Consider the following 56262-nt stretch of genomic DNA (forward strand, 5'->3'; position numbering starts at 1 on the left):
CGCTGGCGACCACGGCCTCCACGGCGGCCACGCGCGGCGGTGCAGTCATCGACGAGTTCGTCAAGACGATGAACTCGATCAACGAGTCGTCGCAAAAGGTCGTGGCGATCATCGGCGTGATCGACAGCATTGCGTTCCAGACCAACATCCTCGCATTGAACGCGGCCGTGGAAGCGGCGCGCGCCGGCGAGCAAGGACGCGGGTTCGCGGTGGTCGCAAGCGAGGTGCGCAACCTGGCGCAGCGCGCGGCGGCGTCGGCCAAGGACATCAAGGCGTTGATCGCCGATTCGGCCGACAAGATCGAATCGGGCAGCGCGCTCGTCGGGCAGGCCGGTCAAACGATGAGCGACATCATCACCGCCACGACGAACGTCGCCTCCATCATGGGAGAGATCATGACGGCGAGCGGCGAGCAAAGCCGCGGTATCGAGCAGGTCAATCAAGCGATCGCACAACTCGATACGACCACGCAGCAAAACGCCGCGCTCGTCGAACAAGTGGCCGCCTCGGCCCGATCGATGCAAGATCAGACGGGGACGTTGTCGGGCGTCGTCGGCGCGTTCAAGGTGTAACGCTTCATTCGCTCGATATCGATGCCGCCCGCGATGGGCGGCATCGAACGCGGCCACGCTCAGCGCGATTTACACGATTTACGCGATCTACGCGATCTACGCGAAGCGAGCCGCCGCCGGCGTGCACGAAACGCTCTCCGCGTGTGCGGCCTGGGCAGGCAGCACGGGCTGCGCAACGTCATGTTCGGGGGCCGGAATCGTCCGCGCCGCTCGCACGTTGCCCCTGAACCCCTTGGAGAACCACTCGTTCTCGAGGCCCGCGAAGTTTTCGCCATAGGCGTCGCTCATCGAGTATTCGGTGCTCGACCAATACCACGCGTTGTCCGAAAATTGACTCGGAATCGTTGCTGCGGCGACGTCCCATTCCTGGCGCGACGGCAGATGAAAATCGTGATGCCCATCCTTCTCGTAGTCATGCGCCCATTTCGCGGCCGGATGCCGCTCGGGGGTCTTCAGGAGCGTTTCGGTGTTCTGTGCGCCGTTGAACGCGCTGGACGCGCCGATCGGTTCTTCCGTCGCCCGGCCCCAATTGAGTTCCACGCCTTCGTCCGTTGAAAACACGAGATGCTGGGCTCCGTGTTCGGTGTTACCCGGTAAAACGCCGGCATAAATGCCGCCTTGACCGGTCCAGTATTGCCCGGGTTCGGGCACGGGGGCGCGGGTCGGCGAGATGGCTTGAGTGACGTTCATGCGCTTGGCTCCATTTCCGTTGAGTGAGTCGGGCCGATTAGAGCGCGCATGGGCGCCGTATGGCCTGTTCCGGCTGCAAACTCGGACCAAAGAGGGCGTCCCTCGCACAAACGCATGGTCCCGGCGCGGCGCAAAGGCAAAAGCACGGTATCGTGTCGGCTTGTGCGTATTCGCGTTTCTCTTTTCGTTTTTCCTTTTTCGTTTTTCGTTTAGTGACCAACGACCCGACCTTTCCCGTCATCCATTGGACCGAGGATGGCGCGGCGCATAGCGCGCGCTGGCGTTCCGAAGCCGGCGTCGCGCCGCCCCGGCGCGTCGTGCTCGCGGATGACCGCATGAGCGCCGACGCGGCCTATCGTCAAGCCAGCGAAGGTGTCGCGCTCTTGTGGCGCGGCGACTTTCAAAACGCGCGGCAACTGTTGCAGGCCATGGCGCGCCGGATCGAGCGCAAGCGCCGCAAGCCGGCCGCGACGCCGCTCGATGCCTTCAACGCTCATCGGCAAGCGCAGGCGCAACGCGCGCGCACGCTCGGCATGGTGCTGATTGCCTTGGATGCCGACTATTCGATCGCGCTGCGGCGCGCTCCCGACGTCAAGCAGGCTTGTATCGAAGCGTACGGCGAGCCGAACGGCCAAGGCGGCGAGCCGTCCGTGGTCTCGCTGCGCGAGTTGCTCGGCTTGATCGGCGCGCACGAATGGCGCAAGAAGGGCGTCGAAATCGCCGCGCTGGGCGCGCGGATTCATCCGTACTACGGCGTGTTTTCGCCGGTACGCGGCGAGTACGTCGAACTCGTCGCGCGCGCGCCGCTGCCGTCGACGTCGCTTGCGTTCGATATCGGCACGGGCACCGGCGTGCTCGCCGCGTTGCTCGCCAAGCGGGGCGTGGCGCGTATCGTGGCGACCGATGCGGATGCGCGCGCGCTCGCTTGCGCGCGCGAAAACATCGAGCGCCTGGGCATGACGGCGCAGGTTCAGGTTTGCGAGGCGGATCTCTTTCCGCCAGGACGCGCGCCGCTCGTCGTCTGCAACCCGCCGTGGCTGCCGGCGCGGCCGAGCTCGCCGATCGAGCGGGCCGTCTACGACCCGGATAGCCGCATGCTGCGCGGGTTTCTGGACGGGCTCGCCGCGCACCTCGAGCCGGGTGGGGAAGGATGGTTGATTTTGTCCGATTTCGCCGAGCATCTAGGCTTGCGCACTCGAGAAGCATTGCTGGCGATGATCGATTCGGCTGGGCTCAGGGTGATCGGCCGGGACGACATTCGGCCGGTTCACCCCAAGGCGGCGGATCCGGACGATCCGCTCCATCGCGCGCGGGTAGCCGAGGTGACGTCGCTGTGGCGGCTCGCGGCGAAGTCTTGAACGAGGCGCCAAGAAACGAACGAGCCTTGCGCACCAAGCGGTGCGCAAGGCTCGATTCGATACACGCGACGCGTCAGCCGGGATAGGCTTCGTCGACTTTCAAGCCTGCCAGCTTGAAGATGACGCGCAGCGTCTGCGGGCGGATATCGCGTCTCGACGCGAGCGTCGTCAGAATGAAATCGACGACCTTGGCGTACTTGAGCAGGGTGAGCAGGGCCTCGAGTCCGGGATCGGAATCGCGCATCGACTCGGCCAGCCGCAACATTTCCACCGAAATGTCTCGGGCCATTTCGAGTTCGAGCTGCTGTTTTTCCGACCAGCCCGTGGGCGGCGTGAGGAGATTGGCGAGCATTGCTTGAAACTTCTGCTCCGCGTCTCCGTTGGGTATCGTAGCCATCGCTGTCGTCCTTTGTTCAACATGACCTGCTCGCCGAGGGCAGACAGGCCGGCCGCGCTCGGTGCCGCCATGCAACGTAACCGTTACGTTACGCGGGGGCGGCTCCCTGTTCGAGCGGCAGGCGCTGCGCTCTTCGCGGCCCTTGCCGTGCCGCGGCTCGCGCGGGAATTTGCGTCCCGCTTCGCCGGATCGGAAAAATGCGTCTGCGCGTCGACGCATAATCCGTTCCAGGCCGCTTTTGAGCGTCTCGCGCGCTTTTCGGTAAACTGACGCGATTGTTTTTGCGCTTCTGTAGGCTGTCGCACGCTCGCGGCGACTTGCATGAGCGCGGTGCCACTATGTCGACCAAGACCTACGAAATTCGCCCCGACCAATCCGTCGAACTGCTCAAGGAACTCCATATCCTGACGCGCGACGGCAAGATGAACCAAGATAGCCGGCGCAAGCTCAAGCAGGTCTATCACCTGTTTCAGTTCATCGAGCCGCTGCTCGCGCGCGCGTTGCAAGCACGCGGCGCCGTCACCCTCGTCGACCATGGCGCGGGCAAGTCCTACCTTGGTTTTATTCTCTACGATCTTTTTTTCAAGTCCCTGCCGCCCGGAACGGGCTCGCGCATTTATGGCATCGAGACGCGTGCGGAACTGGTCGCGAAATCGACGGAGCTTGCCAAGCGCCTGGGGTTCGAGGGGATGTCGTTTTTGAACGTGTCGGTGGCCGATTCGATCGAATCATCGGGACTGCCGGAGACGATCGACGTCGTGACCGCGCTGCATGCCTGCGATACGGCGACCGACGACGCCATTCGCTTCGCCTTGCAAAAGCGCGCGACCGACATCGTGCTCGTGCCATGTTGCCAAGCGGAAGTGGCAGGGGTGCTCCGGCGCAACAAGGGCAAATCGCTAGCGAGCGCGCTCTCCGAAATTTACCGCCATCCGCTGCATACGCGTGAATTCGGCAGCCAGATCACGAACGTGCTGCGTTGCCTGCAACTCGAGGCGCATGGCTATCAGGTGTCGGTCACGGAACTCGTCGGATGGGAGCATTCGATGAAGAACGAACTCATCATCGCTCAGTACAAGGATTTGCCTCGCCGGCGGCCGTCCGAGCGTTTGAACGAAGTGCTCGATACGTTCGGCCTCGATTCGCTGCGGGAGCGGTTTTTTACGCCGGCTTAATCGGACGAGGGCGGCGTGTCGTCGCTCGGCGGCGTATCCATCCATTGGTGCCAGCCTTCGTGTCCGAGGCGGCGCATCGTCTCTTGATTGCGCTCGTAGATGTCGGCGGCGTCGGGGAACGCTTGCGCTGCCCGCTCGACGCTCGCCTCGCGCAGCAAGTGCAAAATCGGGTAGGGCGCCCGGTTCGTATAGTTTTCGATGTCCTCGGGCTGCGTGCCCTCGAACCGATAGTGCGGATGAAAGCTCGCGATCTGCAGTTCGCCGTCGAGCCGCAGTTGTCCGAGCAGACGTTCCGCGAAAAATAGCGCGTCGTTGAATTCCAGAAAATCGGCGAACGCGCGAGGAAAAACGAGCAGCGTCGTGTCCACGCTTTCCGGATCGGCCTCGGCCAACGCTTTTAGCTCGGTCTCCAAGACGGTCAGCATCCCTTCCGGATCGCATGCTTCGCTCACCACGTAGCGGATCTGCCGTTTCGTGTGGACCCCCTTCGCAAACGGGCACAAATTCAACCCGATGACCGCGCGCACGAGCCAATGCCGCGTGGCGGCCAGCACGTCGTCGGCGGTGGGCGCATGAAAGGTGGGCATCGACATGTCGGTTTCGGTGTGGAGGGAGGGCGCGAGAGGCGGCATTTTACGCGCCGGCGCGCCCCGCGCATGCCGCGGCGACGAGTTGGGCAGCCACGCGCGGCGCCACGGCGATCGGCCCGCATCCGGGGCCGAACGTTTGACTTGCCGTGTAGACGCCTTCGATCAACAGCGCGAGCGCATCGGCGAGCTCGGCGGGATCGTCGGCGCCCGCGGCCGTCGTCAGTTCGGTGAGCCGTTCGATCAAACGGGCCTTGTTACGCGCGACGATTTCCCGTGCGGGGTGACTCGGGTCGGCGAATTCGGCGGCGACGTTCACGAACGGACAACCGCGATAACCTTCGCGCGACGCGCGCCACGTCAGGTCCTCGAAGTACTGGGCGATTTGCCGCACCGGCTGGCCCGGATGCATGCCGATGCTTTTGTCGAAATGCCCGAAAAAGCACTCGTCCGCTTGTTCCAGATAGGCCGCGACGAGTTCGTCTTTCGACGCGAACTGCCGGTACAGGCTCATCTTGTTGACGCCGGCGCGCTCGACGACGGCATCGACGCCCACCGCGCGCACCCCTTCCTGATAGAAGAGCTCGCTGGCCGCACGCAGCAGCAGTTGCTGCGCCGTGGCGCCGTCGGTATGGGGCCGAGTGCGGCCGGCAGCCGTTTTGGCCACCGACGCGCGCGGGCGGGAAACCTCGGCGTGTGTGTCTTTCATTGAGAACCATCCGGATTTGGAGCGACCGCGATTGTCGCGCGAGCCGCTCGATCGTGCATCACTACGAATTGACCTGCTTGACATGTTACCGATCGGTAACTACGATGGCAACTCGCAGTTGTGACAGGTCTGTAACAAAGCGATCGAATGGCCCGGCCGGAAGGAGGCGGGCGCTTCGAAAGCAGCAAGCTAACCCATGCGCAATGCCGGCCGACAGGGGTGCCGGGCGCATCGACGGGAGTCCCGATGAACTGGATTGCAACAAGAATGAACGGGCGCGCGCATTACGGCTGGGTGGTGGCGGCCGTCGTCTTCCTCGTGCTGCTGGCCGCCGCGGGCACCCGCGCGACACCGAGCGTGATGATGGTGCCGCTCGAGCATCAATTCGGCTGGAGCCGCGCTACGATATCGCTCGCCATTTCGGTGAACATCGCACTGTACGGACTCACCGGTCCGTTCGCCGCCGCATCGATGCAGCGTTTCGGCGTGCGGCCGACGCTGATGACCGCGCTAGTGGTGATGGCGGGCGGCGTAGGCCTATCGTCGATGATGACGGCGCCCTGGCAGATGATCCTGATTTGGGGCGTTATGGTCGGCGGTGCGACGGGCGTCGCGGCGCTGACGCTCTCGGCCACCGTGGTCAACCGCTGGTTCGTGGAGCGCCGCGGGTTGGTGATGGGCGTGCTGACGGCCAGCTCCGCCACGGGGCAACTCGTATTCTTGCCGATGCTCGCGGCGGTGGCCGAGCATCACGGCTGGCGGCCGGTGGTGATGATCGTGGCGATCGTTGCCGCGCTCGTGTTGCCGCTCGTCGCGTTCTTGCTGCCCGAACGTCCGTCGAGCGTCGGTTTGCGTCCTTACGGCGAGCCGCACGATGCGCCGCGCGTGGACGGCCAGTCGGCGCAAAACCCGCTCGCGATCGCGTTCGGTACGCTCGCATCCGCCAGCAAGTCGCGCGATTTCTGGCTGCTCTTTTTCAGCTTTTTCATCTGCGGCGCAAGCACGAACGGCTATATCGGCACGCACTTGATCGCGATGTGCGGCGATTATGGGCTGAGCGAAGTGCAGGGCGCTTCGCTGCTCGCCGCCATGGGCATCTTCGATTTGTTCGGCACGACGCTCTCCGGTTGGCTCTCGGATCGCTTCAATAGCCGCGTGTTGCTGTTTTGGTATTACGGATTGCGCGGACTTTCTTTGATTTATCTTCCGCACGCGTTCGGCATCGACTTTTTCGGGTTGCCGATATTCGCCATGTTCTACGGGCTCGATTGGATCGCCACCGTGCCGCCGACGGTGCGCCTCACCACCGATGCGTTCGGCAAGGATTCGGCGCCGGTCGTATTCGGCTGGGTGGTGGCGGGGCATCAACTCGGGGCGGCATTCGCCGCGTATGGCGCGGGTTTGCTGCGTTCGAGCCTCGGCACCTACACGGTGGCCTCGATGATCTCGGGCGGGCTCTGTCTGATCGCCTCGATCCTCGTGCTGCGCATCCATCGCAGCGGCGCGGCGCGCCCGGCCACGGCCGCGGCGACGGCGGCTTGACTGCCTCGGCGCAACGGGCGGCGGCTTGCTTGCGCTAGGGCATCGCGCTCAGGGTGCGTCGCGTAGCGCCGATAGCGGCGTCGCGACGTGCTCGAGCGGTTTTCGCTCCGCGTCGACACCCCAGAGGGCGGCAATGACGGCGGCGCCCAGCATCAAGGCCGATCCCACCAAATAGCCTTCGAAGACGGCACCGCGCTGGTGCGTGTCGATGAGCCGGCCGAAAAAGGCGGGGCCGGCGATACCGCCGAGCGCCGTGCCGAACGCATAGAACACGGCGATGGCGAGCGCGCGGATCTCCAGCGGGAACGATTCGCTCACCGTGAGGTAGGCGGAACTTGCCGCCGCCGACGCGAAAAAGAAGATCACCATCCACGCGATGGTCTGCGCTCGAACGGTCAGCAAACCGCGCGCGAAGAGATATCCGCTGCCGATTAGCAGCAGGCCCGATAACGCATAGGTGAAGGCGATCATGACGCGCCGGCCGATGGCGTCGAACGCATGGCCCAGCACGATCGGGCCGAGAAAATTGCCGAGGGCGAACGGCAGCAGATACCAGCCTACCTCGCCGCCGGGGACACCGTAGAAATCGGTGAGCACGAGTGCGTAGGTGAAGAAAATGGCGTTATAGAAGAATGCTTGCGCCGTCATGAGCGCGAGGCCGACGAGCGAGCGCCGCCGGTGCGTGACGAAGAGCGCTTCGAATACTTCGGCGAACGGCGTGCTATCGCGCCGGGCGAACCGCAGAATACGCAATTCATCGGAGAGGGGCCGGCGGCCGAGGCGGCGAAAGCGCGCTTCGATTTGTTCGACGACGTTTTTAGCTTGTTCCGGCTGATTGTGCGTGAGCAGCCAGCGGGGGCTTTCGGGTATCCACACGCGCATGAAAACGATCACGAGTGCGAGCGCGGCGCCGATGAAAAAGCAGGCGCGCCAGCCCCAGTCACCCGGCAGCAGCCGCGGATCGAGCAGCACCAGCGAGCCGCCGGCCCCGAGCGCCGCGCCCACCCAGAACGTGCCGTTGATCCCGAGGTCGGTCCAGCCGCGCACGCGTGCGGGCGTAAATTCTTGAATCGTCGAATTGATCGCCGCATACTCGCCGCCGATTCCGGCGCCCGTCAGAAAGCGCAACGCCGCGAAGCTCGCGAAATCCCACGACATGGCCGTGGCGGCGGTGGCGACGAGATACAGGCCCAGCGTCGCGAAGAACAGCTTGCGCCGGCCGAGGCGGTCGGTGAGCCAGCCGAAGCCGAGGGCGCCGAGTACGGCGCCGGCGATGTAACTGCTACCGGCCAGGCCGATGTCGGCATCGCTCATATGCAACACCGGGCTCGCTTTGAGTGCTCCCGCCACGGCGCCGGCCAACGTCACCTCGAGTCCATCGAGCAGCCAGGTGACGCCGAGCGCGACGACGATTAAGGTATGAAAGCGTCCCCACGGCAGGCGGTCGAGCCGCGAGGGTAGGTCGGTTTCGAACACGTGGGCGCGCGAGGCGGGGATAGGGGCGGGAATAGGCGCCGCGGTCTCCAGGCTCATGGGAGCATTCTCCTGATGGATGCGGTGACGGCCCGGCCGCATAGGCGGCGAGGTGCCGCCGGCGTGGGTCGCACAACGCGTGCCCGAGGGAAATGCGTTCGATCGAGTGGCGCACGGATTGCTCGCATGCACAGTTCGTGTTAAAAAGCGCTCCCTTCTGTTCGCATAAAGCGAGTTGCGATGCAAGCGATGCCCTATTGTGCGATCGACTTCGGTACGTCCAACTCCGCCGTGGCTTTGCCGCGCGGCGAGACGATGATGCTCGCGCCCGTCGAGGGCGCGCATACGACGTTGCCCACAGCCGTCTTTTTCAATACCGACGAGCATAGCCGCTCGTACGGCCGCGCCGCGCTGGCGGAGTACATCGACGGCTTCGACGGCCGCCTGATGCGCTCGCTCAAGAGCATCCTCGGTTCGTCGCTGGCCGATACGATGACCGATCTCGGCGACGGCAGCGCCATCAAGTACACCGAGATCATTGCTATCTTCGTCGCATTCTTGAAGCGGCAGGCCGAAGCGTGCGCCGGCGTGTCAATCGAGCGAGCCGTACTGGGGCGCCCGGTATTCTTCGTCGACGACGATCCGCGCGCCGATCGATTGGCCCAGGATCAACTCGAAACCGCTGCGCGTTCGGCCGGTTTGAAAGAGATTCACTTTCAGTACGAGCCGATCGCCGCCGCGTTCGATTACGAATCGCGCTTGAAAGACGAAGCGCTCGTGCTCGTGGCCGACATCGGCGGTGGTACTTCCGACTTTTCGCTCGTACGCGTGGGGCCGCAGCGGATGGGCCGGATCGATCGAAAGGACGATGTCCTCGCGCATCACGGCGTGCACGTGGCGGGGACCGACTTCGACCGGCGCGTCGAGCTCGAGACCATTCTGCCCGAGCTCGGCTACCGATCGCTCGACCCGGAAGGCCGGGAAGTGCCGAACCGCGTCTACTTCGATCTCGCCACCTGGCACCTCATCAATACGATCTATTCGGGCAAGCGTGTGGGCGAGCTCGCCTTGATGCGGCATTTGTATCGCGACGTGCGGCATCACGAGCGGCTGATGCGCGTCGTGGAGCGCCGCCTCGGGCATTCGCTCGCGGCGCGTGCCGAAGAGGCGAAGATCGGCGTGGCGGCGGGCGGCGAAACGTCGATCGATCTGGACGATCTCGAGGCCGACTTGAGGATCGCATTCGACGAGGCTCAGCTAATCGAAGCGGGAACGGAAGAAGTGCATCGCATCGCCCAGGCGGCGCGGGAAACGGCGAAAGCCGCAGGGGTATCGCTCGGCGACGTGGACGCGCTTTACTTCACGGGCGGCACCACGGGCCTGCATTTTTTGACGAACGCGCTATGCGCGGCGTTTCCCGACGCCAAAGCCGTGTTCGGCGATCGGCTCGCGAGCGTGGCGGCGGGGCTCGGCATTCACGCGCAGCGCATTTTTGCCTAACTCGCCTAACGCGTACCGTCGATTCGACACAAAGCAAAAACCCCGCGATTGGCGGGGTTTTTTGTTCGCGACGCGCCAAGCGCATCGCGGCATGTCACGGCTCTTAAGCGGCTGAGCGCCTAAGAGCGGTCAAGCGCTTTACAGCGGCTTGATGTTCGCAGCTTGCTTGCCCTTGGGGCCCGTCTTCACTTCGAACGACACTTTTTGGTTTTCTTGGAGCGTCTTGAAGCCGTCGACGCGGATTTCCGAGAAGTGCGCGAAGAGGTCTTCGCCGCCGCCGTCCGGGGTGATGAAGCCAAAGCCCTTAGCGTCGTTGAACCACTTGACGGTACCGGTTTCCATATTACGTATTCCTAAATTGGGTAAAAAAGGCCGAAGCCTGGGAGCGCACGAAAATCAAGGAAGGGTAATAGGACAACCGGAGTACCTGATGGGGGCGACCTACGAAAGACCAATCAACACTCGCCACTTGAAATCCTGCTTGATCTTTATACGGCGAAATGGCGCCTAGGTCAATAAAATTTCGCGCCGCAGCAGGGGTATTCGTCTGCCTACCGGTCTTTTGTGCTTACAAACCTTTCATTCCATGATGTTTTTTTGCTGGTGCCGGATCATTTTGCACCAATTAAGTGATTGCAACCGGTAAACTACGCGCCGCGCGACGCGGTTGCGCCAGGTTGCGGTTCCCCCTCGCCGCACGGCCCCATCGGTTGCACGTTTCTTGCAGAATCAGCGCGTGTCCCCTATCCGCGCGCCGTTCGTATATCCCCCAAGGAGAGGTTGTGAAAAGTTCTATTCAACGGAACATCGGGCCATTTGCGCTGATGCTGACCGGCTTGGGCTCGATCATCGGGTCAGGCTGGTTGTTCGGTGCGTGGAAGGCGGCAAAGATCGCAGGCCCGGCGGCTTTGTGCGCATGGATCATCGGTGCGGTGGTGATCCTCGCGATCGCGCTCACTTACGCCGAACTCGGCGCCATGTTCCCCGAATCGGGCGGCATGGTGCGCTATGCGCGCTACTCGCACGGTGCACTCGTGGGCTTCATCAGCGCATGGGCGAATTGGATCGCCATCGTCTCGGTGATTCCGATCGAGGCCGAAGCGTCGATTCAGTACATGAGCACCTGGCCCTACGATTGGGCGCACAATTTGTTCCTGAACGGATCGCTCACGCCGCCGGGCTTATTCTTGTCGGCGCTGCTCGTGATCGTCTACTTCATGCTCAACTACTGGGGCGTGAAAGTGTTCGCGCGCGCGAACACTGCGATCACCGTGTTCAAGTTCATCATCCCCGGCCTCACGATCCTCGGCTTGCTGCTTTCCGGTTTTCATAGCGAGAACTTCGGCACGTCGAGCTCGTTCGCGCCGTATGGCTGGTCGGCGGTGTTCACGGCCGTGGCCACGAGCGGCATCGTCTTCAGCTTCAACGGTTTTCAAAGCCCGGTGAACTTGGCGGGCGAAGCGCGTAACCCTTCGAAGAGCGTGCCGTTCGCCGTCATCGGTTCGATTCTGCTCGCGCTCGTGATTTACGTGCTGTTGCAGATTGCCTATATCGGCGCGGTCAATCCGGCCGACGTCGCCAAGGGTTGGAGCCACTTCAACTTCGCTTCGCCGTTCGCGGAACTCGCGCTCGCGCTGAATCTCAACTGGCTGGCGATCATGCTGTACGTCGATGCGTTCGTGAGCCCGAGCGGCACCGGCACGACCTACATGGCAACGACGACGCGCATGATCTACGCGATGGAGCGCAACAACACGCTGCCCAAGATGTTCGGCAACGTGCACCCGTTCTACGGCGTGCCGCGTAACGCGATGTGGTTCAACCTCGCCGTCTCGTTCGTGTTCATGTTCTTCTTCCGCGGCTGGAGCTCGCTGGCCGCCGTGATCTCGGTCGCCACCGTGATCTCGTACCTGACGGGCCCGATCAGCTTGATGGCGCTGCGCCGCACGGCGACCGACATCGAGCGTCCGCTGAAGCTTCCGCTCATGAACCTGATCGCACCGTTCGCGTTCGTGTGCGCTTCGCTCGTCCTGTATTGGGCGAAGTGGCCGCTTACGGGCGAAATCATCTTGCTGATGGTCGTCGCGTTGCCGGTCTACTTCTATTACCAAGGCAAGTCGGGGTTCAGCGGTTGGGGCGCCGATTTGAAGGCGGCCTGGTGGCTCGTCGCGTATCTGCCCACGATGGCGGTGCTCTCGGTCATCGGCAGTAAGCAATTCGGCGGCATGGGCTACCTGCCTTACGGTTGGGACATGCTCGTCGTCGCGGTGATCTCGCTCGGCTTCTACGCCTGGGGCGTGAACACGGGCTACCGTACGCACTATCTCGACGAGCGCGAGTCCGAGGAAGACATTCTCGAAGGCGTCGGCGTTTAAGGCATCGCAGCACCCGCGAGCTTGCTCGCGGGTGAGACGCAATCAATGAGTACAAAGCCCCGTCCGACGGTGAGTCAGGCGGGGCTTTGCTTTGCTCGGTCGCCCGCGGCCGAGTGCGTCGCCTGCTAGATGCGCGCGGAGGCCGTCGGGATCCATGCGGTTACGAAGGGCGCCGTTGAGACGCCCAATCGGCACACCGTCCAGCCGCTACTGCGTCAGCCTTTGCGCGAAGGCGCGGATCGTTTCGGGGTTCCAATCGTTTCCCCCGTTCCTACCCTTCGTGTCCTCGAGATACAGCGTGTAGTATTCGGTGTCAGTGTTCCACGCAGCGGTCCAAAGGCGCCTAAGGTCGGCCGGATTCTCCGATAGCGATAGCGAGGCGGGCCTGTTCGCAACGTCGAACGTTAGCGCTTCTTGCATTGCATACATCTTGCCTTCATCGGCTTTGTAATCCCACACGGCCAACATGCCGAGCTTGCCTGTCGGCAGTCTGAAAAGTGCCGATTCGCGTCTACCCGCGTCGGGCAACAAACCTACAACCGACGCTCCCATCGATTTGAACTGCGATGTTCGCTCTATGATCCTTCGCAATTCCGCCGATCCCAAAGACTGATCGTTGGAGGCTGTGGGGATGAGAGACTCTATCTCTCGCAGCAGGTTGAGTTCGTCGGGTGACGCAGATAAGGTCAGGTATGTCGCATTTTGTTTGATCAGATTCATTTCAAACAAAGCGCGCTGGGCCGGCGATTTAATGGGTTCAACGACTACGAGTGAGCTTGCCGCGTCCATCTGGGCCGCCATTTCGTTTAGAGCACGGTCTTGCACACTACGCTGATCGCCCGAATTGCATCCGACGACAGATACGAGTATGGGGAGTAAAGCGACGAGTCTCATGGTCGAGGCCATCCTTCGCTAAGATTGCAATCTTCGGCCACCGAGTTGCTCAGTACGATGTTTCTGCGAGCCCGAGGGTCGTAGTAATAGTGTTGGCCGACAACCCGCCATCGGTTGAATGAAGGATTGGCTCCGGCGATATCGTCAGTGCGTTCGACGATTTCTTTTGAGCCGGCGCGAGCGCTAAAAAGCAGTCCTCTATTTTTCGTGAAAATCTTGAATTTGTCGTCTGTGAGGACTGATGCATCGAATTCGTCTCTAACTAGGCCCGAGTCTCGAGTCAGTTTAGAGAGCCACCCGGCGTAATTCCCTTGATGCCACTGATACACCGTGTGACGCGCTCCGAGATAATATTGTACATTTGTATAATCAGTGGTAATTGATTCCAATATCCAGTATCTATCCTTTTGATTGTGATTCGGGAGATCGCGAACCCACGACGGTGCGCCGAGCAATGTAAAGAACGTCGCGGCGATCGCCTGAAGGCCGCTCGGAATTTGATCGAATCTGCACGCTCGACTAAAGGCACCTAAGGCTTGCGCCTCAGATAAAAAAAGAAAGCAGGTGCAGAAAACCGCTATTTTCGCTCGTTTATGCGTTCGGGTATTGATTGGCGCTTCAAGTGGCTCGAGTGAAACCCATCGAGCCGGTACTATCTGTCGAATGGTCACTGGTAGGCTCCGTTTGACGGAGCCTCTAAGTTAGCGCTGAGCGCTCGTCGTTCTAATCACGGGCCGAAAAATAGGACCCAGTCATGTCGATGGGGCTTGGATGCGCCGGCAGTCGGCGTCTGGTTTCACGCTTCGTCCCGTAGATACCCAGGCGTTCAACCGGCAAACACGTAATTCGTCATCGCCAACGCCCGCTGGTAGGTCCCGAGCGACTGAATCTCGAGCGCATAGTCGTCGCTGGCCGCGCCGATCGAGGCAAATATCGGCAGCAAGTGTTCGTCGGTCGGATGCATGAAAGCGGCGTGAGGCGCTTGCGCGCGGTAGTCGAGCAGCGCCTCGATATCACGCTGCGCAAGGCGTGCCTCGAACCAATCGGTGAACTCGGCGACGCGCGGATCGCCGTCGCCCGGTTTCGCGCCGAAATCCGCCGCCCGCAGGTTATGCGTAATCTGACCGGAGCCGACGATCAACACACCGTCATCGGCCAAGGGCCTCAGCGCGCGTCCCAGTGCATAGTGATGCGCCGGATCGCGGTGCGGCTGAATCGATAGTTGCGCAACCGGAACGTCGGCCTGCGGATACATCAGGAGCAGCGGCACCCAAGCGCCGTGATCGAGCCCGCGCGGTTGCGTTTGCGCCGCGATGTTCGCGGCATCGAGCAGCGCAGCGGCCTGACGGGCTACATCGGGCGCACCCGGCGCGCGATAGTGCAATTCGTACAACGCGCGTGGAAAGCCGTAAAAATCGTGGATCGTTTCGGGCGCCTCGGCCGTGCTCGCCACGGGAACGTTCGTGCCCCAATGCGCGGACAGCACCAAGATCGCACGCGGACGCGGCAATCGAGCGCCGAGCGCCGCGAATTCGCTCGACGGCATCGAAGGGTCGATCGGCAGCGTGGGCGCGCCGTGGGATAAGAAGAGAGAAGGCAGTCGTGACATGGCATAGCGGCGCGCGAGCGCGTCCGGCGATCGAATGGTGGGTACCCAGCGACTATATGCCGCCGCGCCATGGCGAGAAACCCGCTTTCGAGAAACGGATCGTGTCACAGGAGTAGCGAGTGAGCGGCGCAGCGCGCCCGGCGGCGGTTTATGCCTCGCCGCGCAGGCCGGCCCACGCGGCGGCGAGCGCCGGGCCCAGAGCGAACATATCGAGCACGCGCGCCACGGTGTCGTCGACCATCTCCTCGATCGACGCGGGCCGGTTGTAGAACGCGGGCAGCGGGGGAAAGATGACCCCGCCCATCTCGGTCACGGCCGTCATGTTGCGCAGGTGCGCGAGGTTCAACGGCGTCTCGCGCGCGAGCAACACGAGGCGCCGGCGCTCCTTGAGCGTGACGTCCGCGGCACGCGCGATGAGGTTGTCCGACAGGCCATGAGCGATGCTCGCCAAGGTCTTCATCGAACAGGGCGCGACGATCATGCCGTCGGTGGCGAACGAGCCCGACGCGATACTCGCGCCGACGTCACGCACGCTATGCGCGACATCCGCGAGCGAATGGACGTCGTCCTTCGTCATTCCGAGTTCGTGCTGAAGATTGAGCCAGCCGGCACTGGAGACGACGAGGTGCGTCTCCAGGCCTTCGATGCGGCGCATCGCGTCGAGCAGGCGCACGCCATAGATGGCGCCCGTGGCGCCCGTGATCGCGACGATCAACCGGCGCGGCGCGGCACTGGAGCGAGACATGGCTGAAGCGAGAAGAAAGCGGCGCGGCCCGCGCTCGGCCGGCCGGCCGAGGCGAGCGGTGGCTTCAAGCCGCGGCGAACAACTGCTGCAGCTCGCCTGACTGATACATCTCCATCATGATGTCCGAGCCGCCGACGAATTCGCCCTTCACGTACAGTTGCGGGATGGTCGGCCAGTTCGAGAACTCCTTGATGCCTTGGCGGACTTCGTCGTCCTCGAGCACGTTGACCGTCTTGAACTGATCGACGCCGCACGCCTTCAGGATTTGCACTGCGCGGCCCGAGAAGCCGCACATCGGAAATTGTGCGTTGCCCTTCATGAAAAGGACGACCGCGTTTTCGTCGACGATTTGCTTGATGCGTTGTTGCGTATCCATGACTGACCTTGGCTTGCACGGGGAAAAGTTAGGGGGCAATGATAGCGGATTTCAGCTTCGCGAGCCGACGGGCCTAGTGCCGCGGCGCACTCGGCGCGTCGGCGAGCATTCTGCTCAGTTTGTCCGCGAGTTCTGCATAGGTGAACGGTTTCGACAGCAGATGAATCCCGGCATCGAGCCGGCCGTGGTGCACGATCGCGTTGCGTGCGTAGCCCGTCGTAAACAAGACGGGCAACTCGGGGCGTTTCGTTCGGACCGCGTCGGCGAGCTGTCGTCCGTTCATGCCGCCCGGAAGCCCGACGTCCGTAAAGAGTAGCCGAATCTCGGGCCGCTCGCCGACGAGGTGCAAGGCGCTCGGTCCATCGGCCGCCGCCAAGACGCGGTAGCCCAGTTCGCGCAGCATCTCGCTCGTCGCGGTCCGCACGTTTTCGTCGTCTTCGACGACCAAGATCGTTTCGCCCACGCGACTGGCGGGCACGGGCCGGTGGTCGGGCCGTTCGTCCACGGCGGCATCGCCCGCGAGCCGCGGTAGGAACAGCTTGACCGTCGTGCCTTGCGTAAGTTCGCTGTAGATCCGCACGTGTCCGCCCGATTGCTTGACGAAACCGTAGACCTGACTGAGCCCGAGCCCGGTGCCGTGGCCCACTTCCTTCGTGGTGAAGAACGGCTCCATGGCGCGCTCGAGCACCTCCTTGGACATGCCCGTGCCCGTGTCGCTCACCGCGATCATGACGTACGGCCCCGCGTCGAGCCCGTCGAAGCGCGTGACATACGACTCGTCGAGCATGCAGTTGGCCGTTTCGATGGTGAGCTTGCCGCCGCCCGGCATCGCATCGCGCGCATTGACGGCGAGATTGAGCAGCGCGCTTTCGAGCTGATTGGCGTCGACCGATACGCGCCAAAGCTCGGCCGCGTTGACCGCTTCGATCGAGATGGCTTCGCCGAGCGTGCGTCGAAGCAAATCGGACATACCGGCAACGAGTTTGGTGATATCGGTCGGCTTCGCGTCGAGCGTTTGGCGCCGCGAAAACGCCAGCAAGCGCCGCGTCAGATTGGCGGCACGGTCGGCGCCGCGCAGCGCATTCTCGACGAAGCGCGTCATGTCCGCGCCTTGGCCGGTCTGCCCGAGGCTGCCGACGCGCCGCTGGAGCCCCTCGAGGCTACCGATCACCACCTGCAGCAAATTATTGAAGTCGTGCGCGATGCCGCCCGTGAGCTGGCCGATCGCTTCCATCTTCTGCGATTGCCGCAACTGGGCTTCGACGTTGCGTTTCTCGGTCAGATCCCGCGTGACCTTGGCAAAGCCGATGACCTCGCCGTCGGGGCCGACGATGGCATCGAGCAGCACGTTGGCCCAGAAATGCGTGCCGTCCTTGCGCACGCGCCAGCCTTCGCCCTCGAACTTTCCGGTGCTTGCGGCGCGCGCGAGCACCTTGCCCGGCACACCGTCGCGCCGGTCTTCTTCCGTATAGAAACGCGAGAAGTGCTGGCCGATGATTTCATCGGCCTGATAGCCCTTGATTCGTTGTGCGCCCGAGTTCCAACTCGTGACGTAGCCGTCGCGGTCGAGCATGAAGATTGCGTAATCGACGACGCTATCCACGAGCAGGCGAAAACGCTGCTCGGTCTCCTGCAGACGAGCCGACGCCTCATGGCCGCGATGCGCCTCCGCGCGGCTGGCCGCGAGCGCGGCTTCGTTCGACCGTTGCTGCGTCGCTTCGCGCGCTTCCATCAGCACGAAGGCGACGTGACCCTGGTCGTCGCGAACGGGGCGCAGCGTCGCGTCGATAATCGACGCCGATGCGCCGGATGCGGCGGCCGCCATGGGGAGATCGAGCCGGACCGTTTCGCCTGCCGCGGCGCGCGCAACGGCTTGCCGCAGCGCCTCGCGAGCCTCGCGCAGCTCCGGCGCGTGCGGGAAGACGTCGGCGAGCGGGCGGCCGATTACTTCGGTTTGCGGCAGCTGCAGCGCGCGACAGCCTTGATTATTGCAATCGAGGACCGTCCCGGAAGGGCTCAGCAAGGCGACGAAGGCGGAGATCTCGCTCAGGATGACGTGAGCGAGCTTGTTGCGCGTGAGCTCGGCCGGGTCGTCCGGGTGAAGCTCGGTACCGCGAACAATCGTGTGTTCGCCGATATACGGCAAGGGACACTTCACCGTGGGCTCCGCTTTAAGTTCGGTTGAAACGCGGCCGCGGCAAGTCTGTCCCCCGCGCGCGAGCGAAGATAAATCATATCAGCGTGGACGATGCATCAAATCATCTTAGAGTGCGATCGAACGATTGGGAATGCACGGCGCGAGATCGAGACGCTGCCCGGCCGCTCAGACGCGTCGTCCGCCCGTTGTGCGTTCGATACCGGCTAGATCTTGCAACGAACGTACGTCCGCGAAGCCGGCGGCCATGAGCAACGCACGCACTGAAGCGGCTTGATCGTAGCCATGCTCGATCCACAAGGATGCGCCTATAGCTAAAAACGGGCCCGATCCGAGCACGATGCTGCGAATGGCGGTCAATCCGTCTGATTCGTCCGTCAAAGCGCCACGAGGTTCGAAGCGCAGATCGCCTTCGTCGAGGTGCGGATCGCCCGACGCGATATAAGGCGGATTGGTGACGATGATATCGAATTGAAGTGCCGGCGACGCCGGCGACGCGCCGTCCAGCGCGCCATACCAGTCGCCCGCCATCCAAGCGATGGGGCCGCCCGGGCGGCCCGGATCGAGCAGCTTCGCGGCGTTGCGCGCCGCGACGGCGAGCGCCGCCCCGGAGCGATCGACGGCCCATACGCGTGCGTCGGGCCTTGCCGATGCAATGGCCACCGCGATCGCGCCGCTGCCGGTGCCGAGGTCGAGCACGCGGGGCCGAGGGATCGATTCGATCGCCGCGAGTGCCGTCTCGACGAGCAATTCGGTCTCGGGGCGCGGGATCAGCACGTCGGGCGTGACGTCGAATTCGAGACCGTAGAACTCGCGTACGCCGACGATCTGCGCGATCGGCTCACCCGCCACGCGCCTCGCCTCGAGCATCCGAAACGCGGCGAGCGCGTTCGGATCGAGCGATTCGCCGCCCCGCGTGATCAGTTCGGTGCGTCGCCAGCCGAGGGCATGCGCAAGCAGTACCCGCGCCTCCAGCGGCGCGAGCGGGCAGGCGCGCAACACCGCGGTGACGGTGGGCGCCGCGGACGTGGGGCCGGCTGTCATGGCGCGTGCGTCAGTCCGCGTCGCCGAGCGAGGCGAGCAACTCGGCTTGGTGTTCGCTGACGAGCGCGGCGATGAGCTCGTCGAGGTCGCCGTCCATGATCGCGTCGAGCTTGTAGAGCGTCAGATTGATCCGATGATCGGTCAATCGTCCTTGCGGGAAGTTGTAGGTGCGGATTCGTTCCGAGCGGTCGCCCGAGCCGACCAGGCTCTTGCGCGTGGCCGCTTCCTTCGCGTGCTGCTCTTGGTATTGCTTGTCCTTGATGCGCGCGGCGAGCACCTTCAGCGCCCGGTCTTTGTTCTTGTGCTGCGAGCGGTCGTCCTGGCACTCGACGACGATACCCGTCGGCAAGTGCGTCACACGCACGGCCGAATCGGTCTTGTTGATGTGCTGGCCGCCGGCGCCGGACGCGCGAAACGTATCGATCCGCAAGTCGGCCGGGTTGATTTCGACTTCGCCGATCTCGTCGGCCTCGGGCATGACGGCCACGGTGCACGCCGACGTATGAATCCGGCCCTGCGTCTCGGTGGCCGGTACGCGTTGCACACGGTGTCCGCCCGATTCGAACTTGAGCCGCGAATACGCGCCTTGACCCGCGATGCGCACGATCACTTCCTTGTAGCCGCCGAGATCGGAGGCGCTCTCCGACATCGTCTCGACCTGCCAGCGCTGCCGCTCGGCGTAGCGCAGGTACATCCGCAAGAGATCGCCGGCGAATAGCGCCGATTCGTCGCCGCCCGTGCCTGCCCGGATTTCGAGGAAGATGTTGCGCTCGTCGTTGGGGTCTTTGGGCAGCAGCATTTTGCGCAGGTCGTCTTCGAGCTGCGTCATTCTGTCGCGAGCGGCGCGCACTTCTTCTTCGGCGAACTCGCGCATCGAGGCATCGGAGAGCAGCTCCTGCGCGGTGGCCGCATCGAGGCGGGCCTGGCGCCAAAGCGAGTAGTGCTCGACGACCGGGCCGATTTCGGCGTGCTCGCGCGTGAGCTTGCGGTACTGGTCGAGCTTGGCCGTCACGTCGGCGCGGCTCAGGAGGTCGTTCAGTTCGGCCAGCCGCGTCGTCAGCTGGTCGAGCTTGTGTTGCATGCTCGTTTTCATGTGCGGAGCGAGGCTCCCCGGAAAGAATGTGGAAATGGCGAATTGCGCGGCACGCGATTCGCGCACCGCGCGAGCGGGGGGAGCGCCGCTAATGTTCGGATGAATCGGGGCGCTTTGCGTGCCCGTAGAAGCTGCCCAGCAACTCCACGAGCGTGGCGCGTTCGCCGCTCGTGGCGCGGTTCAGCGCGTGCGTCGGGCCGTGGATGAGCTTGTTCGTCAGCGATTGCGAGAGCGCTTCGAGGACGGCGGCGGGGTCGTCGCCGCGCGAGAGCATCTTCATCGCGCGCTCGAGTTCGGTGCGGCGTAGCGCATCCGCTTGCGTGTGCATGTGACGGATGACCGGCACCACGCTGCGCGCATCGAGCCATTGCATGAAGCCCTGCACGCGCGTTTCGATGATCGCTTCGGCCTGTGCGACGGCGGCCTGGCGCGAGGCATTGCCTTCGCGCACGATCGCGCCGAGGTCGTCCACCGTGTAAAGGAAAACGTCCTGCAGTTCGGCCACTTCGGGCTCGATGTCACGCGGCACGGCCAAATCGACCATGAAGATCGGACGGCGACGGCGTGCCTTCACCGCGCGCTCGACGGCGCCCAGGCCGATGATCGGCAGCGTCGATGCCGTGCACGAGACGATGATGTCGAACTCGTGCATCCGCGCGGGCAGGTCGGCCAACGGCATGGCATGACCGCCCAGGCGCTCGGCGAGCTTGGCGCCGCGCTCCATCGTGCGATTGGCGACCACGAGCTCGCGCGGGCTCTGCGCCGCGAAGTGCGTCGCGCAAAGCTCGATCATCTCGCCCGCGCCGATGAACAGCACGCGCTGGCTCGAGACCTTGTCGAAGATGCGTTGGGCGAGCCGAACGGCCGCCGCGGCCATCGAGACCGATTGCGCGCCCACGGCGGTGTTGCCGCGCACTTCCTTTGCCACCGCGAACGTGCGTTGGAAAAGCTGATTCAGATACGTGCCGAGCGCGCCGGCTTCGGATGCCGAACGCACGGCGTTTTTCATCTGCCCCAAGATCTGGGTTTCGCCGAGCACCATCGAGTCGAGGCCGGAGGCGACGCGAAAGGCGTGACGCACGGCTTCGGATTGGGGCAGGGCGTAGACATGGGGCGCCAGCTCGTCCACCGACACGCCGTGATAGCTCGAAAGCCATTGCAGCGCAGCTTCGCGCGCGGCCCGGTCATCGGTGGCGCAATAAAGTTCGGTGCGATTGCACGTGGACAGGATCGCGGCTTCCGGGGAAGCAAGCGACGAACGCGTGCGCCACAGGCCCTGGAAGGCGTCGAGCGCCGGTTTCAATTGCTCGAGCGGAAACGCCACGCGCTCGCGCAGTGCAACAGGCGCTGTGTGGTGATTGATTCCGATCGTGAGCAGTTGCATACGTGGGGTGCCATGTGCGCCTACCTTGGCGGTGGCGGCGCCGATATTTCAGCCGGTTATTATAGCGGGTCCGCCCTAAGGCTAGCTGACCGAACGCAAACCGCCGTGCAGTCGCGAACCGATCCGAAAGCGGCGGTGCGCGCCGGTCACGCCGGGCCGCCGGCGCCTCTAGACTCGGCCGCTTTGCCCGCTGGGCGGGCGTGAGCGAGCGCGACGCATATGGCCCCAAAAGCCGGCGAGCGTTGTCGCCTCGGATCTCCTTAAATAGACACAATAAGAGACGCACCATGCGATTTGGCGGTTTTCTTCGAGGTTTCAAGCCCGACGTCGATGTGACCCTCGGCGCGGACCGGCGCTGATGGGCTGGGCTGGAATCGTTGTATTAGGACTCGCCGTCGGCCTGGCCGGATGGTGGCTGCATCCGCTGCGTAGGTCGAGCCGCGCGGGCCTCCCCGCCGCTTGGGTCGCGGGCGTCGTCGCGGCCGCGGCCGCGAAGATGCTGGGCGACGTGTCGGGTCTTTTCCATGACGGCGAAACGCTCCAGTGGCCCGTCTGCACGGGCTTCGCGCTCGTTGCCGTCGCCTTGACGGTGGCGCTGGGGTGTCGCCGATGAACTCAGGTTTTCTTCGATGAACGATCGTCTCTCTCATGATGCCCCGCTGGGCGGGGCCCATACCCCCAGCGCCGGCCGCCTGGCTCGATTGCGCGAGGCGATGGCGGCGGCAGGGCTAGCCGCTTATGTCGTACCGTCCTCCGACCCGCATCTGTCCGAGTACTTGCCCAAGCGCTGGCAAGCGCGTCAGTGGTTGTCGGGTTTTACCGGCTCCGCCGGCACGCTCGTCGTCACGGCCGATTTCGCCGGCGTCTGGGCGGATAGCCGATATTGGGTCCAAGCGCAGGCGGAGCTTGCCGGAACCGGAATCGAACTCGTGAAGATGGCGGGCGGCGCGCAAACGCAGGCGCACGTCGAATGGCTCGCGAACCGGCTTACCGCGGGCGAGCGTGTCGGCGTGGATGGCGCCGTGCTCGGCCTCGCCGCTGCCCGGACGCTTCGAGACGCGCTCGAGGCGCGCTCGATCGCACTCGTCACCGATCGGGACTTGCTCGATACGGTGTGGTCCGATCGCCCGGCGCTGCCGGCGAGCCCCGTGTACGAGCATGCGCTGACCCATGCTTGCGCGGGACGCTCGGAAAAGCTCTCCCTCGTGCGCGCGGCGATGCGCGAATGCGCGGCCCAATGGCATTGGATCTCGACGCTCGACGACGTGGCGTGGCTCACGAACCTGCGCGGTGCCGACGTCAACTTCAATCCGGTGTTCGTCGCGCACATGCTCGTCGGTCTCGACGAAGCGACGCTGTTCGTCGGAGCGGGCAAGGTACCGGCCGACATCGCCGCGGCGCTCGACCGGGATGGCATTCGCATCGCGCCCTACGAGCACGCTCGCGCGGCACTCGCGGCGCTGCCCGCGGGATCGACGTTGCTGATCGATCCGCGACGCGTGACTTTCGGATCGCGCGAGGCCGTACCCGGCACCGTGAAAATCGTGGAGGCCGTGAACCCATCGACGTTCGCGAAATCGCGCAAGACCGGCGCTCAGGCCGAGCACGTGCGGTGGACCATGGAGCAGGACGGCGCGGCGCTGGCCGAATTTTTCGCGTGGTTCGAAGGTGCGCTGGGCCGCGAGACGATCACCGAGCTCACGATCGACGAGCGGCTGACGGCTGAGCGCGCACGCCGCCCGGGCTTCGTTTCGCCGAGCTTCGCGACGATCGCGGGCTTCAACGCGAACGGGGCGATGCCGCACTACCGCGCGACCCCGGCGGAACACGCGAGGATCGAAGGAGACGGATTGCTCCTCATCGATTCCGGCGGTCAATACGTGACGGGTACGACCGACATCACGCGCGTCGTTCCGGTCGGTGCGACCACCGAGGCGCAGCGGCGCGATTTCACGATCGTGCTCAAGGGGATGATCGCTTTGTCGCGGGCGCGTTTTCCGCGTGGTATCCGTAGCCCGATGCTCGATGCGATCGCACGGGCGCCTGTGTGGGAGGCCGGCTTCGACTACGGGCACGGCACCGGCCACGGCGTCGGCTATTTCCTGAACGTGCACGAAGGCCCGCAGGTGATAGCCCACTATGCGCAGCCCGAACCGCATACGGCGATGGAAGCGGGCATGATCACATCCGTCGAGCCGGGTGTGTACCGGCCGGGTCGATGGGGTGTGCGGATCGAGAACCTCGTGCTGAGCCGCGCCGACGGCGAGACCGAGTTCGGTGCATTCCTCGCCTTCGAAACCTTGACGCTGTGCCCGATCGATACGCGTTGCGTGATGGTGCCGCTACTGCGCGACGATGAGCGCGCGTGGCTGAATGCGTATCACGAGACGGTGCGCGCGCGCGTGTCGCCGCTCGTCGGTGCGAACGCCAAGGCGTGGCTCGACGCGCGCACACAGCCGATTTGAAGCGATAACAACAAAGGAGTGTGCATGAAACCGAGGGTCGTCGTTTTTGATTTCGGCGGGGTGCTCATCGATTGGAACCCCGATTACCTTTATCGCAAGCTCATTCCCGACGTGGACGAGCGCCGCCGCTTTCTCACCGAAGTTTGCACGATGGATTGGGTGATGCGGCAAGACGAGGGGCAATCGATCGCGTCGGGCACCGAGATGCTCATCGAGCGTTTCCCGCACGAGGCCGAGCGCATTCGCGCGTTTTACGACCGGTGGCAGGAAATGATCGTGGGCGTGTTCGCGGATAGCGTCGCGCTCGTCGATAAGCTCGAAGCGGCCGGTGTGCCGCTGTTCGGACTCACGAATTGGTCGGACGAGACGTTCCCGTACGCATGGGAGCGTTACGACGTCTTGCGCCGGTTCCGCGATGTCGTCGTGTCGGGACGCGTGAAGCTGGTCAAGCCCGATCCGCGCATTTACGCGGAAGCGTTTTCCCGCATCGACCGCCATGTGCCCGGCGTCGCGCCGAACGAGATCGTCTTTATCGACGATAACCTCAAGAACGCGCATGCCGCGGCGGCCGCGGGCTGGCATGGGATTCACCATACGAGCGCCGCGGCGACCGAGGCGAGGCTGCGCGAGCTGGGCTTCGCCTTCGGCTAATTCGCTGGATTCGCTGAATTCCCTGAATTCGCTGGCATTGGATGAGCACCGGCGCGGGCCGCCGGTGCCGAGCGATCAGCGTGTGATCGGCTTGTAGCGCAGACGCTTGGGCTTGGCGCCTTCTTCGCCGAGGCGCTTGCGCTTGTCCGCTTCGTACTCCTGATAGTTGCCGTCGAAGAACACGGCTTGCGAATCGCCTTCGAACGCCAGGATGTGCGTGGCGATACGGTCGAGGAACCAGCGATCGTGCGAGATGACCATCACCGAGCCCGCGAACTCCAGCAAGGCATCTTCGAGCGCGCGCAGCGTTTCGACGTCGAGATCGTTCGACGGCTCGTCGAGTAGCAGCACGTTACCGCCGGCGATCAGCGTCTTGGCCAGATGCAAGCGGCCGCGTTCCCCGCCCGACAAGTTGCCGACGTTCTTTTGCTGATCTGCACCCTTGAAGTTGAAGCGGCCGATATAGGCGCGCGACGGCGTTTCGTACTTGCCGACGGTGAGCACGTCCGCGCCGCCCGAGATTTCCTCGAAGACGGTCTTCGTGCCGTCGAGCGCATCGCGGCTCTGATCGACGTAGGCGAGTTTGACCGTCGGGCCCATCTCGATCGTGCCCGAATCGGGCGTCTCGCGGCCCGTGAGCATACGGAACAGCGTCGATTTACCTGCCCCGTTCGGGCCGATGATGCCGACGATCGCGCCGGCCGGCACCTTGAAGCTGAGGTTATCGAGGAGCAGCCGATCGCCATAGGCCTTGCTGACGTTCTTGAACTCGATGACTTCGTTGCCGAGACGATCGCCGACCGGAATGAAGATTTCCTGCGTCTCGTTGCGCTTTTGGTAGTCCTGGCTCGACAGTTCCTCGAAGCGGGCGATCCGCGCCTTCGACTTCGCTTGGCGTCCCTTCGGGTTTTGGCGGACCCATTCCAGTTCCTTCTTGATCGCCTTCTGGCGCGCCGATTCGGCGGCTTCTTCTTGCTTCAGGCGATCTTCTTTCTGATCTAGCCAACTGCTGTAGTTGCCCTTCCAGGGAATGCCGTGTCCGCGATCGAGTTCGAGAATCCATTCGGCGGCGTTATCGAGGAAGTAGCGATCGTGGGTGACGGCCACGACGGTGCCCGGAAAGCGCGTGAGGAACTGTTCGAGCCACTCGACCGATTCGGCGTCGAGGTGGTTGGTCGGCTCGTCGAGCAACAGCATGTCGGGTTTTTCGAGCAGCAGCTTGCACAGGGCGACGCGGCGTTTTTCACCGCCCGACAGGTGCCCGATCTTTGCGTCCCAGGCGGGCAGGCGCAGCGCATCGGCGGCCACTTCGAGTTGCTGCTCGGGGCTGCCGCCGTCGCTGGCTGCGAGAATCGCCTCGTACTTCGCTTGTTCGGCGGCGAGCGCGTCGAAGTCGGCGTCGGGCTCGGCATAGGCCGCATAGATCTCATCGAGCTTCTTTTGCGCTTGGAACACGTCGCCGAGGCCTTCCTCGACGGCCTCGCGCACGGTCTTTTCCGGATCGAGCTGCGGCTCTTGGGGCAAATAGCCGATGTTCAGGTTCGGCATCGGCGTCGCTTCGCCTTCGATATCGCGGTCGACGCCGGCCATGATGCGAATGAGCGTCGACTTGCCCGAGCCGTTCAGGCCGAGCACGCCGATCTTCGCGCCGGGGAAGAAGGACAGTGAAATGTCTTTCAGAATCTGACGCTTGGGCGGCACGATTTTGCCGACCCGGTTCATGGTGAAGACGTATTGGGCCATGTGCGTGAATGTACGATACGAGCCGCCGCCTTCGCGTAACGAGGCGGCATGCGGGTGAATGGAGGTGAAACGCGGACGCTGGTCACCGCTTGCAACGCGTCATTTTATCAACGGGGGCGAGCGCGCGTCGCGGTTGGCGCGGAAACGAGCCCCCGCGAATCAATGCGCACGATCAGCACGCGCCGCCAGGCGAGCGTTCCAACGCCGCTCCGCCACGCTCGCCGGCTCCCTCCATGAAAAGCGCCACCATCTGCGCGAACTCCTCGCGCAGCACGAGCTTCGGCTGCATCAGCCAGCGCATCAAGGTACCCAGATAGAGGTGGTGAAACCAACTGGCGAGCTGAGCGGTGGAGAACCGGTCGGTTACTTCGCCCGCGGCCTGCGCCTCGGCGATCAACGTACGCCACAGCAGCGCAATGTCGCCGCGGTCGGGATCGGCGCGCGCCGGGGTGGGCGGCGGCGGCTCGCCGAGCGACAAAAATCGATGCCGCAAGTAAGCGGCAAGGTGAGCGGGGTGCCTCCCGCACCAATCGGCCGAGGCATCGAGTTCGGCCGACACGCGCGCGACGAAGCCGCGCCGGCGCTGCAACTCGGGCGCGAGCCGCTCCAAGTCTCGCTTCAGTTCGGCCTCCAGCCAATGCGCCAGCAGCGCTTCCTTCGTCGGGAAATGGTTGTACAGCGTGCGCTTGGCCACGTCGGCCTCGAGCGCGATTTGCTCCATCGTGACGCTGCCGTAGGCCTGCGTCTCGAACAGGCGTCCGGCCACCGCCACCAGATGAGCGACCATCTGCAACCGCTTGCGCTCCCGGCGCCCCGTGTCCTCGACAGTTGTCATGCGTGATATTCTCTGAAAAAATGCACGACGTGCATTAATATACGACGTATTCTTTTCTGAATCTATGGCGCGGACCGTGTTGAGCGGGCCGACGACGAACCATGAAATTTACCGTAGCGACGTATGGGACAGAAGGCGATACCCGGCCGCTGGCCGCACTTTGCCGCGCGCTGATGGACGCTGGCCACGAGACGCGCTTGCTCGCCGACGGTGCGACGCTGCATTCGGCGCATGCGCTCGGGGTGCCCTGCTCGCCGCTCTCGGGCGACATCAAGGAAGCGTTGATGCCGGGGGCCAGCTTGGGTGAGATCGTCGGGAAGCATACCGGGGTTCAGGCCACCGCCAAGGCGCTTGCCGCGATCGCCAACGCCAATACGGCCGCTTGGATGCGCGAGGTCAAGACGGCGGCCGACGGCAGCGATGCGATTATTGTGTCCGCGTTGGCGTCGTTCGTCGGATTATCGGTCGCCGAGCATTTGAGGATTCCCGCGATCGGCGCCTCGATGATACCGATCACGCCGACACGCGAGTTCGCCTCGCCGTTCTTGCAGCCGGGCATTGTGCCTGGTTTCTTGCATCGCATGAGTCATACGTTCGTCAACGGCATGATCTGGCGCGCGTTTCGCCGTGCGACGAACGCGGCGCGCGTCGAGGTTTGTTCGCTCGCGCCGCGCACGCGAAATTGGACCGACCATCCGATTCTGTATGGCGTTTCGCGCACATTGCTGCCGCAGCCTGCCGATTGGCCGGCGCACGCGATGGTGTGCGGACAATGGGCGGCGCCGGTGGACGACGATCGGGAGTGGTCGCCGCCCGAGGCGCTTTCGACGTTTTTGCAGGCCGGCGAGCCGCCGATTTATGTCGGCTTCGGCAGTATGGCCGGGTTCGATAGGGAGCGGCTCTTGCCTGCGCTGATCGAGGCGATCGGCGGTCGTCGTGCGCTCTTCTACCCGGGATGGAGCGGCAACGATGCGTCGCGCTTGCCGCCGAATTTTCATGTCGTCGGCGAAACGTCGCATGCGTGGCTCTTTCCGCGCGTCGCGCTCGTCGTGCATCACGGCGGTTCGGGGACGACCCACTCGGCGACGCGCGCGGGCAAGCCGTCGGTCGTCGTCCCGTTTGCGGGTGATCAGTGTTTTTGGGCCGATCGACTGCACCGGCTCGGCGTTGCCGCGCCCGCGGTGGACGGCAATGCCCCCACGGCGGCGGCGTTTGCGAGTGCCATCGACTTCGGCTTGCTGAGCACGGCGCAAGCGCGTGCCGAGCAGTTGGGCGCCGCCATGCGGGAAGAGGATGGCTTGCGTGCGGCGGTGGCGGCGATCGAGCGCTTGGCCGCGGCAGGACAAGAACTGAGAAGCGTGGGGATTTGCCCGGTCAACGCGCACGCGTAGGGCGGTGCCTTGAACTCTCGGCGGATGTCGTCATTCATCGTCCGGCGAAAGAGGGGCATTAATCTCAATATCCACATTCTTCACCAACGCCCGCGCGCGCTCTACCAATTCGGGCGGAAAGGAGCGCACCATTGCAGGGAGCGCTACGATGTCATGAGCGGGAAACGCTAGTAGCGGGGCGAGCGCGGGGTCACTCTCATCCATAGCAGTCACGCGTTCCATAACCACTTCGCCGGTCGATTTGATCCTGTAGCGAATCTTGCCGCGCTTATCGAGCCTGAGGTATCGACGAATGATCTCCGGCACCGTCGTTCGATAGCTATCCGTCAATGAGGATTGCGCTTCGGGGAAATTCGCGTCGTCGGGCAGCATATAAGACATTTCCGTCTTCATTCGTGGCATGTCGCGATCCTAACCCCATCGCATTAAGAACGCGTTGCACGAGGGGCCCGTCGGCCATGAGGTATCGAGGTGTAGTGATACAGTGCTGGTCCGCGCAGCCGTCGCGGACATAAATAGCGCTTTGAGAGGGCGACAAATGGCAAACGAAAATATGAGCTTGAGCCAAGCTGGCTGGATGGCTTTGCGCGCTCGCGAACATGCGGTCATGGCTTACTACAACGATCAAGCGAACAACTGTACTTTCGGCGTTGGAACACTCGCGCATACGGGGCCTTGTACGCCGGAAGAACTCGTGCGGCCGGTGACGGTGGCACAGGTAAACGCGCAGCTTGCCGTCGGTGTAAGTCGCGCCGAGGTGGCAGTGCGCCGTCTTGTTAATAATCGAACGCTTACGCAGGATCAGTTCGATGAACTGGTTAGCTACACATACAACGCGGGGGCGTCAGGCGCGCGGACCGTTCTTCAGGCGGCGAACCAAAGTGACGATACAGGTGTTGTTTCACACATGACGCAACGCGTGTATATCCATCCTCGAGACGCGGACGGACGTCGTTTGGCTCCCGTGCGGTCGAATGGCCTCGTCAATCGCCGCCGACTGGAGTCCGCGCCGTTTCGCCAGCGGGGCACACGTCCATGAAAAAGCTTGTTCTTGCGGTAGTCGTGTTGGCTTCGACCCGGGTCTTCGCTGATCAGACACCGGCCGACGAGATCGCGGCGCACAGCGGCTTGCCGGCAAGCGAGGTCAACGCATTGCTTGCCGACTGCGAGTCCAACCAGACCAGCATGAATTTCTGTGCATGGCGCGACCGGATCGTCGCCGAGCGAGAGTTGCAACGAGTCGTCGATTCCCGAGACAGCGAACATCCGGACGGGAAAGCCGTTCTCGACGAGCGGATCGCGAGATGGAAGAAGGCGCGCGATACCGCATGCGAGCAATCGGCCCGTAAAGAATGGGGCGACGGTTCCATGCGGCCAACGGCGCAGACGATCTGTGTAACCGCTGCCACCAAGGCGATGGTTAAGAAGCTATCGGCCACTCCGGGCCACAAACCGCACTGACCGCGCCGGAGCATGGCGTCCCATGCAAACGCCGGTTGAGCGCGAATAAAACCGCGCTCGAAATCGGTGCGGACGATGTGCGCCGCTCGGCTACTTTTTCAAGAAGCGCAAGACCGCATCGACGATCATCTCGCGGTGTTTCGCCCGCAGGCGCGGGTGGGACGGATCGCGCCCGAACGCGGTGCCGAACGTCGATCGATTGCTCACGCGATGAAAGCACAGCGAACTGATCATCAGATGCAGATCGATCGGGTCGACGTCATCCCTGAACTGGCCGGACGCGACACCGCGCGTGAGTAGATCCTCGATCGTGGCGATCACGCTCGCATTACGGCTGCGGAACGTTTTGAGTTGCTCGAGGTACTTTGCGCCGTGAATGTTTTCGATCGTCACGAGCCGCACGAAGTCGCGATGCCGGTCGTGGTAATCGAACGTGAATTCGACGAGCCTGCGCATGCCCTCGATCGGCTCCAGCTCGCTCACGTGCAAGTCTTGCTCGAGCGTGCGGATATCGCCGTACACCTTGTCGAGTACTGCTTCGTACAGCCCTTCCTTGCTGCCGAAGTAGTAATAAAGCATGCGCTTCGTCGTATTCGTGCGCTCGGCGATCGAATCGACGCGCGCGCCGGCGAGTCCCATGGCGGAGAATTCGGCCGTCGCGACTTCGAGGATGTTGCGCTTGGTCTCTTCCGGATCGTACTTGCGTCGAGCGTCGATCTTGGCGCGGGCGCTATTGGACGAGGCCGCCGGTCTTCCCATGTCGTCTAGGGTCTTCAGAGTGAATGCGCGCGATTCTAGCATGGCGCCTTGCCCCGACCGGCGGGGGCCAGCCGGCCGGACCCGTCCGATCCCGGCCGCCGCGTTTTACAGTTCGATCCGCTTGATATCGCCGACGATGAAGATATAAGAGGCCGCCCCGATCAGCGCGATGACGCCGATAAAGGCGAGCGCGCCGACGAACGAACCCGTCGCGCCGACGATGAGCCCGATGACGAGCGGTGTGATGATGCCCGCGAGATTCGCCGCCACGTTGAAGATCCCGCCCGTCAAACCGAGCAGGCCGTCGGGAGCAATGTCCGACACGAGCGTCCACCCGAGCGCCGCCATGCCTTGCGCGAAGAATGCGAGCGACAAGATGGCGATGACGGCCGTGTTGCTCTGCACGAAATTCGCGAGGACGATCGTCGAGGCAAGCAACAGCCCGGCGATGATCGGCAGCTTGCGCGCGACGTTCGGCGACTTCCCGCGACGCAAGAGCCAGTCGGAGAACGCGCCGCCGAACGTTACGCCGATCGACGCGGCGATGAAAGGCATGACCGCGAAGAAGCCGATCTTCAGCCAACCCATGTGGCGCTCCGTGGCCAGATAGGTCGGAAACCAGGTCAGAAAAAAGACGAGCGTCGAGTTGCCGGCGAATTGGCCCAGGCAAATGCCGGTGAGTTGGCGATGCTTGAGCAGACGGCCGATGTTGCGCCAATCGACTTTCGCCCGATGGCCCGCGTCTTCCTTCGTGCTATGCCGCGCCAGGCCGCCGCCTGCCTCGATGTAAGCGAGTTCCGCTTCGTTCGCGGCCGGATGATCGCGCGGTTCTCGATAAAAACGCCACCAAAGCAGGCCGAACGCGATGCCCACACCACCCACCACGTAAAACAGCGAGCGCCATCCGAATGCGCCCATCAACGCGAACAAAAGAGGACTGAAGAAGGCGAGGCCGATATATTCGCCCACGGTATACGTGCCCGTCGCAAAGGCGCGTTCGGTTTGCGGAAACCATGTCGCCACGATTCGGCTGTTGGTCGGAAAGCACGGCGACTCCGTGACGCCGAGCCCCAGCCTGCAAGCGACGAGGGCGCCGACGCCGGTCACGAGACCTTGCACCAGCGTGCACAGCGACCAGAGCGTCATCGCGAGGAAGTACGTCAGCTTGCTGCCGAAACGGTCGAGGAACACGCCGCCGGGTATTTGAGCGACGACGTAGCTCCACGAAAACGCCGAAAAGATCACGCCCATCAGCGCCGCGCTGATTCCGAGCTCTTTCGTCAACTGCGGCGCAGCGATGCCGAGCACAGTCCGATCGAGATAGTTGATCATCGTCCCGACGGCCAGCAAACCGAGGACACGATAGCGCGCGCGCGAGCGCCGGACCGTGGAGGGTTGCGCAGCCGCTTGCAACTGCGCTGGACTGAGCGAGCGCGGTGAAATGGGAGGGGCCATGTCTTTTCGTCTCCTGTCGACTTAAGTCGATATCGTTGAATTGGCGCGAGCTATCGCGCGAGTAACGCCTGTAGATGCGCGTACATCCGGTCGGCGTTCGGTTCCACGCCGGTGAAAATGCGAAACGCGTCCACCGCCTGGTAGACGGCCATGCCGCCGCCGCTCAGCGTCCGGCAGCCGATCGCCTCGGCGGCGTCGATGAGCGCGGTGCGGATCGGGAAGTAGACGATGTCGGCAACCCAAAGGGCCCGATGCAGCAACTCGGCGGGCAACGGCATGCCCGGCAGCTTGGCCATCCCCGTCGGCGTGGCGTGGATGAGTCCGGTCGCCTCGCGCACGACGTTCGCGAGCGAACCGCCCGAGACCACGTCGGCCGCCGGAAACCGGCGTTGCAGTTCGGCCGCGAGCGAGGCTGCGCGCGCGGCGTCCGTATCGAATAGCGTCAACCGCTCGGCCCCGAGGCTCAGTGCGGCGTGCGCCACTGCCGCGCCCGCGCCCCCCGCCCCAAGTTGCACCACACGTGCAAGCGATGCGTCGGGCAGGCCCCGCTTGAATGAGCGCGTGAAGCCGGACCAATCGGTGTTGTAGCCGTATCGCTTGCCTTGCTTGAACAGCACGGTATTGACGGCGCCCAGCGCGCGAGCGTCGTCCGAAAGCTCATCGAGCAGGGGAATGACCGCCTGTTTGCACGGATAGGTGATGTTCAGGCCGTCGAAACCCATCTGCTCGGCGGCGGCCAGCAAGTCGGGCAACGCGCTCGGGTCGAGCCCCAACGTTTCGAGGTCGATGCGCCGGTATACGCACGTCAACCCTTGTTGGCGGGCTTCTTCCTCGTGCATCGCCGGACTCAACGAACCGGCAATGCCTGCACCGATCAGCCCGACGAGGATCGAGCGCTTGTCTTGCTGTGTTTCGACGCTCATTGCTTCGTCCCTTTCTCGAGCAGGACGGCCATTCGTTCGAGTGCCAAGACGTAACCCTGGGTGCCGCAGCCGACGATGATCGCCTCCGCGATCGGCGAGACGTACGAGTGGTGCCTGAACGCTTCGCGCTTATGGACGTTCGAGATGTGGACCTCGATCACGGGCTTGGCGATTGCCGTCAGCGCGTCGGCCAATGCGACCGATGTGTGCGTGTAAGCGGCGGGATTGATGACGATGCCGTCGATGCGTTCGCGTGCCTCGTGCAGCCAGTCGATCAATTGATGCTCGGCATTCGACTGCCTGAAATCGACGGCGAGCCCGAGGCGTTCGCCCGCTTGCGCGCATCGTCGCGCAACGTCGGCAAGCGTTTCGCTGCCATAGATGCCCGGCTCCCGCGTGCCGAGCAGATTGAGGTTCGGCCCGTTCAGGACCAGTACAGAAGCAAAAGTCATTACCGCTACTCCGTGATGTAAGGGAACGCTGCATGAACGCGGCCGCACCGTTCCGGATGTGCGCCAGTGTGACGCCGCTCGCATTCGAAGTCATTCTAGGGTTTTCGAGAATTTGTACCAACTAGTTAGTTCACGTACAGTTCGCCGTGTTTGAGACTGCGTTCGAGTCAGGCCCGCGCCGGCCGCATTCGTATGAATGTCCGTGCGGCGCGACCGGCTTCGCGTGCTTCGTTCATCGCTTTCAGTGCAGCGCAATGCCCATGCAGAACCGTACTTTTCATCATGCCGATGCGCCGTTGCAGCGATCGATCGCGACCGTTTCGATCAGCGGCACGCTCGTCGAGAAGCTTCGGGCGATCCACGCTGCCGGGTTTCGATGTGTCGAGATCTTCGAGAACGATCTTCTGTACTACGACGGCACGCCGGCGGACGTGCGCGCGATCGCGGCCGACCTCGACTTGCGGATCGTGCTCTATCAGCCGTTTCGGGACTTCGAAGGCGTGAGCGCCGAGCGGCTCGCGCGTAATGTCGAACGCGTCAAACGCAAGTTCGACGTGATGCATGCACTCGGCACGGACCGGCTGCTCGTGTGCAGCAACGCGTCGGCCGATACCGCTCGCGACGACGGCCTGATCGTCGATCAGCTCGGCGTGCTGGCGCAGCACGCGCAAGCGGCCGGCGTCGTCGCGTGTTACGAAGCGCTGGCGTGGGGGCAGTATGTCAATTCCTATCGCCATGCTTGGAAGCTCATACAGGCGGTCGATTCGCCGAACCTCGCGCTCGCACTCGATAGTTTCCATACGCTGTCGATCGGCGATCCGGTCGACGAAATTGCGACCATTCCCGGCGAGAAAATCGGATTCGTGCAGATTGCCGACGCGCCGCTCGTGAACATGGACGTGCTCGAGTGGAGCCGGCACTATCGATGTTTCCCTGGGCAAGGCGAGTTTGCGCTGGGCGAGTTTGCCGCTCGTGTCGTCGAAAGCGGGTACCGGGGGCCGCTCTCTCTCGAGATATTCAACGACGGCTTTCGCGGCGCACCGCCTGCCGCGACCGCAGCCGACGGGTACCGCTCGCTATTGCTGCTCGAGGAGCAAACGCGCGCGTCGTTGCGAAGCGAACGGTTCAGCGCGCGGTTGCCTGCGCACGTTCCGCCAGCGCCACCGACGAGTTTGTCGACGCAATTTCTCGAATTCGCGGTCGACGCGGCCTCATGCGCGCACGTCGTCGACTGGCTCGAGAAGCTGCGTTTCCGCCGCGCTGGACGGCATCGCTCGAAAGAGGTGACGCTGTATCGTCACGGCGCGGCGGCTATCGTCCTGAATGCGGAACCCGATTCGTTCGCGAGCGCCTTCTTTCAGCAGCACGGCCTCTCGCTATGCGCATCGGCATTTCGTCTCGACGACGCCAAACTCGCGCTCGAACGCGCTGCCGGTTTCGGCTACGCATCGTTCTCGGGGCTCGTGGGCCCGGAAGAGCGCGTCGTCCCGGCGGTTCGTTCTCCCGATGGAAGTCTTAACTACTTAGTGAACGAAGAATCGGGGCAGCCGACCTTGTTCGAGGCGGACTTCGTGCTGACGGATATCGACGGCCCGAGCGAGGTTGCGCCGCTCACCGGTATCGATCATGTTTGTTTGGCGTTGCCGATGGGCGCACTGGACACGTGGACGCTTTTTCTGAAGGCCGTATTCGGCCTGCAGGCATCGACCGGGGTCGTCGTACCGGACCCCTACGGCCTGGTGCGCTCCCGTGCGTTCAGCAACGAGGACCGTTCGGTGCGTTTGGTGCTCAACGCATCGGTCGATCCTCATACGGCCGTGGCCGAGACCGTCGAGGCGTATCACGGTACCGGATTGAATCACGTTGCATTCGGCACGGCCGATATCTTCCGCGCCGTGTCCGAGTTCGAAGCGGCGGGTCTGCCGCTGCTGCGCATTCCACGCAACTACTACGACGATCTCCAAGCGCGCTGTGCGCTGCCCGAATCGTTACTCGCACGGTTGCAAGCTCACAACCTTCTTTATGACCGCGACGAGCGCGGCGGTGAGTTCTTGCACGCATACACGGAAACGCTCGATCGCCGCTTTTTCCTCGAAATCGTCGAGCGACGCGGCGGGTACGACGGTTATGGCGCAGCCAACGCCGCGGTGAGGCTGGCCGCTCAGGCTCGCCAACGCCTGGAGCGTGGCCGCAGCTAGCGGCCGGACGGTTCTTTTCATTTAGATGATCAGACAGACCACGGGATCCACCCGTGGCGGTGAACCTTTGGAGATGGGAGACAAGTTCGATGAAGACCAACAGCTTCAAAATGGGCCGCTTACTGCCTTGCGCCGCCGCGCTCGCATGCATGCCGGCGTTCGCGCAAAGTACCGTCACGCTTTACGGCGCGGTGGACGACGCATTGACGTATGTCAGCAATCAAAAAGGCCACTCGAACGTGTATATGCGGCAGGGCAACCTCTACGCATCGAAGTTCGGGTTGCAAGGCAAGGAAGACCTCGGCAACGGTACGACCGCGATCTTCGATTTGCAGAACGGCTTCGACCTCAACACCGGGGCGCTTTCCTCGTCGGGCCTCATGTTCAACCGGCAGGCGTACGTGGGGCTTCAAAACGCGCGCTTCGGCACGCTGACGGCCGGGCGCCAATACACGCCCTATTACATGTTCGTCGGGCCTTTGACCGGGAGCTCGTGGCTGACCGGCGCAACCGGCGCGCATCCCGGCGATATCGACGGACTCGATACGACGGTGCGTATCAACAACTCGCTCGTGTACACGTCGCCGAATTGGGGTGGTTTCCAAGCAAGCGCGATGTACGCGCTGGGCGGTATCGCGGGCAGTACGGGAAAAGGGCAGACCTATAGCGGTGCATTGCGCTACCTGAACGGTCCGGTGACGCTCTCGCTCGGATACTTGCGCATGAACAACGCTCAGCAGACGACCGGCTTCGATCCTGCATCGACGGGAAGCTTCGGCGTGTCGGCGCTCAACGCGGGGTATGTTTCGGCGAAGGCGATACAGCACGTCGCCGCCGCCGGCAACTATACGCTCGGAAATTTGACGTTGGGACTCTCGTACTCGAACGTCGAATACCGCAGCGGCGCGCACTCGCTGTTTGGCTCGACGGCGGTGTTCAACACGTACGCCGCGCTGGGCGTGTATCGCTTCACGCCCCAATTCGACGCGGGTGCCGGCGTTGCGTTCACCGCGGCATCGAAGTCGAACGGCATCGGCAGCGCGGCGCGCTACGCGCAGTATTCGCTGAAGGAGGCCTACCACCTGTCCAAGCGCACGACGCTCTACGCGCTCCAGGGTTACCAGCATGCCAGCGGCCAAACGCTGAACGCTGCCGGCAGTATCGTCGACGCGGCGCCGTCGGTCGGCGACTCGCAAAACGGCACGCCGTCGGCAACACACGGGCAATTCGTCGGCATGCTGGGTATCGCGACCCTGTTCTGACGATAGGGTAGTGCCGTATCGAGCCGCGCGCCGAAGTTTCCTCTTCGGCGCGCCGTTGTATCAAGCCTGTTGCGCGTCCAACTCTTGAAAGATGCGTTCGGCCAAGTGAAACGCCGAGTTCGCCGCGGGCACCCCGCAATAGATCGCGGTTTGCATCAGCACTTCCTTGATTTCGTCGCGCGTGACCCCGTTGTTCGCGGCGGCGCGCAGATGCAGGGCCAATTCCTCGCTGCGATTCAGCGCGACCATCATGGCGATCGTAATGAGGCTTCGCGTGTGGCGCGGCAATCCCTCGCGCGTCCAGATTTCTCCCCACGCGTAGCGTGTGATCAAGTCCTGGAATTCCTCGGTCAGTGCCGAGCGATTGGCAAGCGAGCGATCCACATGGGCGTCGCCCAGTACCGCGCGTCGCACCTGCATGCCTGCTTCATAGCGTTCTTCGTCGTTCATTGGGGTGGCTCGCCGAGCGATTCGTTGGGAAAAAAGGAGAAGGTCACGCGCGCGCCGCGCGGTGGCGTGCGAGCACCGCATCGACGAATTGCCGGGCCTGGCCGCTGTAGTTCGCGGGGTCGAACAGCGCGTCGAGCTGCAGAGTGTCCAACGCACGTGCGACCTCGGGGTTCTCTTCGAGCACTTGACGCAGCGTGCGTCCGCTTCGAATCGCCTCGCGCGAGGCGTGTTCGACGAGCTCGTGGGCCGCGAGGCGTCCGAGCGTGCTGCCCAAGGCGAGCATGACGGCCTCGCCCAGAATCAAGCCACGCGTCATATCGAGGTTCGCCGAGAGCCGAGCCGTATCGACGTCGAGTCCTTCCGCGATGTCGGTCACGTTCGCCAGCGCGCCGGCGCACAGCCGGGCGATGTCGGGCAACGTTTCCCATTCGGCCTGCCAGCCTCCGAGGGCGCGCTCGTGTTCTTGCACCATGGCCGCGAGCATCGTCGCGACGAGTGCCGGCACGCGGGCGGCGGCCGTTAGCGCGGCAGCGCAACCCACCGGATTGCGCTTGTGCGGCATGGTGGACGAGCCGCCTTTGCCGGATGACGACGGCTCCGCCAGTTCGCCGATTTCGGTCTGCATCTGCAGCGAGACGTCGCGCGCGATCTTGCCGAGCGTCCCCGTCAAAAGACCGAGCACGGTCGCGGCTTCGGCTACGCGGTCGCGTTGCGTATGCCAAGGCACATTCGGCAAAGGCAATGCGAGCGCCTGCGCCAGCGCTTGCGCGACGGGCTGCGCCTTCTCGCCGAGACTGGCAAGCGTGCCTGCCGCACCGCCGAATTGAAGGGCGAGCGCGCGGCCACGCAACTGGCCAAGGCGCTCGCGGTGGCGCTCGAGGGCGTCGAGCCACTGGGCGAACTTCAGACCCAGCGTGATCGGCAACGCTTGTTGCAGCCAGGTGCGGCCAATCATCGGCGTGTCGCGGTACGCCGCCGCCTGGCGGGCCAACACGCCGCAAAGGGCATCGAGGCCCGTCTCGATGAGATCGAGCGCATCGCGCAACTGAAGCACCGCGCCGCTATCGATGATGTCCTGGCTCGTCGCGCCCCAATGCACGTATTTCGCGGCTTCGGGCGCATGTTCGGCAACGCGCGCAGTCAATTGCTTGACGAGCGGTATCGCGAGATTGCCGGCGCTTGCCGCTGCCGCGGTCAACGCATCGGCGTCGATTCGATCGGCATGGCACGCCGCTTCGATGGGTGCGACGGCATCGGCCGGAATCACGCCGGCTTGGCCGAGGGCGTGGGCGAGCGCCGCTTCGACATCGAGCATGCGTTGCACGGTTGCCTGCGGCGCGAAGACGGCAAGCATCGCGTCGGTGGAAGTCAGCCGGTCGTTGAGTCGTCCTGGGTACGCGAACATAGGCGTCGGATGTGGCGATGAGGAACTGGAGCTATGATGCGCGATTATCGAACGAATGCGTGAATATCGAACGAGAGTCCCATCCTAAGCTCCGAAAAGGGAGGCGGTCAAGTCAGCCGCCGGTGGCAGTTAGCGCCCTCAGAATCTCGGCCAGCGCTTCCACGATCTCGGGCGGCTGCGCTTCACTGCGCCGGAGAATGCCGACGGGCTCTTGCGCATTGGGAATGACGAGCGGCAGGCGGGCGAGTTCGCCGCGCTGCAAGTCGTCGCGTACCGCGGATGCGGGCGTGATCCAGACGGCATCGGAGCGCCGGGCGAGAAGCCGTGCGACGGACACCGACAGCGTCTCGGTACAGGCGCCCGGGACCCGCAACGCATGGGCGTCGAAGAAGGCGTCGGTGTGCAGCCTCGGCACCGTGCCGCTTGGCGACACGACGAGCGGATAGCCGAGGACCGATTGCGGCGACACCGCGCGCTCGCCGAGCAACGGATGCCTGGGCTGCACGGCCATGACGAGCGGCTCGGCGTACAGCAATTCGAACGATACGCCTTGCATCATCGATGGCTCCGCCATTCGCCCGATGACGCAGTCGAGCCGTCCCGCCTTGAGCGCGGCCAGCAGCGACTCGTTCGTCGCCGTATGCAGTCGAACGCCGGTTTGCGGCCGATCCTGGCGAAGCCGCGTCAGGGCATCGGGCAAGATCGCGCTCGCCACGGTCGGCAAAGCGCCGAGTTCGAGGATCACCGTGGGCGCCACCCCGGGGCCTTGCAAGGCCGAGGCGGCCGACTCCATCGCCTGCTCGACGCCGATGGCGTAACGCAGGAAATGCTCGCCGGCTTGCGTCAATCGTGCGCCATGTCTGCCGCGTTCGACGAGCCGAACGCCCGCGAGCGATTCGAGCTCGGACAGCGTTTTCGAAACGGCGGGCTGCGTCAAGTTCAGCCGTCCTGCGGCTCGGCCGAGATGGCGCTCGCGCGCTATCGCCAGAAAACAACTGACGTGACGAAAACTGATTCGGGTTTCCATTACCACAGGTTATGGATCGCCGGAACGGAAGTCAATTTACGCGCGAGGGCATGCGCCATAGAGTAAGCGGCGAAAACTTCGGAGCCCGTTGCACGACGCGGCGGGCCCTCATATGGAGGAGAGCGACACCATGTCGGAGACATCGACGCCTGTTACGGGCCGACCCTACGGCGATTTCGCCCAGCGCGACACGGCCGTGCACCCGGCGGCTTATACGCCGGGCTACAAGACGAGTGTGCTGCGTTCGCCGCGCAATGCGTTGATTTCGACGCTCAACACCGTGTCGGAACGCACGGGTCCGGTGTTTCGCGCGGACGAACTGGGGCCGTTGGACAACGACCTGATTCTCAACTTCGCGAAGGAAGGCTTGCCCATCGGCGAGCGCATCGTCGTGCACGGTTACGTGCGGGACGAATTCGGGCGCCCCGTGCCGAATGCTTTGGTCGAGGTTTGGCAGGCCAACGCGGGGGGGCGTTATCGGCATCGCAACGACAAGTACCTCGCGCCGATCGATCCCAACTTCGGGGGCTGCGGCCGCATGCTGACGGATGAAAACGGCTATTACTTCTATCGGACCATCAAGCCGGGCCCCTATCCCTGGCGCAACCGGATCAACGATTGGCGGCCTTCGCACATTCACTATTCGCTGAGCGGGGATGGCTGGGCACAGCGGCTCATCACGCAGATGTACTTCGAGGGCGATCCGATGATCGGGCAGTGTCCCATCATCAAGACGATCCCGAGCGAGGAGCAGGTGCGCGGGCTGATCGCGCTTCAAGACATCGGCAACAACATCGCGCTCGACAGCCGCTGCTACCGCTTCGACATCGTCTTGCGCGGCCGGCGCATGACGCACTTCGAAGCGACGAAACAAGGAGACCGGTAATGGACCGCTTCAGTTTTTCTCCGATCGCGTCGTTTGCTCCGGTCCGTCTGCCCGAGACCGCTTCGCAGACGGCAGGCCCGTACGTCCATATCGGACTCGCGCCGAAGCAAGCCGGATTCGATATCTTCGAGAACGACTTCGGCCCGGTGCTGGTCGGGCCCGAGACGCGCGGCGAGCGCATCGCGATCGAAGGGCGCGTGTTCGACGGATCCGGTTCGCTCGTTCGCGACGTGTTGGTCGAAATTTGGCAGGCGAACGCGGACGGTAAGTACGCGCATCCGGCGGATCGGCAAGATCGGCCGATCGATCCGTCGTTCCGCGGCTGGGGGCGCGCTTGTGCGAGCTTCGAGACCGGCGTGTTTCGCTTCGAAACGGTGAAGCCGGGACGCGTGAGCGGGGCGGGCGCGTTGCCGCAAGCTCCGCATGCGTGTCTCGTGCTGTTCGCGCGCGGCATCAACATCGGCCTGCATACGCGGTTGTATTTCGACGACGAGGCCGAGGCGAACCGTAGCGACCCGGTTCTGACGGGCATCGAATGGGACGTAAGACGTCAGACCTTGATCGCGCGGCGCACGCAACGCGACGGCTTGCCGGTGTACGCCCTCGATATCCGTCTGCAAGACACGCCGGACGGCGGCCTCGAGACGGTGTTCTTCGATATCTGAGGCAATTCGGCTGCGAACGGGGCGATTATCGAACGGTATATCGATGACCGCCTCTGACGGGCATGAGCGGCGGACGGTTAGACGTTGAACAAGAAGTTCATGACGTCGCCGTCGTGCACGACATATTCCTTGCCTTCGGCGCGCATCTTGCCGGCTTCCTTCGCGCCTTGCTCACCCTTGTACGCGACGAAGTCGTCGAACGAGATCGTTTGAGCGCGAATGAAGCCGCGCTCGAAATCGGTGTGGATGACACCGGCCGCTTGCGGTGCCGTATCGCCGATGTGGATCGTCCAAGCGCGCACTTCCTTCACGCCGGCCGTGAAATACGTCTGCAAGCCGAGCAGCTTGAAGCCCGCGCGGATCACGCGGTTCAGGCCCGGCTCGTCCATGCCCATATCGGCCAAGAACACTTCCTTGTCCTCGTCGGCCAGATCGGCGATTTCCGCCTCGATCGCCGCGCACACCGCGACCACCGGCGATTTCTCCGCTTCGGCGTACTTGCGCACCGCGTCGAGATGCGGGTTGTTCTCGAAACCGTCGTCCTTCACGTTGGCCACGTACATCGTCGGTTTCGCGGTGATGAGGCAAAACGGCTTGAGCAATGCCGTTTCGTCATCGGTGAGATCGAGGGCGCGAATCGGCTTGGCGGTATCGAGCTGCGCGCGCGCCTTCTCGAGCACGGCGGCGAGCTTTACGGCTTCCTTATCGTTGCCCGATTTGGCGGCCTTCGCATAACGCGAGAGCGATTTTTCGACGGTCGCCAAATCGGCGAGCGCGAGCTCCGTGTTGATCACTTCGATGTCGGAGAGCGGATCGACCTTGCCCGCGACGTGAATCACGTTCTCGTCTTCGAAACAGCGCACGACATGCGTGATCGCATCGGTTTCGCGGATGTTCGCGAGGAATTGATTGCCGAGCCCTTCGCCCTTGCTCGCGCCCGCGACGAGACCGGCGATGTCCACGAATTCGACGACGGCCGGCACGATGCGCTCGGGCTTGACGATCTCGGACAGGGCCTTAAGGCGCGCATCGGGCACCTCGACCACACCGACGTTCGGCTCGATCGTGCAGAACGGATAGTTTTCGGCGGCGATGCCGGCCTTGGTCAGGGCGTTGAACAGGGTGGACTTGCCGACGTTGGGCAAGCCGACGATGCCGCATTTGAGGCTCATGAAAAGACCTTGTATATCGACGGTTTGCGGCTGGTCGCCGTGTGTATAGGCATCCGGGCGTAACCGGGTAGCGACGGCCGCAAGGTGAATTCGGGGCGAGACAAACGGCACGGGTCAGCGTGTTCGACCACGATCCTGCGCCCGGTTGTACTCCAGAAACCGCAATTGTAACGCGTTCGAACTGCACGATCGGCGGTGGGTGGGGAAACCTCGAAGGGACTTGCTTTCAGCGCTGCAGCCTCGGGTTCCCTCTCCTGTTTACCTAGAGGGGAAACGTTACATTTCGTTTACGTTGCATTCAATGCGGGCTACTTTCGCCCGATGCCGTCACGCAACGTACCTATCGGCCTCTTCGCAGGGCTCGCCGCCGTCAACTTTTTCCGGATCGGCTATCAATTGGTCGTGGCTGCGTGGGCGGCGGTGAAAATCACGGGCCGAGCCGACGCGGCCGGCACGCTGTTGCTCGTTGCCACCGTCGCCAATCTCGTGCTTGCGCCCATGCTTGGCGCAATCGTCGATTCCATCCTTAAAAAGAAGACGTTGTTTCTTCTTGGACAGGTCGGCGTCGCGTTTGCCGGTGCGACGCCGTTGCTGACTGAGACGATGCTGGCCGGTCGCGCAACGTTCGAGGGAATTGCTGCTGCCGTGATCTTGGCCGGCGTCTCGAGCGTTGTCGCGGGCGGTGCAATGGATATCTTCCTGCGGACCCATCTGCGTCAGTCCGAGCGCGCCCGCCATCTTGCAACGCTGAACTCGACCATGCAGGTGGCGCTGATTCTAGGCACGGCGTCCGGTGGCTTGCTCGTCGCTTCAGGCGATTCGAGCCGCGCCTTTCTCGTCGTCTCGCTATGCGGGGCACTGTCGGCGGGACTCAGCGGGTGCTTACTCCCGACGCTGAACATTGCGCGTGATGAGGGCGGGCGAACATGGAGGCGCGGCATACTTTCGGCAGGACCGGCGCTTTACTTCACTCACTCTCGATTGTTCGCGATCGCAAGTTGTGCCGCGCTCGCATTCGCAATCGGACAGATTACCAACACATTGCTGCCCGGCCTCATCGGTGTTTATCTGCACCGCGCGAGCGCCAGCTATTCGATGGCCGAGGCGGCGTGGTCGGCGGGGGCGCTTCTCGCGGGCCTATGCCTTGCAAGGTTTTCGACGAATGCCCCGGCCTCCCTTCACCGCGATTTGTTCACCATTGGGACGATGGCAGGCATGCTCGCCGTCGTCCCATATCTTTCGGCTTTTCCCGCGCTGTTACTCGCGCATTTCCTTCTCGGCGCGGGCTTCGCACTAGTCCGTATACGGAGTGAAACGCGATTCTTAGCCGAGTGTCCGACGCATTTGCTCGGCCGCTTTCGCGCGAATAGCTCGCTCATGACGAGCAGTATCGGATTGGTCGTCTTCGCCTCGCCGATGTTGTCGCCGAGCTTAACCGTCGCGGACCTTTACCCGTTGATGGCCGGCGCCGTGGCGGTTTCGGCGCTCGGCTTACTGGCGGCGAGTCGTGCGCGCGTTGGCAGCCATCGCCGCGAGAGGCCCACCGCGGCCACTTACTCCGCACACAAATCCGGGCCGAACACCCCGTCATGAATCCGTGCTTCGCGCACCCCCAAGCGTTTCAACGCATCGTGCTGCATGCGCATGGCGAGGATTCGCAGCAGCGGGCCCCGATCATGCTGGGCCGACGGCGCGCCGAACTTGGTGCGGTGCATGAGGGCGATGCGCTATTCGCAATGCTAAACTTCGCCGCATGCGCGAACAGATGCAACGACAGTCGTCTTTCGATCATGGGGCCGGCATGCAGGCAACTGACGAGGGTCCTAGCGGCCCGCGCGGTTTTTCATGGCAGCGGTTGCGGTTCAATCCGCTCGCTCCGCCCGCGATCGTCGTCGGCGCGTTCCTCATCGCTTGCTTCATGGTCGCGCTATGCGGCGTCGTCCTCTATCAATCGCGGGCCGACGCCCTCGCGCGCGCCAGCGAGACGTCGCGCAATCTGGCGATCATCGCCGAACGCGACATCGAACGAAACTTCGAGCTCTATTCCCTCTCGTTGCAGGCCGTGATCGATGGCGCGCGCGATCCCGAGATCATGGCGCTGCCGTCTCGCTTGAAGCACGAGGCGCTGTTCGACCGGGCGGCATCGGCGAGCTACATCGGCTCGGTCCTGCTGCTCGATGAGACGGGTCATATCCTGGTCGACTCGCTTAGCGATACGCCGCCTGCCCTGAACCTAGCCGACCGCCGCTACTTCACAATCCATCGAGACGATCCGAACGCCGGACTGTACGTCAGCGATCCGTATGCCTCCCGCCTGCGCGGCGGCTCGCCGAGCATTGCATTGAGCCGCCGCATCTCCGGGCGCGATGGCTCGTTCCAAGGCGTGGCGATGGTGGCGATCCAGCTTGCCTACTTTCACGACCTGTTCTCGGGCTTGCAACTCGGCCCGCAAGGCTCGATCGCCTTGATCGGGGAGGACGGCGTCATGGTGATGCGTCAGCCGTACGATCGGGCGATCGTCGGGCGCAACATCCGTCAGGCCAGCACCTTTCGACGGTTTCTCTCGGCGCGGGAGGGGACGTTTTCGGATACCTCGACGATCGACGGCATCCGCCGGATGTACTACTTCAAGCATGTGAGCCATCTGCCGCTCATCATCATGGTGGCGCAGGGTGAGTCGGACATCTACGCGGCATGGACGCGGCGCGCAATCATCATCGGTTCGTTGATGGCGACCTTCGCGCTGGCGTTCGTCGTGCTTGCCGTGGTGCTCGCGGCGCAGTTGCGCCGGCGGATGCGTGCCGAAAGCGAATTGGCGCTGCTCGCGCGCATCGATGGGCTCACCGGATTGAACAATCGTCGCACGTTGGGCGAGATCCTCGATGCGGAGTGGCGCCGAGCCAGGCGCACCCGCAACGTCTTTTCCTTGCTGTTCGTAGACGTCGATCGCTTCAAGGCATACAACGACTTTTACGGCCACCAAGCCGGCGACGATGCGCTTGCCGCGGTTGCCCGGTGCATCGGCGAGCAGATCCGCCGGCCGGCGGACAGCGCCGCGCGCTATGGCGGCGAGGAGTTTCTCGTCGTGCTGCCCGATACGGCGCAGGAAGGCGCGCTGGCCATCGCCGAAAACATCCGCGCCGCCATCAGCGATCTGGGCATCGCGCATGCGGCGAGCGAGTACGGGCGCGTGACGGCCAGTATCGGCGCCGCAGCATGGACACCCGAGACCGACGTCGATATGACAGAGGTCATTCGCGCAGCGGATCGTGCGCTATACGACGCGAAGGCAACGGGGCGCAACAAGGTTGCCCTGGGCGACGCGGGGCGGGCGCTGGCTTCGGCCGCCGGGCTGCACGACTAGGCAGATGCGCCGGCGGCGTTGCCGCTCGAGGCTGGGTAGCGTGGCTCGCTGGCAGAATTTGATTCGACGTTGTCCCGAAAGGTGATTTCGGCGCGCTGCCGCTTCTCCGACAATGTGGACCCGGCAACGATCGCCGCATTCTCCTATTTTTCGAAGGACGACCCATGAAGATCATCCAAAGCCGTGGCTTCACGGCATCGCGCGCGTGGGGCGCGCTGAATATCGCCAGCATGAGCGGTATTTCGGTGCGCTTGCATTGGACCGACGCGCCCTACGAATGGCACGTGAACGACGGCGAGGAAGTGTTCGCCGTCATGGACGGGCAAGTTCGTATGGATTTCCGCGAAAACGGCGAAGTGCGGTCGGTGCTCTTAAGTTCGGGTGACATCTTCTTCGCCACCGTGGGCACCGAGCATGTGGCGCATCCGGTCGGCGAGGCCCGGGTGCTGGTTATCGAGAAGGAAGGTAGCGTTTGAGGCGAGCGGATACCGAACGGGCGAGCTAGTCGAGCTAGTCCCCCGGCGGCGGGCCCCGAGGCGTATCGTCGCAGCGTCGCTTCTGCGGACGAGCGCGGGTGCCCGACGACGCGGCGCCGCACGGCACGCGGCTATAATTGCTCCCCATGACCGCCCATCTTCAGACGTTCCATGTTGCCGTTGTCGGCGGCGGCCTCGTCGGCAAGAGCGCCGCGCTGGCGCTCGCTCAAGCGGGGCTGCGCGTTGCGCTCGTCGCACAGCCGGCCGCGCCGCGCCCGGCCGACGTACCGTTCGACGCGCGCATCTATGCGCTTTCCGCCAGTTCCCAGGCGCTGCTCGAGCGGCTGCGCATCTGGCAAGCGCTCGACCACGACCGGCTCGCACCCGTCTACGACATGCGCGTATTCGGCGACGCGCTCGCCGAACTGCATTTTTCGGCCTTCCAATCCGCGGTGCCGCAACTCGCCTGGATCGCCGAGTCTTCGTTGATCGAGCATGCGCTCGACGCCGCGCTGCGTTTCCAGCCCCAAGTGAGTTGGCTCGATACGCGCGCGCAAGGTCTCGACGTGAAGACCGATACGGCCACGCTGGCGCTGGCGAACGGCCGGGTCGTCGAGGCGGATCTCATCGTCGGCGCGGACGGCGCCCATTCGTGGGTGCGCGCGCAAATCGGCGCGCACGTTACGCGCCGCGACTATCGGCAAACCGGCGTCGTCGCCAATTTCAAGGCCGAGAAACCCCACGGTGAGACGGCCTATCAATGGTTCGTCGACGGCGAGATCGTCGCGCTGTTGCCGCTCCCCGATGCGCATGTATCGCTGGTTTGGTCGGCGCAAACGGACCACGCGCGCGAATTGCTTGCGCTCGCGCCCGCCGAACTCGAGGCGGCCGTCGAGCGAATCACGCATGCCAGGCTCGGCGCGCTCGAATGCGTCGGGCCCGCGCACGGATTTCCGCTGGCACGGCAATCCGTCGATCGGTTGATCGCACCACGCGTCGCGCTCGTCGGCGACGCGGCGCACTTGATTCATCCGCTCGCCGGTCAGGGCATGAACCTCGGCTTGCGCGACGTCGCCGCGCTGGCCGACGTGATCGCCAAGAAAGAAGCCTTCCGCGATCTGGGCGACCCGGTGCTGCTGCGCCGATACGAGCGCGCGCGGCGCGAGGATATCGGTGCGCTGACCGTGGCGACGGATGGCTTGCAACGCCTGTTTTCCGTGCCGGGCATGTTGGCGCGCTCGGTGCGCAACGCGGGGATGTCCTTCGTCGGCGCGCAACCGCTCGTCAAGCGCTGGCTCGTATCGGCCGCGCTCGGCTAACGAGGCGGTATCCATCGACGCCCGGCGCGGCGGCGCTCGGCGCGGCATTGAGCTGCCTCGAATATCATCTAGTCACTCATGCGCCGCTTTCGCGCGCGGCGCCCGAACCCAACGACATCACAAGGACCCTCCCATGCCCAACCTCATGCGCATCGCAGCCGGCGCGGCGCTTGCCGCCGCTGTCACGCTCGGCTGCACGGCCCACGCCGATCAGACGACCGACAAGCTGAAATCGACGCTGCAAGCACGTCTGCCCGAGATTCAGATCAAGAGCATCTCCAAGGCTCCCATCGCGGGCTTGTACGAAGTGAATCTGGGTAACCAGATGATCTACTCGGATGCCGGCGGCGATTACGTCATCGCGGGCGAACTCGTCGATACGAAGACGCGTTCCAATCTGAGCGAAGCGCGCTTGTCCGAACTGAACAAGATCGATTTCGCCAGCCTGCCGCTCGACCGCGCGGTCAAGGTCGTCAAAGGCAACGGCAGCCGCCGCATGGCGGTGTTCTCCGATCCGAATTGCCCCTATTGCAAGCAATTGGAAACGACGCTGAAGTCGATCGATAACGTCACCGTCTATACGTTCCTGTATCCCGTGCTGTCGCCCGATTCGGTCACCAAGTCGAAGGCGATCTGGTGCTCGGGCGATCGCGCCAAGGCGTGGGAGGCTTGGATGATCAATCGTCAAGCGCCGGCGAGCGCCGCTTCGAATTGCGATACGTCGGTGCTCGATAAGAATCTCGCGCTGGGCCAGGGGCTGAACGTGACCGGCACGCCGACGATCATCTTGTCCGACGGCCGCAGGTTGCCCGGCGCCGTATCGGCCAGCGAGCTCAGCGACGCGCTGACGAGCGCGCACTGAGCGCGGCGCATCCGCACTAGGCATTCAGGCTCCATTTTTATTCCAACGACCCTGCTCGAGACTTAAGCGCCACCCGATGAAGCCCACTCGCTACGCCATCGTCCCCAAGCATCCCGCCGCCCATCTGTTCGAAGTCACGCTGACGCTGCCCGATCCCGATCCGGCCGGCCAGCGCTTCACGTTGCCTACCTGGATTCCAGGCAGCTATCTCGTGCGCGAGTTCGCGCGCAACATCGTGACACTCAGCGCATTCAACGAGGCGGGGCGCAAGGTACGCATCGAAAAGACCGACAAGCAAACGTGGCAGGCCGCCCCCGTCAAAGGCGGCGTGCTGACGCTGCGCTACGAGGTCTACGCGTGGGACATGTCGGTGCGCACGGCCCACCTCGACGATACGACCGGCTTTTTCAACGGCACGAGCGTCTTTTTGCTGCCGCTCGGGCGCGAAGAGGCGCCTTGCGTCGTGGACATTCAAAAACCCGCGGGCTCGGCGTTCGGCGATTGGCGCGTGGCGACGGCGCTGCCCGAAGCACGCGGCACCAAGCGTTACGGGTTCGGCGAGTATCGCGCGAGCAACTACGACGAACTCGTCGATCATCCCGTCACGCTCGGGCGGTTCGCGCTGGCGACATTCAAAGCGCACGGCGTGCCGCACGACATCGTCATCGCCGGCCGCACGGTCTCGGTCGACATGGACCGCCTCGCAACCGATTTGAAGCGTATCTGCGAAACGCAGATCGCTCTGTTCGAGCCGCGCTCGAAAAAAGCGCCCGTCGAGCGCTACGTGTTCATGACGCAGGCGGTCAGCGACGGCTACGGCGGGCTCGAGCACCGCGCATCGACGGCGCTCGTCTGCAATCGCACCGACTTGCCGGTCCTCGGCCGGCCCGAGATGTCGGAAGGCTATCGAACGTATCTCGGCCTGTGCAGCCACGAGTATTTCCATACTTGGAACGTCAAGCGCATCAAGCCGGCTGCGTTCGCTCCGTACGATCTCTCCCGCGAGAATTACACGTCGCTGCTATGGCTCTTCGAGGGGTTCACGTCGTATTACGACGACCTGATGCTCGTGCGCAGCGGCGCGATTACGGAAGCCGAGTACTACACGCTCGTCGGAAAGACGGTGGGCGGCGTGCTGCGCGGCAGCGGCCGCTTCAAGCAAAGCGTCGCGGAAAGCTCGTTCGATGCTTGGATCAAGTACTACCGCCAGGACGAAAACGCGCCGAACGCAATCGTCAGCTATTACCAGAAGGGCTCGCTCGTCGCGCTCGCGTTCGATTTGGCCATTCGCACGCGCACCGATCATCGCAAGTCGCTGGACGACGTGATGCGCCTGCTCTGGCAGCGCTATGGGCGCCAGTTCTACAGCGGAAAGATGGCCGGTGTCGGTGAGGACGAGGTGTCGGCACTGATCGCGGAGGCGACCGGCGTCGAGCTCGGCGCGCTGTTCGAGGAAGCCGTGAACGGCACGCGCGATTTGCCGCTCGAGGCGCTTTTGGAGCCGTTCGGCATTACGCTCGAGCCGCAGCCCGGCAATGCCAACGGCGCGAACGGCAACGGTAAAAACGGGAAGGGCGCGGCCGCCGGTAAAGTCACCGGCAAGCCATCGCTCGGCGTCCGGCTGCGGCCCGGCACGGAATGCGCGCTGGCCGCGGTGCACGACGGCAGCGCGGCGCAAAAGGCGGGGTTGTCGGCCGGCGACGTGCTCATTGCCGTCGATGGCCTGCGCGTGACGGGCTCGAACCTCGATACGCTGCTTTCGCGCTACTTGCCCGGTTCGACCGTCGAGGTGCACGCGTTCCGTCGCGACGAATTGCGCACCGCGCGCGTGAAGCTCGATGGGCCGGAGGTGACGCGCTACAAACTCGTCGCCGCGGAGGAAAAACGCGGCGCGCCGGCGCGCCGGGCACGGGAACGCTGGCTGCGCGGCTGAAGGCGGGGGGCCGGGACGGGGATAGGACGGATCGATCGTTCTATCCCTGCAACAATCCGTCCTTTTTGCCCTACTTTATCCATCTTGGGTCAATCGTGACAATGGCTCCACTCGCGCACAACTGCGCAACCCACTTGGAGCCCGACATGACGACCATCCTTCAACTGAATTCCGCCGCTCGTTCGCAAGGCGCGAACTCGACGCTGCTGGCCAACGAACTGGCTGCGAAGCTGCAACGAACGACCCCGGGCGCCAAGCTGGTATTGCGCGATCTGTTGGCCGACGCGCTGCCCCACCTCGACGACGCCGTCCTCGGCGCATTCTTCACGCCGGCGGAACAACGTACGCCCGAGCAAGCGGCGATCGTGGCGCGCAGCGACGCGCTCATCGACGAATTGCAAGCGGCCGATGTCGTCATCATCGGCGCACCGATGTACAACTTCGGGATTTCGTCGCAACTGAAGACGTATTTCGACTGGATCGCGCGCGCCGGCGTGACGTTCCGTTATACGGCGAACGGCCCGGAAGGTCTCGTGAAAGGCAAGAAGGCATACATCGTTTCGGCTCGCGGCGGCAAGTACGCCGGTACGCCGAACGACAGCCAGACGCCGCACATCAAGGCGTTCCTTGGCCTGATCGGCATCACCGAAGTCGAGTTCATCTACGCCGAAGGCCTGAACCTTGGGCCCGATGCAGCGAACGCCGCGCTGTCTTCCGCGCGCGAAGCGATCGAAGCCGCCGCGGTATAAGCGGCCCGCCGAGCGGCTAGCCTACGATCGCGGTCGGCCGCACGCCACGGCGAGTCAACCGTCCACGGTCTCGGGCAGCCGCCAGTCGATCGGTGCGCGCCCGTTCGCGACGAGATACTCGTTGGCGAGCATGAAGTGCCGGCAGCCGAGAAAGCCGCGATGCGCCGAGAGCGGCGACGGATGCGGCGCCTCGAGTACGCAGTGCGGCCGGCCATCGAGCAGCGTACGCTTGGCCTGCGCGTGAGCGCCCCAGAGCATGAAGACAAGATGTTCGTGCCGATGGGCGAGTTGGCGGATCAGCGTGTCGGTACAAGCTTCCCAGCCGCGCTTGGCGTGACTGGCCGCCTTGCCTTGCTCCACGGTCAGCACCGTGTTGAGCAGCAGCACCCCTTGCCGGGCCCACGCGTCGAGACAGCCGTGCGCCGGCATGACGTGGCCGAACTCGGCTGCGATTTCCTTGAAGATGTTGCGTAGCGACGGGGGCGGCCGTACCGGCGCGGGCACCGAAAACGCGAGGCCATGCGCTTGCGGGTGGCCTTTGTCGTCGCCGTGGTAGGGATCTTGGCCGACGATCACGACTTTGACGTCGTCGGGGCTCGTCAGTCGCAACGCGCGGAAAACTTCCGAAGGGTAGACCGTCTTACCGAGCGCGATCTGCTCGTCCACGAACGCACACAGCGGCCGGTAGGCGTCGCTGTCGATAAAGCTTGCCAGATGGGCGCGCCATGCCTCCGGCAAGGCGTCGAATTGCGACTCGAGCGGCGCCTGCAATCCGTTGCGTCCATCGCGTGCCGGCGGCGCCGCTGCGGGTTCCGGTACCGCGGTGAACAACGACCCTTGCGCCGAATCGTCCCCGCCTGCCGCGGACATCGCCCTTCCGCTCACTTTGCGCACAGCCGATAACCCCGCTGAGCCTTGTTCACGTTTTCAGGGGAGAGCCCCGCGACCTTGGCCGACAACGCGTCCGCCAACGCACGCAGCGCGCGCTCCTCGCCTTGCAGCAGCTCCAATTCGATTTCGCTGATCGCCTCGGTGCGCGTTTGCCCGTCCAGCGTGGCCGAGACTTCGCCACGGTCGATCGCCGCTTCAATGCGCGCGCCGTCGAATTCGAAACGCCAAAGGCGGCGGGTGAAGCCGGTGCGGAACCGCTCGCCGAGCTCACCGGCCGCGGCGCGCAAAGCGGCGAGCGCCGCGGCGTCGTCGCAAGCGGCGGCGAGCGCATCGAACTCGAGCGCTTCACCGGCGACGGCCGTTTCCCACTCGTGACGGCTGTGCATGCCGGCCTCGGCGGTACCTGCGGCTTTCAGCGTTTGCAGCCAGCCGTCGGGCGTCTTGCGCAAGCGCAGCGCGATCTTTGCTTTCGCAAGCGCGAGCGACGCCGTATCGAAGTAAATGTTCGCGAGCGGCACGTCGCGCCCCGGCGCGCCGGCGATCGCGGCGAAGAAGCGGTCGGCCGCCTCGGCTTGGTGAGGCGGAAGCGCCAGTTTGATTTCGCGTTCGATGCTCATGCTTCGTTACGGTATGGGTGCGAGTGCGTCGGGAAGCGCGGGCGCGCTTAGGCGAACATCCGCGAGAGCGCGGCGCCCGGATCGTCGGCGCGCATGAACGCTTCGCCGACGAGGAACGTATGCACGCCGTTCGCGCGCATGCGCTCGACGTCGGCACGCGCCAAGATGCCCGATTCGGTTACGACGATGCGATCGTCGGGCAACGCGTCGAGCATGCCGAGCGTCGTGTCGAGCGACGTTTCGAACGTGCGCAGATTGCGGTTGTTGATCCCGATGAGCGGCGTCTTGAGCGTCAGCGCTTGCGTCAGCTCTTGGCGGTCGTGCACCTCGACGAGCACGGCGAGCCCGAGCGAATGCGCGAGCGCTTCGAGCTCTTGCATCTGCGTCAGCGAGAGGGCGGCCGCAATCAGCAAAATCGCGTCGGCGCCCATCGCGCGGGCTTCCACGATCTGATACGGATCGATGATGAAATCCTTGCGCAGCACCGGCAGATTGCAAGCTGCGCGAGCCGCTTCGAGATAGGCCGCGCTGCCCTGGAAGAACTGCACGTCGGTCAGCACCGACAGGCATGCCGCACCGCCGCGCTCGTACGAGCGTGCGATGTCGGCCGGCACGAAGTGTTCGCGCAGCACGCCCTTGGACGGGCTTGCCTTCTTTACTTCCGCGATGACGGCGGCCGCGCCGGCTTCGTGCTTCGCGCGCAGCGCGCCGACGAAATCGCGCAAATCGCGCGACGACGCCTCGAGACGCAGCTCTTCGAGCGGCGCGCTCAATTCGGCCGCGCGCACTTCCTCGCGCTTGACGGCGATGATCCGGTCGAGAATGTCGCTCATGAACGAAGCCCTTTTTGTTGATCGATGATCGATGATGGATGTCGCTGACGCGCGCGGCGGCATCAATGCTTGTATTGCTGAGTGAAACGAACGAGTTCGTCGACCTTCGCCCGGGCCTTGCCCGTCGCGATCGCTTCCCGCGCGATCTCGATGCCGTCGGCGATCGAGGCGACGATGTTCGCCGCGTACAGCGCGGTGCCCGCGTTCAGCGTGACGATTTCGCGTGCCACGCCGGGACGATTCTCAAGCGCTTGGAGTAGCATCGTCTTCGATTCGTTCGCATCGGCTACCTTAAGCGTCCGATTCGATACCATCTGCAGCCCGAAATCCTCGGGGTGGATTTCATACTCGTGGACCTCGCCGTCGCGCAATTCGCCGACAATCGTTGCCGCGCCGAGCGACACTTCGTCCATGCCGTCCTTCCCGTAGACGACGAGCACGTGCTTGGCCCCGAGCCGCTGCATCACCCGCACTTGAATCCCGACGAGATCCGGATGGAAAACGCCCATCAACTGGTTCGGTGCGCCGGCCGGATTCGTGAGTGGGCCGAGGATGTTGAAGATCGTGCGCACGCCGAGCTCGCGGCGTACCGGCGCGATGTTTTTCATCGCGGGGTGGTGGTTCGGCGCGAACATGAAACCCATGCCGGTTTCGGCGATCGATGCGGCCACCTGGTCCGGTTGCAGATCGATGTTCACCCCCAGCGCCTCGAGCACGTCGGCGCTGCCCGATTTGCTCGATACGCCGCGCCCGCCATGCTTGGCCACCTTGGCGCCCGCCGCCGCGGCGACGAACATCGTCGCCGTGGAGATATTGAACGTATTGGCGCCGTCGCCGCCCGTGCCGACGATGTCGACGAAATTGGCGTTATCGGCCACTTCGACGTGACGGGCGAACTCGCGCATGACGGTGGCCGCGGCCGCGATTTCGCCGATCGTCTCTTTCTTGACGCGCAGACCGGTGATGATCGCGGCGGCCATCACGGGCGACATGTCGCCGCGCATGATGAGCCGCATCAGGTGCAGCATCTCGTCGTGAAAGATTTCGCGATGTTCGATCGTGCGCTGCAGTGCTTCTTGCGGTGTGATGGTCATGGTGCGCCCCTGATTCGTTGCGTCGAGCTTGTGTCGCACGCGGCTTATGCGCTCGCTGTGCGTGGCCTCAAGCCGCCTGTGTCGCCTTCGATCCCTTCAAGAAATTTTCCAGCAGGGCATGCCCGTGCTCGGACAGGATCGATTCGGGGTGGAACTGCACGCCTTCGACAGCGAGCGTCTTATGGCGTACACCCATGATTTCGCCGTCCTCCGTCCATGCCGAAACCTCGAGGCAATCGGGCAGCGATTCGCGCTCGATCGCGAGCGAGTGGTAGCGCGTGACGTCGAAGTGCCTCGGCAGATTGGCGAACACGCCTTTGCCGTCGGTTTCGATGCGGCTCACTTTGCCGTGCATGATCGTGCGCGCGCGCACGACGCGTCCGCCGAACGCTTCGCCGATCGCCTGGTGCCCGAGACAGACCCCGAGGATCGGAATCCGGCCGGCGAAGTGCCGCAGTACGTCGAGCGTGATGCCCGCATTTTGCGGATTGCTCGGGCCCGGCGACAGGCAGATCTGATCGGGTTTCATCGCCTCGATGTCATCGAGCGTGATCTCGTCGTTGCGATAGGTGCGCACCTCCTCGCCGAGTTCGCCGAAATACTGGACGAGGTTGTAGGTGAACGAATCGTAATTGTCGATCATGAGCAACATGATGTTTCTCCGCTCAGAAGTCGCTGTCGAGGCCGTCTTGAACTTGTTCGGCGGCGCGCAGTACCGCGCGTGCCTTGTTCTCGGTTTCCTGCCATTCGGATTCGGGTACCGAGTCGGCGACGACGCCCGCCGCCGCTTGCACGTATAGATTGCCGTTGTGGATCAAGCCCGTACGAATCGCGATCGCCAAATCCATCTCGCCCGTGAACGACAGGTAGCCGACCGCGCCGCCGTACAAGCCGCGTTTCACCGGTTCCAGCTCGTCGATGAGTTCCATGGCCCGCACTTTGGGCGCACCCGAGAGCGTGCCGGCCGGGAACGTCGCGCGCAACACGTCGAAGTTCGTCATGCCGGGTTTGAGCTTGCCTTCGACCGAGCTCACGATGTGCTGCACGTGCGAGTATTTCTCGATGACCATCTTGTCGGTGACGGCAACCGAGCCCGTTTGCGCGATTCGGCCGACATCGTTGCGCGCCAAATCGATCAGCATCACGTGCTCGGCAATCTCCTTCGGATCGTTCAACAGTTCGGTGGCGAGTTCCGCATCGCGCTCGGGCGTGTTGCCGCGAGGGCGGGTGCCGGCCAGCGGCCGAA

54 protein-coding genes (2 of these 54 running past the window's edge) are annotated in these 56262 nt (G+C 63.8%); 23 read left to right on the plus strand and 31 right to left on the minus strand.

The annotated features are described in order from the left end of the window. Positions 1-572, plus strand: partial view of a methyl-accepting chemotaxis protein gene (locus tag C0Z18_RS09980; protein WP_102645235.1) — the 3' portion only. Its footprint begins 1342 nt before the window's first position; only the last 572 of its 1914 coding nucleotides appear in the window; the start codon falls outside the window, past its left edge; its stop codon occupies positions 570-572. A 96-nt stretch (positions 573-668) separates the two neighbouring features. On the opposite strand, the gene C0Z18_RS09985 is transcribed toward C0Z18_RS09980, so the two are convergent. Next, entirely contained in the window at positions 669-1262 is a 594-nt protein-coding gene (locus tag C0Z18_RS09985) for a hypothetical protein (RefSeq protein WP_102645236.1), read from the minus strand. A gap of 212 nt (positions 1263-1474) precedes the next feature. Between C0Z18_RS09985 and C0Z18_RS09990 the strand changes: the two genes are divergently transcribed. Continuing rightward, positions 1475-2620 (plus strand): methyltransferase, encoded by a 1146-nt coding sequence (locus tag C0Z18_RS09990; protein WP_233217255.1) that lies wholly within the window; start codon positions 1475-1477, stop codon positions 2618-2620. A 73-nt stretch (positions 2621-2693) separates the two neighbouring features. Here C0Z18_RS09990 and C0Z18_RS09995 read toward each other — a convergent pair whose 3' ends face one another. After that, a complete protein-coding gene (locus C0Z18_RS09995) occupies positions 2694-3017 on the minus strand; it encodes a DNA-binding protein (RefSeq protein ID WP_102645238.1) in 324 nt (107 codons plus the stop codon). 338 nt (positions 3018-3355) lie between these two features. On the opposite strand from C0Z18_RS09995, the gene C0Z18_RS10000 reads away from it, so the two are divergent. Further along, positions 3356-4192 carry a class I SAM-dependent methyltransferase gene (locus C0Z18_RS10000; protein WP_102645239.1) on the plus strand — a complete coding sequence of 279 codons (837 nt, stop codon included), beginning with the start codon at positions 3356-3358 and terminating at the stop codon, positions 4190-4192. On the opposite strand, the gene C0Z18_RS10005 is transcribed toward C0Z18_RS10000, so the two are convergent. Beyond that, the gene (locus C0Z18_RS10005; protein ID WP_408646982.1) at positions 4189-4779 is read right to left on the minus strand and encodes a DUF1415 domain-containing protein; all 591 of its coding nucleotides are present in this window, start codon (positions 4777-4779) and stop codon (positions 4189-4191) included. The genes C0Z18_RS10000 and C0Z18_RS10005 overlap by 4 nt on opposite strands. 46 nt (positions 4780-4825) lie before the next feature. Then, positions 4826-5488 (minus strand): TetR/AcrR family transcriptional regulator, encoded by a 663-nt coding sequence (locus C0Z18_RS10010; protein WP_102645240.1) that lies wholly within the window; start codon positions 5486-5488, stop codon positions 4826-4828. A gap of 246 nt (positions 5489-5734) precedes the next feature. On the opposite strand from C0Z18_RS10010, the gene C0Z18_RS10015 reads away from it, so the two are divergent. Continuing rightward, positions 5735-7030, plus strand: a complete 1296-nt coding sequence (locus C0Z18_RS10015) for an MFS transporter (protein WP_102645241.1) — start codon at positions 5735-5737, stop codon at positions 7028-7030. 48 nt (positions 7031-7078) lie between these two features. Here the strand turns inward: C0Z18_RS10015 and C0Z18_RS10020 are convergent, their stop codons facing one another. Beyond that, the gene (locus tag C0Z18_RS10020) at positions 7079-8563 is read right to left on the minus strand and encodes an MFS transporter (protein ID WP_102645242.1); all 1485 of its coding nucleotides are present in this window, start codon (positions 8561-8563) and stop codon (positions 7079-7081) included. A 189-nt stretch (positions 8564-8752) separates the two neighbouring features. Between C0Z18_RS10020 and C0Z18_RS10025 the strand changes: the two genes are divergently transcribed. Beyond that, positions 8753-10003: an Hsp70 family protein gene (locus C0Z18_RS10025; protein WP_102645306.1), complete on the plus strand. Its 1251-nt coding sequence runs from the start codon at positions 8753-8755 to the stop codon at positions 10001-10003. Between the two features lie 138 nt (positions 10004-10141). Here C0Z18_RS10025 and C0Z18_RS10030 read toward each other — a convergent pair whose 3' ends face one another. Next, complete coding sequence (locus C0Z18_RS10030; RefSeq protein WP_102645243.1) at positions 10142-10345, minus strand: cold-shock protein; 204 nt, start codon at positions 10343-10345, stop codon at positions 10142-10144. 440 nt (positions 10346-10785) lie between these two features. Between C0Z18_RS10030 and C0Z18_RS10035 the strand changes: the two genes are divergently transcribed. After that, entirely contained in the window at positions 10786-12378 is a 1593-nt protein-coding gene (locus C0Z18_RS10035) for an APC family permease (protein ID WP_102645244.1), read from the plus strand. Positions 12379-12585: 207 nt separating this feature from the next. Here C0Z18_RS10035 and C0Z18_RS10040 read toward each other — a convergent pair whose 3' ends face one another. The 8 genes from C0Z18_RS10040 to hemA form a co-directional block, all read right to left on the minus strand. After that, on the minus strand, positions 12586-13272 hold the full coding sequence (locus tag C0Z18_RS10040) for a hypothetical protein (protein ID WP_146013979.1): 687 nt from the start codon (positions 13270-13272) through the stop codon (positions 12586-12588). A gap of 826 nt (positions 13273-14098) precedes the next feature. Then, a complete protein-coding gene (locus C0Z18_RS10045) occupies positions 14099-14881 on the minus strand; it encodes a DODA-type extradiol aromatic ring-opening family dioxygenase (RefSeq protein ID WP_102645246.1) in 783 nt (260 codons plus the stop codon). Positions 14882-15029: 148 nt separating this feature from the next. Next, positions 15030-15626, minus strand: coding sequence for a UbiX family flavin prenyltransferase (locus C0Z18_RS10050; RefSeq protein WP_102645247.1), 597 nt, complete (start codon positions 15624-15626; stop codon positions 15030-15032). Positions 15627-15690: 64 nt separating this feature from the next. Beyond that, positions 15691-16002 (minus strand): Grx4 family monothiol glutaredoxin, encoded by a 312-nt coding sequence (gene grxD, locus C0Z18_RS10055; protein WP_102645248.1) that lies wholly within the window; start codon positions 16000-16002, stop codon positions 15691-15693. Between the two features lie 73 nt (positions 16003-16075). Next, positions 16076-18160, minus strand: a complete 2085-nt coding sequence (locus tag C0Z18_RS10060) for a hybrid sensor histidine kinase/response regulator (RefSeq protein ID WP_102645249.1) — start codon at positions 18158-18160, stop codon at positions 16076-16078. Between the two features lie 165 nt (positions 18161-18325). Further along, a complete protein-coding gene (prmC, locus tag C0Z18_RS10065) occupies positions 18326-19201 on the minus strand; it encodes a peptide chain release factor N(5)-glutamine methyltransferase (RefSeq protein WP_102645250.1) in 876 nt (291 codons plus the stop codon). 10 nt (positions 19202-19211) lie between these two features. Beyond that, positions 19212-20294, minus strand: coding sequence for a peptide chain release factor 1 (gene prfA, locus C0Z18_RS10070; RefSeq protein ID WP_102645307.1), 1083 nt, complete (start codon positions 20292-20294; stop codon positions 19212-19214). Between the two features lie 88 nt (positions 20295-20382). Further along, the gene (gene hemA / locus C0Z18_RS10075) at positions 20383-21678 is read right to left on the minus strand and encodes a glutamyl-tRNA reductase (RefSeq protein ID WP_102645251.1); all 1296 of its coding nucleotides are present in this window, start codon (positions 21676-21678) and stop codon (positions 20383-20385) included. A gap of 358 nt (positions 21679-22036) precedes the next feature. On the opposite strand from hemA, the gene C0Z18_RS10080 reads away from it, so the two are divergent. The 3 genes from C0Z18_RS10080 to C0Z18_RS10090 are packed head-to-tail and all read left to right on the plus strand — an operon-like array spanning position 22037 to position 24794. After that, a complete protein-coding gene (locus C0Z18_RS10080) occupies positions 22037-22291 on the plus strand; it encodes a hypothetical protein (RefSeq protein ID WP_102645252.1) in 255 nt (84 codons plus the stop codon). Positions 22292-22307: 16 nt separating this feature from the next. Beyond that, on the plus strand, positions 22308-24143 hold the full coding sequence (locus C0Z18_RS10085) for an aminopeptidase P family protein (RefSeq protein ID WP_102645253.1): 1836 nt from the start codon (positions 22308-22310) through the stop codon (positions 24141-24143). 24 nt (positions 24144-24167) lie between these two features. After that, on the plus strand, positions 24168-24794 hold the full coding sequence (locus C0Z18_RS10090; RefSeq protein ID WP_102645254.1) for an HAD family hydrolase: 627 nt from the start codon (positions 24168-24170) through the stop codon (positions 24792-24794). A 75-nt stretch (positions 24795-24869) separates the two neighbouring features. Here the strand turns inward: C0Z18_RS10090 and ettA are convergent, their stop codons facing one another. Both ettA and C0Z18_RS10100 read right to left on the minus strand, forming a co-directional pair. Next, a complete protein-coding gene (gene ettA, locus C0Z18_RS10095) occupies positions 24870-26537 on the minus strand; it encodes an energy-dependent translational throttle protein EttA (RefSeq protein ID WP_102645255.1) in 1668 nt (555 codons plus the stop codon). Between the two features lie 172 nt (positions 26538-26709). After that, complete coding sequence (locus C0Z18_RS10100) at positions 26710-27372, minus strand: TetR/AcrR family transcriptional regulator (RefSeq protein ID WP_102645256.1); 663 nt, start codon at positions 27370-27372, stop codon at positions 26710-26712. A 101-nt stretch (positions 27373-27473) separates the two neighbouring features. Between C0Z18_RS10100 and C0Z18_RS10105 the strand changes: the two genes are divergently transcribed. Continuing rightward, on the plus strand, positions 27474-28763 hold the full coding sequence (locus C0Z18_RS10105) for a glycosyltransferase (protein WP_102645257.1): 1290 nt from the start codon (positions 27474-27476) through the stop codon (positions 28761-28763). Positions 28764-28793: 30 nt separating this feature from the next. Here the strand turns inward: C0Z18_RS10105 and C0Z18_RS10110 are convergent, their stop codons facing one another. Further along, positions 28794-29165, minus strand: coding sequence for a type II toxin-antitoxin system PrlF family antitoxin (locus C0Z18_RS10110; protein ID WP_233217256.1), 372 nt, complete (start codon positions 29163-29165; stop codon positions 28794-28796). Positions 29166-29301: 136 nt separating this feature from the next. Here C0Z18_RS10110 and C0Z18_RS10115 point away from each other — a divergent pair, with 136 nt between their 5' ends. Together C0Z18_RS10115 and C0Z18_RS10120 are read left to right on the plus strand one after the other, a co-directional pair. Then, complete coding sequence (locus tag C0Z18_RS10115; RefSeq protein ID WP_199189423.1) at positions 29302-29802, plus strand: glycoside hydrolase family protein; 501 nt, start codon at positions 29302-29304, stop codon at positions 29800-29802. Continuing rightward, on the plus strand, positions 29799-30224 hold the full coding sequence (locus C0Z18_RS10120; protein ID WP_102645258.1) for a lysozyme inhibitor LprI family protein: 426 nt from the start codon (positions 29799-29801) through the stop codon (positions 30222-30224). The genes C0Z18_RS10115 and C0Z18_RS10120 overlap by 4 nt, the downstream gene beginning before the upstream one ends. 90 nt (positions 30225-30314) lie before the next feature. Here C0Z18_RS10120 and C0Z18_RS10125 read toward each other — a convergent pair whose 3' ends face one another. The 4 genes from C0Z18_RS10125 to aroQ all read right to left on the minus strand — a co-directional run bounded on the left by C0Z18_RS10125 (position 30315) and on the right by aroQ (position 33813). Continuing rightward, entirely contained in the window at positions 30315-30983 is a 669-nt protein-coding gene (locus tag C0Z18_RS10125; RefSeq protein ID WP_102645259.1) for a TetR/AcrR family transcriptional regulator, read from the minus strand. A gap of 105 nt (positions 30984-31088) precedes the next feature. Then, positions 31089-32438: an MFS transporter gene (locus tag C0Z18_RS10130; RefSeq protein ID WP_102645260.1), complete on the minus strand. Its 1350-nt coding sequence runs from the start codon at positions 32436-32438 to the stop codon at positions 31089-31091. 50 nt (positions 32439-32488) lie between these two features. After that, positions 32489-33361: a shikimate dehydrogenase gene (locus tag C0Z18_RS10135; RefSeq protein ID WP_102645261.1), complete on the minus strand. Its 873-nt coding sequence runs from the start codon at positions 33359-33361 to the stop codon at positions 32489-32491. Continuing rightward, positions 33358-33813 carry a type II 3-dehydroquinate dehydratase gene (gene aroQ / locus C0Z18_RS10140; protein WP_102645262.1) on the minus strand — a complete coding sequence of 152 codons (456 nt, stop codon included), beginning with the start codon at positions 33811-33813 and terminating at the stop codon, positions 33358-33360. Before aroQ ends, C0Z18_RS10135 begins: the two co-directional genes overlap by 4 nt. Before the next feature lie 296 nt (positions 33814-34109). Here aroQ and C0Z18_RS10145 point away from each other — a divergent pair, with 296 nt between their 5' ends. Together C0Z18_RS10145 and C0Z18_RS10150 are read left to right on the plus strand one after the other, a co-directional pair. Next, on the plus strand, positions 34110-36011 hold the full coding sequence (locus tag C0Z18_RS10145) for a bifunctional sugar phosphate isomerase/epimerase/4-hydroxyphenylpyruvate dioxygenase family protein (protein WP_102645310.1): 1902 nt from the start codon (positions 34110-34112) through the stop codon (positions 36009-36011). An 89-nt stretch (positions 36012-36100) separates the two neighbouring features. Further along, a complete protein-coding gene (locus C0Z18_RS10150) occupies positions 36101-37273 on the plus strand; it encodes a porin (protein ID WP_102645263.1) in 1173 nt (390 codons plus the stop codon). A gap of 60 nt (positions 37274-37333) precedes the next feature. Here C0Z18_RS10150 and pcaC read toward each other — a convergent pair whose 3' ends face one another. The 3 genes from pcaC to C0Z18_RS10165 all read right to left on the minus strand — a co-directional run bounded on the left by pcaC (position 37334) and on the right by C0Z18_RS10165 (position 40155). Beyond that, a complete protein-coding gene (gene pcaC / locus C0Z18_RS10155) occupies positions 37334-37723 on the minus strand; it encodes a 4-carboxymuconolactone decarboxylase (protein ID WP_102645264.1) in 390 nt (129 codons plus the stop codon). A 43-nt stretch (positions 37724-37766) separates the two neighbouring features. Beyond that, the gene (locus C0Z18_RS10160; RefSeq protein WP_102645265.1) at positions 37767-39128 is read right to left on the minus strand and encodes a 3-carboxy-cis,cis-muconate cycloisomerase; all 1362 of its coding nucleotides are present in this window, start codon (positions 39126-39128) and stop codon (positions 37767-37769) included. 112 nt (positions 39129-39240) lie between these two features. Next, a complete protein-coding gene (locus tag C0Z18_RS10165) occupies positions 39241-40155 on the minus strand; it encodes a LysR substrate-binding domain-containing protein (protein ID WP_102645266.1) in 915 nt (304 codons plus the stop codon). 130 nt (positions 40156-40285) lie between these two features. Here C0Z18_RS10165 and pcaH point away from each other — a divergent pair, with 130 nt between their 5' ends. Beyond that, positions 40286-41041 carry a protocatechuate 3,4-dioxygenase subunit beta gene (gene pcaH / locus C0Z18_RS10170; protein WP_102645311.1) on the plus strand — a complete coding sequence of 252 codons (756 nt, stop codon included), beginning with the start codon at positions 40286-40288 and terminating at the stop codon, positions 41039-41041. Beyond that, a complete protein-coding gene (pcaG, locus tag C0Z18_RS10175; RefSeq protein ID WP_102645267.1) occupies positions 41041-41706 on the plus strand; it encodes a protocatechuate 3,4-dioxygenase subunit alpha in 666 nt (221 codons plus the stop codon). The genes pcaH and pcaG overlap by 1 nt, the downstream gene beginning before the upstream one ends. 77 nt (positions 41707-41783) lie before the next feature. Here the strand turns inward: pcaG and ychF are convergent, their stop codons facing one another. Then, entirely contained in the window at positions 41784-42878 is a 1095-nt protein-coding gene (gene ychF, locus C0Z18_RS10180; protein WP_102645268.1) for a redox-regulated ATPase YchF, read from the minus strand. 321 nt (positions 42879-43199) lie between these two features. On the opposite strand from ychF, the gene C0Z18_RS10185 reads away from it, so the two are divergent. The 7 genes from C0Z18_RS10185 (at position 43200) to C0Z18_RS10215 (ending at position 51581) form a co-directional block, all read left to right on the plus strand. Further along, the gene (locus C0Z18_RS10185; RefSeq protein WP_102645269.1) at positions 43200-44471 is read left to right on the plus strand and encodes an MFS transporter; all 1272 of its coding nucleotides are present in this window, start codon (positions 43200-43202) and stop codon (positions 44469-44471) included. A 208-nt stretch (positions 44472-44679) separates the two neighbouring features. Then, positions 44680-46242, plus strand: a complete 1563-nt coding sequence (locus C0Z18_RS10190) for a sensor domain-containing diguanylate cyclase (protein WP_102645312.1) — start codon at positions 44680-44682, stop codon at positions 46240-46242. A gap of 164 nt (positions 46243-46406) precedes the next feature. Next, on the plus strand, positions 46407-46718 hold the full coding sequence (locus C0Z18_RS10195) for a cupin domain-containing protein (protein WP_102645270.1): 312 nt from the start codon (positions 46407-46409) through the stop codon (positions 46716-46718). A 146-nt stretch (positions 46719-46864) separates the two neighbouring features. Next, entirely contained in the window at positions 46865-48037 is a 1173-nt protein-coding gene (locus C0Z18_RS10200; RefSeq protein WP_102645271.1) for a UbiH/UbiF family hydroxylase, read from the plus strand. 133 nt (positions 48038-48170) lie between these two features. Next, the gene (locus C0Z18_RS10205) at positions 48171-48899 is read left to right on the plus strand and encodes a DsbC family protein (protein WP_102645272.1); all 729 of its coding nucleotides are present in this window, start codon (positions 48171-48173) and stop codon (positions 48897-48899) included. A gap of 76 nt (positions 48900-48975) precedes the next feature. After that, on the plus strand, positions 48976-50832 hold the full coding sequence (locus tag C0Z18_RS10210; protein WP_102645273.1) for a M61 family metallopeptidase: 1857 nt from the start codon (positions 48976-48978) through the stop codon (positions 50830-50832). A 146-nt stretch (positions 50833-50978) separates the two neighbouring features. Next, on the plus strand, positions 50979-51581 hold the full coding sequence (locus tag C0Z18_RS10215) for an FMN-dependent NADH-azoreductase (protein WP_102645274.1): 603 nt from the start codon (positions 50979-50981) through the stop codon (positions 51579-51581). 54 nt (positions 51582-51635) lie between these two features. Here C0Z18_RS10215 and C0Z18_RS10220 read toward each other — a convergent pair whose 3' ends face one another. The 6 genes from C0Z18_RS10220 to trpE all read right to left on the minus strand — a co-directional run. After that, positions 51636-52451, minus strand: coding sequence for a uracil-DNA glycosylase (locus C0Z18_RS10220; protein ID WP_102645275.1), 816 nt, complete (start codon positions 52449-52451; stop codon positions 51636-51638). 11 nt (positions 52452-52462) lie between these two features. Further along, a complete protein-coding gene (locus tag C0Z18_RS10225) occupies positions 52463-53089 on the minus strand; it encodes a CYTH domain-containing protein (RefSeq protein WP_102645276.1) in 627 nt (208 codons plus the stop codon). A 47-nt stretch (positions 53090-53136) separates the two neighbouring features. After that, positions 53137-53922, minus strand: coding sequence for an indole-3-glycerol phosphate synthase TrpC (gene trpC / locus C0Z18_RS10230; protein ID WP_102645277.1), 786 nt, complete (start codon positions 53920-53922; stop codon positions 53137-53139). A gap of 62 nt (positions 53923-53984) precedes the next feature. Next, positions 53985-55016 carry an anthranilate phosphoribosyltransferase gene (gene trpD, locus C0Z18_RS10235; protein WP_102645278.1) on the minus strand — a complete coding sequence of 344 codons (1032 nt, stop codon included), beginning with the start codon at positions 55014-55016 and terminating at the stop codon, positions 53985-53987. 67 nt (positions 55017-55083) lie between these two features. Then, entirely contained in the window at positions 55084-55668 is a 585-nt protein-coding gene (locus C0Z18_RS10240; protein ID WP_102645279.1) for an anthranilate synthase component II, read from the minus strand. A 13-nt stretch (positions 55669-55681) separates the two neighbouring features. After that, on the minus strand, positions 55682-56262 hold the final stretch of the coding sequence (gene trpE / locus C0Z18_RS10245) for an anthranilate synthase component I (protein ID WP_102645313.1). The gene runs 913 nt beyond the window's last position; 581 of the gene's 1494 nt are visible here — the last part of the coding sequence; its start codon lies beyond the right edge, outside the window; the stop codon is at positions 55682-55684.

This window comes from Trinickia dabaoshanensis, assembly GCF_002879885.1.
Lineage (GTDB): Bacteria > Pseudomonadota > Gammaproteobacteria > Burkholderiales > Burkholderiaceae > Trinickia > Trinickia dabaoshanensis.

Bases quoted from the DNA above. Each gene is read 5' to 3' on its own strand.
- C0Z18_RS09985 (WP_102645236.1), bottom strand. From the start codon at position 1,262: ATGAACGTCACTCAAGCCATCTCGCCGACCCGCGCCCCCGTGCCCGAA.
- C0Z18_RS09995 (WP_102645238.1), bottom strand. From the start codon at position 3,017: ATGGCTACGATACCCAACGGAGACGCGGAGCAGAAGTTTCAAGCAATG.
- C0Z18_RS10000 (WP_102645239.1), top strand. From the start codon at position 3,356: ATGTCGACCAAGACCTACGAAATTCGCCCCGACCAATCCGTCGAACTG.
- C0Z18_RS10005 (WP_408646982.1), bottom strand. From the start codon at position 4,779: ATGCCCACCTTTCATGCGCCCACCGCCGACGACGTGCTGGCCGCCACG.
- C0Z18_RS10010 (WP_102645240.1), bottom strand. From the start codon at position 5,488: ATGAAAGACACACACGCCGAGGTTTCCCGCCCGCGCGCGTCGGTGGCC.
- C0Z18_RS10015 (WP_102645241.1), top strand. From the start codon at position 5,735: ATGAACTGGATTGCAACAAGAATGAACGGGCGCGCGCATTACGGCTGG.
- C0Z18_RS10020 (WP_102645242.1), bottom strand. From the start codon at position 8,563: ATGAGCCTGGAGACCGCGGCGCCTATTCCCGCCCCTATCCCCGCCTCG.
- C0Z18_RS10025 (WP_102645306.1), top strand. From the start codon at position 8,753: ATGCCCTATTGTGCGATCGACTTCGGTACGTCCAACTCCGCCGTGGCT.
- C0Z18_RS10030 (WP_102645243.1), bottom strand. From the start codon at position 10,345: ATGGAAACCGGTACCGTCAAGTGGTTCAACGACGCTAAGGGCTTTGGC.
- C0Z18_RS10040 (WP_146013979.1), bottom strand. From the start codon at position 13,272: ATGAGACTCGTCGCTTTACTCCCCATACTCGTATCTGTCGTCGGATGC.
- C0Z18_RS10045 (WP_102645246.1), bottom strand. From the start codon at position 14,881: ATGTCACGACTGCCTTCTCTCTTCTTATCCCACGGCGCGCCCACGCTG.
- C0Z18_RS10050 (WP_102645247.1), bottom strand. From the start codon at position 15,626: ATGTCTCGCTCCAGTGCCGCGCCGCGCCGGTTGATCGTCGCGATCACG.
- grxD (WP_102645248.1), bottom strand. From the start codon at position 16,002: ATGGATACGCAACAACGCATCAAGCAAATCGTCGACGAAAACGCGGTC.
- prmC (WP_102645250.1), bottom strand. From the start codon at position 19,201: ATGACAGCCGGCCCCACGTCCGCGGCGCCCACCGTCACCGCGGTGTTG.
- prfA (WP_102645307.1), bottom strand. From the start codon at position 20,294: ATGAAAACGAGCATGCAACACAAGCTCGACCAGCTGACGACGCGGCTG.
- hemA (WP_102645251.1), bottom strand. From the start codon at position 21,678: ATGCAACTGCTCACGATCGGAATCAATCACCACACAGCGCCTGTTGCA.
- C0Z18_RS10080 (WP_102645252.1), top strand. From the start codon at position 22,037: ATGGGCTGGGCTGGAATCGTTGTATTAGGACTCGCCGTCGGCCTGGCC.
- C0Z18_RS10085 (WP_102645253.1), top strand. From the start codon at position 22,308: ATGAACGATCGTCTCTCTCATGATGCCCCGCTGGGCGGGGCCCATACC.
- C0Z18_RS10090 (WP_102645254.1), top strand. From the start codon at position 24,168: ATGAAACCGAGGGTCGTCGTTTTTGATTTCGGCGGGGTGCTCATCGAT.
- ettA (WP_102645255.1), bottom strand. From the start codon at position 26,537: ATGGCCCAATACGTCTTCACCATGAACCGGGTCGGCAAAATCGTGCCG.
- C0Z18_RS10100 (WP_102645256.1), bottom strand. From the start codon at position 27,372: ATGACAACTGTCGAGGACACGGGGCGCCGGGAGCGCAAGCGGTTGCAG.
- C0Z18_RS10105 (WP_102645257.1), top strand. From the start codon at position 27,474: ATGAAATTTACCGTAGCGACGTATGGGACAGAAGGCGATACCCGGCCG.
- C0Z18_RS10110 (WP_233217256.1), bottom strand. From the start codon at position 29,165: ATGCCACGAATGAAGACGGAAATGTCTTATATGCTGCCCGACGACGCG.
- C0Z18_RS10115 (WP_199189423.1), top strand. From the start codon at position 29,302: ATGGCAAACGAAAATATGAGCTTGAGCCAAGCTGGCTGGATGGCTTTG.
- C0Z18_RS10120 (WP_102645258.1), top strand. From the start codon at position 29,799: ATGAAAAAGCTTGTTCTTGCGGTAGTCGTGTTGGCTTCGACCCGGGTC.
- C0Z18_RS10125 (WP_102645259.1), bottom strand. From the start codon at position 30,983: ATGGGAAGACCGGCGGCCTCGTCCAATAGCGCCCGCGCCAAGATCGAC.
- C0Z18_RS10130 (WP_102645260.1), bottom strand. From the start codon at position 32,438: ATGGCCCCTCCCATTTCACCGCGCTCGCTCAGTCCAGCGCAGTTGCAA.
- C0Z18_RS10135 (WP_102645261.1), bottom strand. From the start codon at position 33,361: ATGAGCGTCGAAACACAGCAAGACAAGCGCTCGATCCTCGTCGGGCTG.
- aroQ (WP_102645262.1), bottom strand. From the start codon at position 33,813: ATGACTTTTGCTTCTGTACTGGTCCTGAACGGGCCGAACCTCAATCTG.
- C0Z18_RS10150 (WP_102645263.1), top strand. From the start codon at position 36,101: ATGAAGACCAACAGCTTCAAAATGGGCCGCTTACTGCCTTGCGCCGCC.
- pcaC (WP_102645264.1), bottom strand. From the start codon at position 37,723: ATGAACGACGAAGAACGCTATGAAGCAGGCATGCAGGTGCGACGCGCG.
- C0Z18_RS10160 (WP_102645265.1), bottom strand. From the start codon at position 39,128: ATGTTCGCGTACCCAGGACGACTCAACGACCGGCTGACTTCCACCGAC.
- C0Z18_RS10165 (WP_102645266.1), bottom strand. From the start codon at position 40,155: ATGGAAACCCGAATCAGTTTTCGTCACGTCAGTTGTTTTCTGGCGATA.
- pcaH (WP_102645311.1), top strand. From the start codon at position 40,286: ATGTCGGAGACATCGACGCCTGTTACGGGCCGACCCTACGGCGATTTC.
- pcaG (WP_102645267.1), top strand. From the start codon at position 41,041: ATGGACCGCTTCAGTTTTTCTCCGATCGCGTCGTTTGCTCCGGTCCGT.
- ychF (WP_102645268.1), bottom strand. From the start codon at position 42,878: ATGAGCCTCAAATGCGGCATCGTCGGCTTGCCCAACGTCGGCAAGTCC.
- C0Z18_RS10185 (WP_102645269.1), top strand. From the start codon at position 43,200: ATGCCGTCACGCAACGTACCTATCGGCCTCTTCGCAGGGCTCGCCGCC.
- C0Z18_RS10190 (WP_102645312.1), top strand. From the start codon at position 44,680: ATGCAGGCAACTGACGAGGGTCCTAGCGGCCCGCGCGGTTTTTCATGG.
- C0Z18_RS10195 (WP_102645270.1), top strand. From the start codon at position 46,407: ATGAAGATCATCCAAAGCCGTGGCTTCACGGCATCGCGCGCGTGGGGC.
- C0Z18_RS10200 (WP_102645271.1), top strand. From the start codon at position 46,865: ATGACCGCCCATCTTCAGACGTTCCATGTTGCCGTTGTCGGCGGCGGC.
- C0Z18_RS10205 (WP_102645272.1), top strand. From the start codon at position 48,171: ATGCCCAACCTCATGCGCATCGCAGCCGGCGCGGCGCTTGCCGCCGCT.
- C0Z18_RS10210 (WP_102645273.1), top strand. From the start codon at position 48,976: ATGAAGCCCACTCGCTACGCCATCGTCCCCAAGCATCCCGCCGCCCAT.
- C0Z18_RS10215 (WP_102645274.1), top strand. From the start codon at position 50,979: ATGACGACCATCCTTCAACTGAATTCCGCCGCTCGTTCGCAAGGCGCG.
- C0Z18_RS10220 (WP_102645275.1), bottom strand. From the start codon at position 52,451: ATGTCCGCGGCAGGCGGGGACGATTCGGCGCAAGGGTCGTTGTTCACC.
- C0Z18_RS10225 (WP_102645276.1), bottom strand. From the start codon at position 53,089: ATGAGCATCGAACGCGAAATCAAACTGGCGCTTCCGCCTCACCAAGCC.
- trpC (WP_102645277.1), bottom strand. From the start codon at position 53,922: ATGAGCGACATTCTCGACCGGATCATCGCCGTCAAGCGCGAGGAAGTG.
- trpD (WP_102645278.1), bottom strand. From the start codon at position 55,016: ATGACCATCACACCGCAAGAAGCACTGCAGCGCACGATCGAACATCGC.
- C0Z18_RS10240 (WP_102645279.1), bottom strand. From the start codon at position 55,668: ATGTTGCTCATGATCGACAATTACGATTCGTTCACCTACAACCTCGTC.